General features: G+C 61.2%; 53 protein-coding genes (2 of these 53 running past the window's edge). 26 read left to right on the top strand and 27 right to left on the bottom strand.

The window, feature by feature from the left end; all coding sequences use genetic code 11:
* Positions 1-1717, bottom strand: partial view of an ATP-dependent helicase HrpB gene (gene hrpB / locus AC07VV_RS23665; protein ID WP_495037621.1) — the 5' portion only. The gene continues 803 nt to the left of window position 1, outside the view; only the first 1717 of its 2520 coding nucleotides appear in the window; the start codon lies at positions 1715-1717; the stop codon falls past the left edge of the window.
* 108 nt (positions 1718-1825) lie between these two features.
* Between hrpB and pmcY the strand changes: the two genes are divergently transcribed.
* Complete coding sequence (gene pmcY / locus AC07VV_RS23660; RefSeq protein WP_169432047.1) at positions 1826-2245, top strand: periplasmic Zn2+ metallochaperone PmcY; 420 nt, start codon at positions 1826-1828, stop codon at positions 2243-2245.
* 15 nt (positions 2246-2260) lie between these two features.
* Entirely contained in the window at positions 2261-3157 is an 897-nt protein-coding gene (locus AC07VV_RS23655) for a cation diffusion facilitator family transporter (protein ID WP_495037620.1), read from the top strand.
* On the opposite strand, the gene AC07VV_RS23650 is transcribed toward AC07VV_RS23655, so the two are convergent.
* The gene (locus AC07VV_RS23650) at positions 3151-4203 is read right to left on the bottom strand and encodes a DUF6515 family protein (protein WP_495037619.1); all 1053 of its coding nucleotides are present in this window, start codon (positions 4201-4203) and stop codon (positions 3151-3153) included. The genes AC07VV_RS23655 and AC07VV_RS23650 overlap by 7 nt on opposite strands.
* 455 nt (positions 4204-4658) lie before the next feature.
* Here AC07VV_RS23650 and AC07VV_RS23645 point away from each other — a divergent pair, with 455 nt between their 5' ends.
* On the top strand, positions 4659-5138 hold the full coding sequence (locus tag AC07VV_RS23645; RefSeq protein ID WP_007909658.1) for an Lrp/AsnC family transcriptional regulator: 480 nt from the start codon (positions 4659-4661) through the stop codon (positions 5136-5138).
* A gap of 106 nt (positions 5139-5244) precedes the next feature.
* Positions 5245-5454, top strand: a complete 210-nt coding sequence (locus AC07VV_RS23640; RefSeq protein ID WP_003228500.1) for a DUF2788 domain-containing protein — start codon at positions 5245-5247, stop codon at positions 5452-5454.
* Here the strand turns inward: AC07VV_RS23640 and AC07VV_RS23635 are convergent.
* The 4 genes from AC07VV_RS23635 to AC07VV_RS23620 all read right to left on the bottom strand — a co-directional run bounded on the left by AC07VV_RS23635 (position 5449) and on the right by AC07VV_RS23620 (position 11809).
* Positions 5449-6084, bottom strand: a complete 636-nt coding sequence (locus AC07VV_RS23635; protein ID WP_244142413.1) for a pseudouridine synthase — start codon at positions 6082-6084, stop codon at positions 5449-5451. The genes AC07VV_RS23640 and AC07VV_RS23635 overlap by 6 nt on opposite strands.
* A gap of 72 nt (positions 6085-6156) precedes the next feature.
* Entirely contained in the window at positions 6157-7656 is a 1500-nt protein-coding gene (gene amn / locus AC07VV_RS23630; RefSeq protein ID WP_495037618.1) for an AMP nucleosidase, read from the bottom strand.
* A gap of 59 nt (positions 7657-7715) precedes the next feature.
* A complete protein-coding gene (locus tag AC07VV_RS23625; RefSeq protein WP_495037617.1) occupies positions 7716-9365 on the bottom strand; it encodes an acyl-CoA dehydrogenase family protein in 1650 nt (549 codons plus the stop codon).
* Between the two features lie 95 nt (positions 9366-9460).
* Positions 9461-11809 (bottom strand): hybrid sensor histidine kinase/response regulator, encoded by a 2349-nt coding sequence (locus AC07VV_RS23620; RefSeq protein ID WP_495037616.1) that lies wholly within the window; start codon positions 11807-11809, stop codon positions 9461-9463.
* 304 nt (positions 11810-12113) lie between these two features.
* Here AC07VV_RS23620 and AC07VV_RS23615 point away from each other — a divergent pair, with 304 nt between their 5' ends.
* The 4 genes from AC07VV_RS23615 (at position 12114) to AC07VV_RS23600 (ending at position 15634) form a co-directional block, all read left to right on the top strand.
* Positions 12114-12911, top strand: a complete 798-nt coding sequence (locus AC07VV_RS23615; protein ID WP_007958699.1) for a hydroxymethylpyrimidine/phosphomethylpyrimidine kinase — start codon at positions 12114-12116, stop codon at positions 12909-12911.
* Positions 12912-12929: 18 nt separating this feature from the next.
* Positions 12930-13553: a thiamine phosphate synthase gene (thiE, locus tag AC07VV_RS23610; RefSeq protein WP_096820800.1), complete on the top strand. Its 624-nt coding sequence runs from the start codon at positions 12930-12932 to the stop codon at positions 13551-13553.
* A 17-nt stretch (positions 13554-13570) separates the two neighbouring features.
* The gene (hemL, locus tag AC07VV_RS23605; protein WP_064599654.1) at positions 13571-14854 is read left to right on the top strand and encodes a glutamate-1-semialdehyde 2,1-aminomutase; all 1284 of its coding nucleotides are present in this window, start codon (positions 13571-13573) and stop codon (positions 14852-14854) included.
* A 225-nt stretch (positions 14855-15079) separates the two neighbouring features.
* Positions 15080-15634 carry a tetratricopeptide repeat protein gene (locus tag AC07VV_RS23600; RefSeq protein ID WP_096820799.1) on the top strand — a complete coding sequence of 185 codons (555 nt, stop codon included), beginning with the start codon at positions 15080-15082 and terminating at the stop codon, positions 15632-15634.
* An 18-nt stretch (positions 15635-15652) separates the two neighbouring features.
* On the opposite strand, the gene AC07VV_RS23595 is transcribed toward AC07VV_RS23600, so the two are convergent.
* Positions 15653-15982: a DUF1820 family protein gene (locus AC07VV_RS23595; RefSeq protein WP_077045543.1), complete on the bottom strand. Its 330-nt coding sequence runs from the start codon at positions 15980-15982 to the stop codon at positions 15653-15655.
* A gap of 134 nt (positions 15983-16116) precedes the next feature.
* On the opposite strand from AC07VV_RS23595, the gene miaB reads away from it, so the two are divergent.
* From miaB to lnt, 5 genes are all read left to right on the top strand, one after another.
* A complete protein-coding gene (miaB, locus tag AC07VV_RS23590; protein WP_493066454.1) occupies positions 16117-17445 on the top strand; it encodes a tRNA (N6-isopentenyl adenosine(37)-C2)-methylthiotransferase MiaB in 1329 nt (442 codons plus the stop codon).
* Between the two features lie 123 nt (positions 17446-17568).
* Positions 17569-18573 carry a PhoH family protein gene (locus AC07VV_RS23585; RefSeq protein ID WP_192559071.1) on the top strand — a complete coding sequence of 335 codons (1005 nt, stop codon included), beginning with the start codon at positions 17569-17571 and terminating at the stop codon, positions 18571-18573.
* Complete coding sequence (gene ybeY / locus AC07VV_RS23580) at positions 18566-19060, top strand: rRNA maturation RNase YbeY (protein WP_495037615.1); 495 nt, start codon at positions 18566-18568, stop codon at positions 19058-19060. Before AC07VV_RS23585 ends, ybeY begins: the two co-directional genes overlap by 8 nt.
* Positions 19061-19065: 5 nt before the next feature.
* A complete protein-coding gene (locus AC07VV_RS23575; RefSeq protein ID WP_007909641.1) occupies positions 19066-19905 on the top strand; it encodes a CorC family transporter in 840 nt (279 codons plus the stop codon).
* 14 nt (positions 19906-19919) lie between these two features.
* Positions 19920-21443: an apolipoprotein N-acyltransferase gene (gene lnt, locus AC07VV_RS23570; protein WP_495037614.1), complete on the top strand. Its 1524-nt coding sequence runs from the start codon at positions 19920-19922 to the stop codon at positions 21441-21443.
* A 35-nt stretch (positions 21444-21478) separates the two neighbouring features.
* Here the strand turns inward: lnt and AC07VV_RS23565 are convergent, their stop codons facing one another.
* Positions 21479-22258: a YdcF family protein gene (locus AC07VV_RS23565; protein ID WP_493066452.1), complete on the bottom strand. Its 780-nt coding sequence runs from the start codon at positions 22256-22258 to the stop codon at positions 21479-21481.
* 105 nt (positions 22259-22363) lie between these two features.
* A complete protein-coding gene (locus tag AC07VV_RS23560) occupies positions 22364-22687 on the bottom strand; it encodes a hypothetical protein (protein WP_096820794.1) in 324 nt (107 codons plus the stop codon).
* Positions 22688-22941: 254 nt separating this feature from the next.
* On the opposite strand from AC07VV_RS23560, the gene leuS reads away from it, so the two are divergent.
* The 5 genes from leuS (at position 22942) to AC07VV_RS23535 (ending at position 29008) form a co-directional block, all read left to right on the top strand.
* The gene (gene leuS, locus AC07VV_RS23555) at positions 22942-25548 is read left to right on the top strand and encodes a leucine--tRNA ligase (RefSeq protein WP_495037613.1); all 2607 of its coding nucleotides are present in this window, start codon (positions 22942-22944) and stop codon (positions 25546-25548) included.
* 87 nt (positions 25549-25635) lie between these two features.
* The gene (locus tag AC07VV_RS23550; RefSeq protein WP_096820792.1) at positions 25636-26241 is read left to right on the top strand and encodes an LPS-assembly lipoprotein LptE; all 606 of its coding nucleotides are present in this window, start codon (positions 25636-25638) and stop codon (positions 26239-26241) included.
* A gap of 39 nt (positions 26242-26280) precedes the next feature.
* Complete coding sequence (gene holA, locus AC07VV_RS23545) at positions 26281-27318, top strand: DNA polymerase III subunit delta (RefSeq protein ID WP_096820791.1); 1038 nt, start codon at positions 26281-26283, stop codon at positions 27316-27318.
* 141 nt (positions 27319-27459) lie between these two features.
* Positions 27460-27624 carry an alternative ribosome rescue factor ArfA gene (gene arfA / locus AC07VV_RS23540; protein ID WP_007958672.1) on the top strand — a complete coding sequence of 55 codons (165 nt, stop codon included), beginning with the start codon at positions 27460-27462 and terminating at the stop codon, positions 27622-27624.
* 61 nt (positions 27625-27685) lie between these two features.
* Entirely contained in the window at positions 27686-29008 is a 1323-nt protein-coding gene (locus AC07VV_RS23535; RefSeq protein ID WP_096820790.1) for a lytic murein transglycosylase, read from the top strand.
* 46 nt (positions 29009-29054) lie between these two features.
* Here the strand turns inward: AC07VV_RS23535 and AC07VV_RS23530 are convergent, their stop codons facing one another.
* The 13 genes from AC07VV_RS23530 to AC07VV_RS23470 all read right to left on the bottom strand — a co-directional run bounded on the left by AC07VV_RS23530 (position 29055) and on the right by AC07VV_RS23470 (position 41781).
* On the bottom strand, positions 29055-30002 hold the full coding sequence (locus tag AC07VV_RS23530; protein WP_495037612.1) for a S66 peptidase family protein: 948 nt from the start codon (positions 30000-30002) through the stop codon (positions 29055-29057).
* A 175-nt stretch (positions 30003-30177) separates the two neighbouring features.
* The gene (gene lipA, locus AC07VV_RS23525; RefSeq protein ID WP_162130488.1) at positions 30178-31176 is read right to left on the bottom strand and encodes a lipoyl synthase; all 999 of its coding nucleotides are present in this window, start codon (positions 31174-31176) and stop codon (positions 30178-30180) included.
* 25 nt (positions 31177-31201) lie between these two features.
* Complete coding sequence (lipB, locus tag AC07VV_RS23520; protein WP_495037611.1) at positions 31202-31849, bottom strand: lipoyl(octanoyl) transferase LipB; 648 nt, start codon at positions 31847-31849, stop codon at positions 31202-31204.
* Positions 31849-32124: a DUF493 domain-containing protein gene (locus AC07VV_RS23515; RefSeq protein ID WP_007958664.1), complete on the bottom strand. Its 276-nt coding sequence runs from the start codon at positions 32122-32124 to the stop codon at positions 31849-31851. Before AC07VV_RS23515 ends, lipB begins: the two co-directional genes overlap by 1 nt.
* 84 nt (positions 32125-32208) lie before the next feature.
* On the bottom strand, positions 32209-33366 hold the full coding sequence (locus AC07VV_RS23510) for a D-alanyl-D-alanine carboxypeptidase family protein (protein WP_096820787.1): 1158 nt from the start codon (positions 33364-33366) through the stop codon (positions 32209-32211).
* Positions 33367-33696: 330 nt separating this feature from the next.
* The gene (locus AC07VV_RS23505) at positions 33697-34707 is read right to left on the bottom strand and encodes a septal ring lytic transglycosylase RlpA family protein (protein ID WP_495037610.1); all 1011 of its coding nucleotides are present in this window, start codon (positions 34705-34707) and stop codon (positions 33697-33699) included.
* Entirely contained in the window at positions 34707-35717 is a 1011-nt protein-coding gene (mltB, locus tag AC07VV_RS23500; protein WP_096820785.1) for a lytic murein transglycosylase B, read from the bottom strand. The genes AC07VV_RS23505 and mltB overlap by 1 nt, the downstream gene beginning before the upstream one ends.
* Before the next feature lie 17 nt (positions 35718-35734).
* Entirely contained in the window at positions 35735-36838 is a 1104-nt protein-coding gene (rodA, locus tag AC07VV_RS23495) for a rod shape-determining protein RodA (protein WP_085712360.1), read from the bottom strand.
* A gap of 31 nt (positions 36839-36869) precedes the next feature.
* Positions 36870-38765, bottom strand: a complete 1896-nt coding sequence (gene mrdA / locus AC07VV_RS23490; protein ID WP_495037609.1) for a penicillin-binding protein 2 — start codon at positions 38763-38765, stop codon at positions 36870-36872.
* A gap of 10 nt (positions 38766-38775) precedes the next feature.
* A complete protein-coding gene (gene rlmH, locus AC07VV_RS23485; RefSeq protein WP_009051038.1) occupies positions 38776-39243 on the bottom strand; it encodes a 23S rRNA (pseudouridine(1915)-N(3))-methyltransferase RlmH in 468 nt (155 codons plus the stop codon).
* A 10-nt stretch (positions 39244-39253) separates the two neighbouring features.
* Positions 39254-39748, bottom strand: a complete 495-nt coding sequence (gene rsfS, locus AC07VV_RS23480; protein WP_008087903.1) for a ribosome silencing factor — start codon at positions 39746-39748, stop codon at positions 39254-39256.
* 70 nt (positions 39749-39818) lie between these two features.
* Complete coding sequence (gene nadD / locus AC07VV_RS23475; RefSeq protein ID WP_244142414.1) at positions 39819-40541, bottom strand: nicotinate-nucleotide adenylyltransferase; 723 nt, start codon at positions 40539-40541, stop codon at positions 39819-39821.
* On the bottom strand, positions 40510-41781 hold the full coding sequence (locus tag AC07VV_RS23470; RefSeq protein ID WP_495037608.1) for a glutamate-5-semialdehyde dehydrogenase: 1272 nt from the start codon (positions 41779-41781) through the stop codon (positions 40510-40512). Before AC07VV_RS23470 ends, nadD begins: the two co-directional genes overlap by 32 nt.
* 177 nt (positions 41782-41958) lie before the next feature.
* Between AC07VV_RS23470 and AC07VV_RS23465 the strand changes: the two genes are divergently transcribed.
* Entirely contained in the window at positions 41959-42654 is a 696-nt protein-coding gene (locus AC07VV_RS23465) for a DNA-3-methyladenine glycosylase (RefSeq protein ID WP_495037607.1), read from the top strand.
* Positions 42655-42708: 54 nt separating this feature from the next.
* Positions 42709-44025: a bifunctional DedA family/phosphatase PAP2 family protein gene (locus AC07VV_RS23460; protein ID WP_495037606.1), complete on the top strand. Its 1317-nt coding sequence runs from the start codon at positions 42709-42711 to the stop codon at positions 44023-44025.
* Here AC07VV_RS23460 and AC07VV_RS23455 read toward each other — a convergent pair.
* A complete protein-coding gene (locus AC07VV_RS23455; protein WP_495037605.1) occupies positions 44022-44600 on the bottom strand; it encodes a hypothetical protein in 579 nt (192 codons plus the stop codon). The two genes, AC07VV_RS23460 and AC07VV_RS23455, sit on opposite strands and share 4 nt — an antisense overlap.
* Before the next feature lie 49 nt (positions 44601-44649).
* Positions 44650-44850 (bottom strand): hypothetical protein, encoded by a 201-nt coding sequence (locus tag AC07VV_RS23450; RefSeq protein ID WP_495037604.1) that lies wholly within the window; start codon positions 44848-44850, stop codon positions 44650-44652.
* Between the two features lie 209 nt (positions 44851-45059).
* On the opposite strand from AC07VV_RS23450, the gene AC07VV_RS23445 reads away from it, so the two are divergent.
* Both AC07VV_RS23445 and AC07VV_RS23440 read left to right on the top strand, forming a co-directional pair.
* Positions 45060-48527, top strand: a complete 3468-nt coding sequence (locus tag AC07VV_RS23445; RefSeq protein ID WP_495037603.1) for a calcium-binding protein — start codon at positions 45060-45062, stop codon at positions 48525-48527.
* Positions 48528-48800: 273 nt separating this feature from the next.
* Complete coding sequence (locus AC07VV_RS23440) at positions 48801-50261, top strand: hypothetical protein (protein WP_495037602.1); 1461 nt, start codon at positions 48801-48803, stop codon at positions 50259-50261.
* 12 nt (positions 50262-50273) lie between these two features.
* Here the strand turns inward: AC07VV_RS23440 and AC07VV_RS23435 are convergent, their stop codons facing one another.
* The 3 genes from AC07VV_RS23435 to AC07VV_RS23425 are packed head-to-tail and all read right to left on the bottom strand — an operon-like array spanning position 50274 to position 51953.
* Positions 50274-50864, bottom strand: a complete 591-nt coding sequence (locus AC07VV_RS23435) for an LON peptidase substrate-binding domain-containing protein (RefSeq protein ID WP_102620857.1) — start codon at positions 50862-50864, stop codon at positions 50274-50276.
* A gap of 10 nt (positions 50865-50874) precedes the next feature.
* Positions 50875-51591, bottom strand: a complete 717-nt coding sequence (locus AC07VV_RS23430; protein WP_096820777.1) for an LrgB family protein — start codon at positions 51589-51591, stop codon at positions 50875-50877.
* A complete protein-coding gene (locus AC07VV_RS23425; protein ID WP_007958636.1) occupies positions 51591-51953 on the bottom strand; it encodes a CidA/LrgA family protein in 363 nt (120 codons plus the stop codon). Before AC07VV_RS23425 ends, AC07VV_RS23430 begins: the two co-directional genes overlap by 1 nt.
* 193 nt (positions 51954-52146) lie before the next feature.
* On the opposite strand from AC07VV_RS23425, the gene AC07VV_RS23420 reads away from it, so the two are divergent.
* The 4 genes from AC07VV_RS23420 to AC07VV_RS23405 form a co-directional block, all read left to right on the top strand.
* Positions 52147-52602, top strand: a complete 456-nt coding sequence (locus AC07VV_RS23420; RefSeq protein ID WP_007909575.1) for a MaoC family dehydratase — start codon at positions 52147-52149, stop codon at positions 52600-52602.
* 110 nt (positions 52603-52712) lie between these two features.
* Positions 52713-54440: a C13 family peptidase gene (locus AC07VV_RS23415; RefSeq protein WP_495037601.1), complete on the top strand. Its 1728-nt coding sequence runs from the start codon at positions 52713-52715 to the stop codon at positions 54438-54440.
* 27 nt (positions 54441-54467) lie between these two features.
* On the top strand, positions 54468-55109 hold the full coding sequence (locus AC07VV_RS23410; RefSeq protein WP_096820775.1) for an oxidoreductase: 642 nt from the start codon (positions 54468-54470) through the stop codon (positions 55107-55109).
* Between the two features lie 243 nt (positions 55110-55352).
* Positions 55353-57671 carry the 5' portion of a hypothetical protein gene (locus tag AC07VV_RS23405; protein WP_495037600.1) on the top strand. It continues 276 nt past the right edge of the window, so only the first 2319 of its 2595 coding nucleotides appear in the window; the start codon lies at positions 55353-55355; its stop codon lies beyond the right edge, outside the window.

Below are 57671 nucleotides of genomic sequence, written 5' to 3'. Positions count from 1 at the left end.
GCTCCTCGCGCTGGCCCTGACGGCTGCCGAGGTCGGCGATGACGATCCATGGTTCTTTCATCAGGCTGTCGGCTTCGGCGAACAGCGCCGCACGGCCGTTGGCCAGTCGATATTCGGCGCCACCAGGACGCCGCTGCTGGGCGACGCGGTCCGGGTAGGCCAGCGCCAGCAAGGCGCCGAGCCAGCGCGGATGATCCGGGTCGGCGACCGGTTCACTCGCCTTACCGCGCAGATAACCACGATATTGCCGCGCCAGTTGCCGGGCGCGCTGCACGCCGCCCTGAGCACCGCGCGCCGCACGTTCTTCGCCGGACAGCAGCACCAGACGACTGTGCAGATCGGCCCCCGCACCACGCAAAATGTCCCGCTCACCAAGCAACGCGGCGACATCACAAGCCATGCTCGCCAGACCCAACGCCTGACCGCGCAACAGCAAATGAGCGATTCGCGGATGGGCCGGCAATTCAGCCATGGCCTGACCGTGATGGTTGAGAGCTTCGCCGTCCAGCGCACCGAGGCGCTGCAACAGATCCTGAGCCTGTGCATAAGCGGCGGCCGGCGGCACGTCCAGCCAGATCAGATCACTCGGCGCGACGCCCCAGCGTCCGAGTTGCAAGGCAAGACCGGCAAGATCCGCCGAAAGGATTTCCGCACTGCCATAGGCCGCCAGTTGCTCATGCTGATCCTGCGACCACAGGCGATAACACACGCCCGGTTCCAGACGCCCGGCCCGGCCCGCACGCTGGGTGGCGCTGGCCTTGGAGATGCGTTGAGTGTCGAGGCGAGTCATGCCGCTGCCCGGATCGAAACGCGGCACCCGCGCCAGCCCGGCGTCGATCACCACGCGCACGCCGTTGATGGTCAGGCTGGTCTCGGCGATGTTGGTGGCCAGCACCACTTTGCGCTGCCCCGCCGGGGCCGGGTCGATGGCGGCGCGCTGGGCATTCAGGTCGAGTTCACCGTGCAACGGGCAGAGCAAGACGTCGCTGCGATCACCGATGGCGTCCGCCAGTTGCTGATGAACACGCCGGATTTCCGCCTGCCCCGGCAGGAACACCAACAGGCTGCCGGTTTCATCGTGCAGGGCTTCGAGCACCGTTTGCGTGACGCGTTGATCAATGTATTCGCCGGGCTGGAACGGCCGGCCCCAACGCATCGTCACCGGGAACATCCGGCCCTCGCTGCGCAGGATCGGCGCGTCGTCGAGCAACCCGGCCAGACGTTCGCCTTCGAGGGTGGCGGACATCAGCAGAATCTTCAGCGGTTGTTCAGCTCGAAACAGTTCGCGACCGTTCAGACTGAGGGCCAGCGCCAGATCGGCGTCGAGGCTGCGTTCGTGAAATTCGTCGAAGATCAGCAGGCCCACGCCCTCCAGCGCCGGGTCGTCCTGCAAGCGCCGGGTGAGGATGCCTTCGGTGACGACTTCGATGCGCGTGTTGGGGCCGACCTTGCTGTCGAGGCGGATGCGATAACCGACGGTTTCACCGACCTTCTCGCCCAGCTCGCTGGCCAACCGTTCTGCGGCTGCACGCGCGGCCAGTCGGCGGGGTTCGAGCATGAGAATGGTCTGCCCGTTCAGCCACGCCTCATTGAGCAAGGCCAACGGCACGCGGGTGGTTTTACCGGCGCCGGGCGGTGCTTCGAGCACGGCTTCGTGGCGTGTCGCGAGGGCTTCACGCAGGGCGGGTAAAACTTCATCGATTGGCAAAGAAATCATGCTGGCTCCCAAACAGAGCGGCGAGTATAACGGCGAACTGCTGAGCGTTCGTCAGGGTCTTAACTTCACACGATGACGCTTCGTTAATAGATGACTCAGGAGATTCCCATGCGCTTACCTTTTCGCCTGATCGGCGGTGTACTCGTTGCCACCCTGCTCACTCAGATCACTGCGTGCGGTTCGATTTTCTATCCCGACCGGCGCGGCCAGATCGACGGCAAGATCGACCCGGCGATTGCCGTGCTCGATGCCGTGGGCCTGCTGTTCTACATCATTCCCGGCCTGATCGCGTTTGCCGTGGACTTCACCACCGGCGCGATCTATTTCGAACCGGGCCACACAGCGCAGGTCGATCCGGCCAAGCTCAAGCAAGCCATCGGCCCGGACGGCCAGGTCGATAACCTCAAGTTGCAGGCTATTCTCGAAACTGAACTGGGCCGCAACCTGCCTCTGGATGACCCACGGCTGATCCAGCACAAGGGCAGCACCCAGCAACTGGCGATGTTCGGCCTGCAACCTGCCGCATAAGGAATCAACGCACCCATGACCTCCAGCCCCGAACACGCCCGCCTGCTAAGGCTGGCGACCCGCGCCTCGGTGGCGGTGGCCTGTACGCTGATCATCGCCAAAGCCATCGCCTGGTGGCTGAGCGGTTCGGTGAGCATGCTCGCCGGCCTCACCGACTCGGCCCTCGATGGCGTCACCTCGCTGCTCAATCTGCTGGCGGTGCATTACGCACTGCGGCCGGCGGATGACGATCACCGCTATGGTCACGGCAAGGCCGAGTCGCTGGCGGGCATGGCGCAGGCGCTGTTCATCGGCGGCAGTGCGGTGTTGATCGCGTTTCAGGCTTATGAGCGCTTGAACAATCCCGAACCGCTCGGCGCGCCTTGGCTGAGCATCGGCGTGATCGTGTTTTCCCTGCTGCTGACGGCGGCATTGTTGATGCTGCAGCATCGGGTGATCAAGCAGACCGGTTCCAACGCGGTGCGGGCGGATTCGCTGCATTACCGTTCGGACCTGTTGCTCAACGGCAGCATTCTGATTGCGTTGGTGTTGGCCGGATTGGGTTTCGATCAGCTGGATGCATGGTTTGGTCTGGGAATTGCGGCGTACATTCTGTGGAGCGCGATCCAGATCGCCCGGGAAAGTTTTTCGGTGCTGATGGATGAAGAACTACCGGTGGATGTCAGTCAGCACATGCTCGAACTGGCGTGCGGTGTACCAGGTGTTTTGGGCGCGCATGATCTGCGCACACGAATTTCCGGCAATCACTGGTTCGTGCAGTTGCACCTGGAATTGCCGGGGGATCTGACGCTGTCAGTCGCCCATGGCATCAGCGACCAGGCGGCGGATGCGATTCACGCCGCTTACCCGCGAGCCGAAGTGCTGGTGCACGCCGACCCGCAGGAAGTGGTCAAGGCCGCCAGGGCTCAATAACTGACCTGATAACCGCGACTGCTCAGGCAATTGCCCTGGGCCTGGCGGTAGGCCTGCACCACTTCGGGCGCCGGCTGGTAGGTCGCGGTGCGCGGATCGAAACCGCTTTGCTGCACCGCGTATTGGTAGCACTGGTAACCGTCCTGCTGGACCTGCTCCGGCGACTGACCGTTGGCGGGATACGCTTCGACGTCATAGCCGTTGCTCGCCGGTTGCGGAGGTTGCTGCACCGGCGGCTCGACCACTACGTAATCCTGGGTCGCTTCCTGATAGGCGTAGTACGAGCCTGCCGCCAGGAACAACAGCGAACCGCCGATCCACACTTCACGGGCGTAATCCGGCAGGTACTGGATACGGATGCCGCGTGGTGGCTGAACCACGATGTAGCGCGGACCTTGCGGGCGATACCAATAGCCGCCGGAGTAGAAATAATCCTGGCCGCGATACGGCACGCGGTAGTCACGATCCGGGAAACGGTCGATCACATGGCCCGGCCGGTACTGCGGGCCGGGGCCCCAGCCATTGCCATGTCCGTCCGGACGACCCGGCCAGCGGTTGTCGTTGGGACGATTGCCGGTCTGCCAGTTCTGGTGGTAGCCATTCTGCGGGCGCTCATCGCGGTAATAGCCCTGACGGGGTTCCTGAGTCTGGCGCACGGTGTCGGGGCGTGGCTGGATCGGCAAGCTGTTGGCCGGCAGTTGTGGCGGCGGAGGCGGCTGGCGAACCGGATTGGGATTGTAGGCCGGACGGTTCTGGTCGTGGTTCTGCCACTGGCCGTTGTTGTGCTGCTGGCCGTTGTGCTCGAACTGGCGGCTGTTGTCGCCGCGGATGATTTCGTTGTTCTGCGGCCGCGGTTGATTCTGCTGCGGCTGATTTTGCGGGCGCGGCTGATTGTTGCCGCCGTGGCCCTGATTGTTTTCCTGATGTTCCCGCTCGCGTCCGCCGTTTTCAGGGCCGCGATTCTGCGGCTCATCAGCCAGCGCTTGCGCACAGACACTCACACACAGCACACCAACACTGGCCAGACGCCAGATACGCGACTTCATGAAATTCCTCACTGCGGGCTGAACCCTGTAATTAAGAAGGGCTTGTAGCTAAGACCGGGGATGGGCGCACCGGGTTCTGCTACAGGTTATCAGTCACGCCATTTATTTATTGAGCGAGCGAGGCCAAATCGCGGGCAAGAAAAAAGGGAGACCCGTCGGCCTCCCTTTTAGAGAACTTCGTCCTGGCTCGACGCTTTTGACGTCGGCTCACCTCACGCCGTCTTCTGGACAGTGTGCAGCTCGGGGGCCGGCACAACCCCGGTGGGGGTGGCGGCCGCGGCAGGCCGGATAGGGCGGGCCGCGTGGACTGTGTTACCGAGCAGTGATTCTGGTGATAAGAATAGGCCGGAGGCTGCGACAGATGATTGCGAAGATTGCTCAAATAAACATCACTTGCGCAATTTTTAACCCTGGATAGATAATCCGCCGCAATAGTTAGAACAAAGGACCGATTGATGAGCAAACTCGACCGTTACGACCTCAGCATTTTGGCGGAATTGCAGCGCGACGCCCGCATCTCCAACCAGGAACTGGCCGAGCGCATCGGTCTGTCACCCTCCCCGTGCTCGCGCCGGGTCAAGCAACTGGAGGACGACGGCTACATCTCCCGTCAGGTCGCATTGCTGGATCGCAAGATGCTCGGCCTCAGCCTGACCGCCTACGTGCTGATCGGCATGGACCGGCATACACCGGAGCGTTTCGAGAATTTCGAAGCCGCGATCCGCACCTTGCCGCAGGTGCTGGAGTGCAGTCTGGTGACCGGGGTGGACGCCGACTATCAGCTGAAAGTGGTGGTGCCGGACATGGACCATTATCAGAAGCTGCTGCTGGGACACCTGACCCGGATTGAAGGCGTGACCAGCGTGCGCTCGAGTTTTGTGCTGAATCAGGTGCTCAACAGCACCGAACTGCCGCTGACTCATTTGCGTAGCTGAAATCGACGAATGACTGCGGCACACCGACGCAGGTCAATGCTGCGTCGTTCGCCGCTGGCGTATACTCCCGGCCGCCCTTTCAGCCGCACAGCGCCGGAGATGCCCGATGGATCCAGCAGTATTTGAAGAGTGGATGATGACCGGTCTGGTCAGCATCCTGATCATTTTCATGGGTTTCATCGTCTGGGATCTGGCGAAGAAGTCCAAGGCCGGGCGCTTCGGCTCGTTCATTCTGTTCTTCGTGCTGGGCCTGGGCGTGGCCGCGTTCATCATCAAGAGCGTGGTGATCGGCCTGATCGAATCCGGCGCCTTATAAGCGCGCCGGCACTTCTTTCCACTGGCCCTGATCGAGCCCTTCGATCGTCCAGTCACCGATCCTGACACGCACCAGCCGCAATGTCGGCAGCCCGACCGCCGCTGTCATGCGCCGCACCTGGCGGTTGCGTCCCTCTCGAATCACCAGTTCCAGCCAGGTGGTCGGTACGGTCACGCGAAAGCGTACCGGCGGATTGCGCGGCCACAGTTCAGGCTCCTCCAGTTGCCGCGCTTCAGCGGGCAAGGTCATACCGTCATTCAGTTCGACGCCGTCACGCAGACGCTGCAACTGCTCGGCCGTCGGCACACCTTCGACCTGCACCCAATAGGTTTTCGCCAGCTTGTGCTTGGGGTCGGCGATCCGAGCCTGCAACTGACCGTCGTTGGTCAGCAGCAGCAAACCTTCGCTGTCGCGGTCCAGCCGCCCGGCCGGGTAGATGCCCGGAACGTCGATGTAATCCTTGAGCGTCGCCCGCCCTTCGCCGTCGCTGAATTGCGTCAGCACATCGAACGGTTTGTTGAACAGGATCAGCTTCGGCTCGGCCGGTGGTGCCTTGGCGACACGACGCGGGGCTGAAGAGGATGGCTTCGCGCCGGGGCGGCGGGAAGGTGGACGTGGGGGACGGGACATGGGCAAAACAACATCTGGCGATCTGGGCTGCTAATGCTAGTGCCCAGACCGCCAAATGACCACGACAAACCGTTAGCGGAACGGCGGCTCGTCGAAGCTGCGCAGTTTGCGCGAGTGCAGCGAGTTGAGTTCGGTGCGCAGCAGGTCCACCGCTTCGATACCGATCTTCAAGTGCTGGCTGACCGCACGCTCGTAGAACGCGTTGGCCGAACCCGGCAGCTTGATTTCGCTGTGCAGCGGCTTGTCCGACACACACAACAACGTGCCGTACGGCACCCGCAGGCGATAACCCTGGGCGGCGATGGTGCCGCTTTCCATGTCCACGGCCACGGCGCGGGACAGGTTGATCAGCGGTCGCTCCTGGGCCCAGCGCAATTCCCAGTTACGGTCGTCGTAGGTCAGCACGGTGCCGGTGCGCAGGCGTTTTTTCAGGTCGTCGCCCTTCTCGCCGGTGATATTGGCTGCCGCTTGCTGCAACGCCATCTGCACTTCGGCCAGGGCCGGAATCGGAATGTTCGGCGGCACCACCCGGTCGAGAATCCCGTCGCGACGCATGTAAGCGTGGGCCAATACGTAGTCGCCGATGGTCTGCGACTGACGCAGGCCGCCGCAGTGGCCGATCATCAGCCAGCAATGCGGACGCAGCACCGCCAGGTGGTCGGTGATGTTCTTGGCGTTGGACGGGCCGACGCCGATGTTCACCAGGGTCACGCCGTGGCCATCGCTGGCGATCAGGTGATAGGCCGGCATCTGGTAGCGGTGCCAGACCACGCCGGCCGCAATGGCCGAGGCTTCGCCGTGGTCCATGCCTTTTTCGATGATCACATTACCCGGCAACACCATGCGCACGAAACGCGGGTCGCGGCGCAGTTGTTCCAGGCCATGGAGGATGAACTGATCGACATAGCGGTGGTAGTTGGTCAGCAGGATCCAAGGCTGCACGTGGCGCCAGTCGCTGCCGGTGTAGTGCACCAGACGACGCAGCGAGAAGTCGACGCGAGCCGCATCGAACAGCGCCAGCGGCAGCGGATCAGTGTTTTCCCAGTCGTAGAGACCGTCGGCGATGCCATCGGTGGCGGCGGACAGGTCGGTACTCGGGAACACCCGCGCCAGCACCGCAGCGGTGACGCCGGAGCCGGCCAGTTCATCGCCCTGCTCGACCACGTACGGGTACGGAATGTTCTGTGCGCTGACCCCGACTTCCACGGTCACCGTGAAGTCGTGCATCAGCGGCACCAGCTGTTCCAGCAGGTATTTGCGAAACGCCGCCGGGTGGGTGACGGTCACGCTGTAGGTGCCCGGCAACTGCACCTTGGCGTAAGCGCGGGTGGTTTGCGGGACTTCGCCCTGGCAGTGGTAGGTCAGACGCAGTTCGGGATAACGGAACAGGGCACGTTGCTCGGCGTCGGGCTCGACGCGGTCCTTGAGATAACGCTTGAGCGCCGAGTTCAGCGCCGTGGTGGCCCGCTCATGCAGCTCGGCCAGGCGATCCACGGCTTGTTCGGCGGTTTGAACGACAATAAACGCTTCGGTCACGATCAGCTTCCTGTGTTCTGACTTGCAGAGCTTCATCTTGCCTGCATCGTGGCGTCACGGAAACAGTGGCGTAATGGCTTTGTCGCAATCGCCCTTCAGAAACCTTGCGGCGTCGAGCGGGCGACGATGGACTCGACATCCAGCCCACGGGGCAAGGCACCGTAGACCCGCCCGCCACCGCTCAGACGACTGGCGATAAACGCATCGCTGACCGCCGAATTCCCGGCCTCCAGCAACAGTTTCGCTTGCAGCCCCAAGGCAATGTCTTCGGTCAGTTGCCGCGCACGGTACTGAATGTCGCCGGTGTCCTTGAACGACGCCTGCAATTGCTGGATATGCGCGGCCAGCCGCTTGTCGCCATGACCGTCGCCCAGCTCGTTGAACAGCACATCCAACACGCCCGGCTCTTTCGACAGTGCACGCAACACATCGAGGCATTGCACGTTGCCGGAACCTTCCCATGTCGAGTTCACCGGCGCTTCGCGGTACAGGCGTGGCAGAATGCTGTCTTCGACATACCCGGCGCCGCCCATGCATTCGGCGGCTTCGTTGATCATCCCCGGCGCGCGTTTGCAGATCCAGTACTTGCCCACCGCCGTCACCAGTCGGGCGAACTGCGCTTCGTGGCGATCGTTCAGATGATCCAGCGCCTTGCCCATGCGCAGGCTCAGGGCCAGCGCGGCTTCGCTTTCCAGCGCCAGATCGGCCAGCACGTTCTGCATCAGCGGTTGTTCGCTGAGCAATTTGCCACCGACCTTGCGATGGGCGCAGTGATGACTGGCCTGGGTCAGCGCCTGACGCATCAGCGAACTGGAGCCGACCATGCAATCGAAACGGGTCATGGCCACCATCTCGATGATGGTCGGCACACCGCGCCCCTCCTCGCCAACCATCCACGCCAACGCGCCACGGAACTCCACTTCGCTGGAGGCGTTGGACTGGTTGCCGAGTTTGTTTTTCAGACGCTGGATGTAGAACTGATTGCGTGTGTCGTCCGGGCGATGGCGCGGCAGCAGGAAGCAGGTCAGGCCCTTGTCGGTTTGTGCCAGCGTGAGGAACGCATCGCACATCGGCGCCGAGCAGAACCACTTGTGTCCCACCAGTTCATAAGCCTGGCCCGGGCCGCTGGCGCCGACCGGATAAGCCTTGGTGGTATTGGCGCGCACGTCGGTGCCGCCCTGTTTCTCGGTCATCGCCATGCCGATGGTGACGCCAGCCTTATGGGCCATGCCGATATTGCGCGGGTCGTATTCGGTGGCGAGGATCTTCGGCAGCCATTGCTCGGCAAGATCCGGTTGCAAACGCAGCGCCGGGACACTGGCGAAGGTCATGGTCAACGGGCAACCGCTGCCGGCCTCGGCCTGGCTGTGCAGATAGCTCATGGAGGCGCGGGCAACATGGGCGCCGTCCTGTGGATGAGCCCAGGGCAACGAGGTCAGGCCATGTTCGATGGCGGTGCGCATCAGCTCGTGATACGCCGGATGAAATTCCACCAGATCGATGCGATGACCGTAGCGGTCATGGCTGGCGAACACCGGTTTGTTCTGGTTGGCGAGGAACCCGGCCTCCATCAGTGGCCCGCCGGCCAATGCGCCGTAGGCATCGATCCGCGACTCGGCCCAGCCGGCGCCGAACCGCCGCGACCACTCCTGCAACGGCAGGTCGATGCGGTACAGGTTGGTGCCGTCCAGCGACGGTGGCTGGTTGGTGACTTCGTGGGTTTCGGCGAACTGATGCAGGTTCATGACGGGGCTCCTTGATCGGCCAGAGCTTCAGTTAAGCACCGCCCCCGGACCGATCAAAGTGTCATACCGGCCTAAATACCGGCGCTTTCACCCTATCAACAACTCAACACCCGCCGCTGCATCGCGATCTGCAAGTCTTCGAATTTCACCGGTTTGCTCAGGTAATCAATCGAGCCGGCGGATGCGCAATGCTCTCGATCCGCCCCCAGTGCGATCACGAACACCGGCAGGTTGGCGCAGCCCGGCAAGTCGTGGATCTGGCAGCACAACGATGCGCCATCAAGCGGTGGCAGCTGGCAATCGATCAGCACCGCATCGAACGACTCTCGCTGCAAACAATCGAGCGCCGCCGCACCGTGGTCGGCAGTGCGCACGCGGAAACCGAGCTTGAGCAACATGCCGCGCATCACCAATTGATTGACGCTGTTGTCGTCCACCAGCAACACGGTGCAGTCCTGCGGTGCGCGCACGGCATCGCGAACGAGCGTCGGCGCCGCTTCAACCGCCGGCAACTCAAACTCGACATCCAGCTGAAAGCGACTGCCGCGCCCCGGCTCGGAACGGTGCGTGAGCTTGCCGCCGAGCAGTTCCACCAGTTGTCGGCAGATCGCCAGACCGACGCCCAGGCCGCCATACTCGCGGGTCATCGAACCGTCGAGCTGGAAGAATCGCTGATACATCGTCGCCTCGCCCAGATCGGTGAAGCCGATGCCGGTGTCGATCACCGCAAACGACAGCGCCAGACGATTGTCCGTCGACGGTTTACCGGTGACCCGCAAGGCGAGGCCGCCGACGCGGGTGAACTTGATCGCGTTGTCCAGCAGGCATTCCAGGCATTGCGCGAGTTTGGCGCTGTCGCCCTGCAGGCGATCCGGCAGAGTCGGCAGCACGTCGACCTTGAAGTCCAGCGACTTGCTCGAGGCGTTGCCATCGAACTGCACGCGCAGCGCCTCGACCACGGCCCGCAGACTGAAACTGCCCGGCGTCGCCTTGAGCTTGCCGGCCTGCAGTTCGGTCAGGGTCAGGATGCCGTTGACCATGCGCATCATGTCCCGCGCCGAACCGGCGGCGGTCTGCTGGTATTGCTCCAGTTCCGGGTCCAGTTCGACGGTCTGCATCAACTCGAGTGAACCGATCACACCGTTCATCGGCGTGCGCAGTTCGTGGGTCAGGGTCGCGAGGAATTCGTCTTTGAGCTTGTTGCTGTGGGCCAGTTGCTGGTTGAGCACTTCCAGCTTCTGGCCGGCGTCGAACAGGGTCTGCGCCTGTTGCTCACGCATTGCGTTGATGCGGTCGGCCAGCGCCAGCGACAGCAGCGCCACCTCGATGGCCGAGCCGATCTGGCTGGCGTACATGGTCAGGAACACGTTCGGCAGCAAACCCAGGACCATCATCGTGTTGACGATCCCGCCGAGCAGAAACGCCGACCAGGCGATGATGAAGTAGCGCGCCACTCGCAGGCCACGCCACCAGGCGAGGATCCCGGCGGCGAAGATCACCACGGTAAAGGTCAGCGCCAGCGTCGTCGCCAGACGCAAGGCCAAAGCGTAACTGGTCATCAGCGACAGACCGATCACCAGTGCGCCGAAAGCGATCAAGGCAATCAACAGACGGTCGAGCCAGCGGCTGTGATTCTTGGTCTGCAGGAAACTGCGGGCGAACTGGCTGCCGAACAGCCCCGCGCAACCGATGAAGAATGGCGTCGCAGCGTTGGCCCACCAGGGGTTGTCCGGCCAGAAATACTCGACCGCCGCGCCATTCACCGACAACTGGTACAGGCCGAACGAGCCGATATAGAAGATGTAGTAGAGGTAACTGGTGTCGCGCACGCTGAGGTAGATGAACAGGTTGTAGACCAGCATCCCCAGCAGCACGCCATAAATCAGCCCAAGCACGTACAGGCGCACCGGCTGGTCTTCGAGGTACGCGGTGCTCGACCACAACGTCACCGGCGCCTGGATCGAGCCTTCGCTGGACAGCCGCAAGTAGACGGTCTGTTGCTGGTCCGGCCGGAACGTGAGGTTGAACAGGTAGTTGTTCTGACGGATCTCGCGACTGGCGAACGGCAACGCGTCCCCGGTCTGGCGCACCAGACGATAGTCGCCGGCAGCATCAGGCAGATAAAGGTCGAGGTGATCGAGCGGCGGATAGGCCAGCTCCAGCAGCCAGGTGCGCTGCGCCGCCGGATTGCTCGGGCGGTAATGCAGGTCGATTTTCAGCCAGAACGCCGAACGCGAGTAACCGGCATTGAGCGTGGCTTTATCGTGGGCCTTGAATTGTCCGGCAGCGGCTTGCGCGCGGACGTCGGCAATGCTCGCCTGACCGCTCGGGTCTTCGAACACTTGCAGGGATCGACCCAGCGGGAGGCTCTGGGTGAACTCGTCGAATTCGACGGCGTTTGCCAGGAGGGGCAAACAGAACAGCAACATCAACAAATAGCGCATTGAAGCCCCAGCGTGGCTTGTCCGGTTGTGTCAGGAAGCCCCCCATTCCCTTTGAGATGACGTAAAACCGGTATTACCTGTTATTGGTTTGGATCCACTCTAGCATAGCCGTTGATGGCCATTGAGCACCATGGAAATTTTTCCGACAAAGGCTCTAGAACGGGCGTTTCAGAGCAAAACACCGAGCTAGAGCTGCTGGCTCGGTCAGATTGTGGAAACCCCGGTGGATCCAGTTGCCGAGGTTATCGGCCGAGCGCTGCGCCACAACACCCGAAAAACAGGTTTGGTGGTAAGCTCGCGCACCATGAATATCTACAGCTCACGCCCCGTTGTCCTCTGTCTCTCCGGCCACGACCCCAGTGGTGGCGCCGGCTTGCAGGCAGATATCGAAGCCCTGCTCGCTCAGGGTTGCCATGCGGCTCCGGCCGTCACCGCCCTGACCGTGCAAGACACCGTCAACGTCACTGACTTTCGCGTCCTCGACCGTGAGTGGGTACTGGCCCAGGCCAATGCCGTGCTCAACGATTCCGAAGTCGCGGCAGTGAAACTGGGCATGCTCGGTTCCCTGGAAATGGTCGACACCGTTGTCGAACTGCTTCAGGCGCACCCGCACTTGCCAGTGGTCTGCGACCCGGTGCTGCGCGCCGGCGGCGGCGGACGACTGGGCAAGGACGAAGTCGGCTACGCCATGCGCGAACGCCTGCTGCCGCTGTCGATCATCGCCACCCCCAACCTTCCCGAAGCCCGGATCCTCGCCGAACTGCCAGAAGGCACCGCGGACGAGTGTGCTGAAAAACTGTTGCCGTACATCAAGAACCTGCTGATCACTGGCGGTCACGGCGACGAAACCGAGATCCACAATCGCCTGTACAGCCGCGACGGCCTGCGCGAAACCTTCAAGTGCCAGCGTCTGCCCGGCAGCTACCATGGTTCCGGCTGCACGTTGGCCAGCACCCTCGCCGGCCGACTGGCACTGGGCGAAAACCTGGCCAGCGCCGTGCGCACTGCGCTGGATTACACCTGGCGCACCCTGCGCGATGCCGAACAACTGGGCAAAGGCCAGTTCGTACCGCGTCGTCTGCCGCTGGATTTCTGCTCGTAACGTCGTGAGGTCTGCCTGATGAAACTACGTGGCCTGTACGCCATTACCGACGGTCCATTGCTGGCCGGCAAGTTTCTGCCGTACGTGGAGGCGGCGCTGGAGGGCGGCGTCACCCTCCTGCAATACCGCGACAAGAGCAGCGACGAAGCCCGGCGCTTGCGTGAGGCCGAAGCCCTGCGCGATCTGTGCGAACGCTACAAGACCCAGTTGATCATCAACGATGACGCCGAACTGGCCGCACGCCTGAATGTCGGCGTGCACCTGGGCCAGACCGACGGCCCATTGTCGCCGACCCGCGCCCTGCTCGGCTCAAAGGCAATCATCGGTTCGACCTGCCACGCGCAGCTTGAACTGGCCGAACAAGCCGCCAAAGAAGGCGCGAGTTACGTCGCCTTCGGCCGCTTCTTCAACTCCAACACCAAACCCGGTGCGCCGACCTGCAGCCTCGATCTGCTCGATCAGGCCCGCCAGACGCTGCACCTGCCGATCTGCGCGATTGGCGGCATCACCCTCGACAACGCCGCGCCGCTGGTGGCCCACGGTGTCGATCTGCTGGCCGTGGTCCATGGCCTGTTCGGTGCTGACAGCACTGCCGAAGTGACCCGCCGCGCCCGCGCATTCAACGAATTGTTCAAATCCTGATTTTTGAGAGCCCGATCATGTCTCGTTCCGAAACCCTGTTTGCCAACGCCCAGAAACACATTCCCGGTGGCGTGAACTCGCCGGTTCGCGCGTTCAAGAGCGTCGGCGGCACGCCGCTGTTCTTCAAGCACGCCGAAGGCGCCTACGTCACCGACGAAGACGACAAGCGTTATGTGGATTACGTCGGTTCCTGGGGCCCGATGATCCTCGGCCACAGTCATCCGGACGTGCTGGACGCCGTGCGTAACCAGTTGCAACACGGTCTGTCCTACGGCGCGCCGACCGCGATGGAAACCGAGATGGCCGATCTGGTCTGCTCGCTGGTGCCGTCGATGGAGATGGTACGCATGGTCAGCTCCGGCACCGAAGCGACCATGAGTGCGATCCGTCTGGCCCGTGGCTTCACCGGCCGCGACAGCATCATCAAGTTCGAAGGCTGCTACCACGGTCACTCCGACAGCCTGCTGGTCAAGGCCGGCTCCGGCGCACTGACCCAGGGCGTGCCAAGCTCGGCCGGCGTACCGGCCGCGTTCGCCAAACACACCCTGACCCTGCCGTTCAACGACATCGACGCCGTTGAGAAAATGCTCGCCGAAGTCGGCCAGGACGTCGCCTGCATCATCGTCGAGCCGGTGGCCGGCAACATGAACTGCGTGCCGCCGGCACCGGGCTTCCTCGAAGGCCTGCGCAGCCTGTGCGACAAGCACGGCGTGGTGCTGATTTTCGACGAAGTGATGACCGGTTTCCGCGTGGCCCTCGGCGGTGCCCAGGCTTACTACGGCGTGACCCCGGACCTGACCACCTTCGGCAAGATCATCGGCGGTGGCATGCCGGTCGGCTGCTTCGGCGGCAAGCGTTCGATCATGGAACGCATCGCGCCACTGGGCCCGGTCTATCAGGCGGGCACTTTGTCGGGTAACCCGCTGGCGATGGCCGCCGGTCTGACCACCCTGCGCCTGATCAGCCGTCCGGGCTTCCACGCCGAGCTGACCGATTACACCACTCGCCTGCTCGACGGCCTGCAACAGCGCGCTGACGCGGCGGGCATTCCGTTCGTGACCACTCAGGCTGGCGGCATGTTCGGTCTGTACTTCAGCGGCGCTGACGACATTGTTACTTTCGAAGACGTGATGGCCAGCGATGCAGCGCTGTTCGGTCGATTCTTCCACCTGATGCTGGAAGGTGGCGTGTACCTGGCACCGAGCGCCTTCGAAGCCGGTTTCACCTCGATCGCCCACGGCGAAGCCGAGCTGAAACTGACCCTCGACGCTGCCGAGCGCGCGTTCGCCAAACTGAAGTAATGGCTTGATCGCTGACGTTGGCCATTGCCAGCGTCAGCTTTCACCTACATTCCAGCGCTTTCTCCGACGCTTCTGCCAAAAATATCCCGCAAACCGGGTGATATATTCCCCACACAGCAGAAAATCGAGTAAAGACTTTGTAAGGTTGGCCCTGCTTATTTCATAATGCGCGCTTATTGGATCCCTCGATGGGTCCGCGCGCCCTTCAGAGGTAAGTCGATTCTCATGAACCGCACCGGCCGCACCCTTGCCTTGGGCTGCCTGTTGCTCCTTCAGCCACTGCTCGCACATGCACAAGCAGGCGGCAACTCGTTGTTGATCCCGGCGATGGGTCGTTGCACCCTCAATACTCAGCCGCAAGATGTCACGCAGGCCCTCGCCGCCTGCCAAAAGGCATCGGATGAGGGGGATGCGCAAGCGCAATACGAGTTGGGTGAGTTCTACTACGACGGCAAGAATGCGCCGCGCGACCTCAATCAAGCCCTGAGCTATTTCGAAAAGGCCTCGCTGCAAGGCCACGCCCAGGCGCAATTCAAGCTCGGCACCATGTTCTTCCACGGTGAAGGCGTGCAGGCCAACAACATTCAGGCGTACATCGTGCTGAAGATGGCCGCGGTCAACGGCGCCGAAGATGCCCTGGACACCGCCGACGAAGTCGCCGAGAAAATGCCCCGCGAAGACCTGGAAACCGCCACCCAGGTGCTCGGGCAAATTTTCCGTAAATACCTGATGGAACTGCAGAGCGCCGACGGCCGTACGCCGTTCTCTCCGCTTCCGTAATCCCGTCTCCCGCCCCGCTTACTTCTCGGGCATCGGCACCGGAAACGGCATCACATTGCCGACCGCACCGCGAGCTTCGCTGATTTTCGGCGTACCGAGGCGTTCCACTTCGTCGATGCGCACGATCGAATGCATCGGTACAAAGCTGCGCACCACGCCTTCGAATTGCGCCTTGAGCTTCTCTTCGCTCGGATCGACGACCACCTGGGTGCGCTCGCCAAAGACGAACTCTTCCACTTCCAGGAAGCCCCACAGATCACTTTGATAGATCTGCTTGGCGTACATTTCGAACACCTGGCCCTGGTTGAGGAATATCACCTTGTAGATTGGAGCTTCGCGTTTGGTCATGGCGGGCGGACAACACATCGGGGTAAAAATGAGGGCGCGAACTATAGCATAGCCGCCGGACGCGCAACGGTAGGAACCTGGGGACATGTTCCCTATAATGCGCGGTTCTTTGAACCACGTGACGACCCTATTCCATGGCCAAGAAGCTTTACATCGAAACCCACGGTTGCCAGATGAACGAGTACGACAGCTCGCGCATGGTCGATCTGCTGGGCGAACACCAGGCCCTGGAAGTCACGGCGCGCGCCGAAGATGCCGACGTGATTCTGCTCAACACCTGCTCGATCCGCGAACGCGCCCAGGACCGGGTGTACTCCCAACTCGGTCGCTGGCGCGAACTGAAACTGGCGAACCCGGACATGGTGATCGCCGTCGGCGGTTGCGTGGCCAGCCAGGAAGGTGCGGCGATCCGGGATCGCGCCCCGTACGTCGACGTGGTCTTCGGCCCGCAGACCCTGCACCGTCTGCCGGAAATGATCGACGCCGCGCGCATCAGCAAGCTGCCGCAAGTGGACGTCTCGTTCCCGGAAATCGAAAAGTTCGACCACCTGCCCGAGCCGCGCATTGACGGCCCGAGCGCCTACGTGTCGGTGATGGAAGGCTGCAGCAAGTACTGCACGTTCTGCGTAGTGCCTTACACCCGCGGCGAAGAAGTCAGCCGGCCGTTCGACGACGTGATCGCCGAAATCATTCACTTGGCCGAAAACGGCGTGCGTGAAGTGACCCTGCTGGGGCAGAACGTCAACGGTTATCGCGGCGCGACCCATGACGGGCGCCTGGCGGATCTGGCGGAATTGATCCGTGTTGTCGCCGCTGTCGACGGCATCGACCGCATCCGCTACACCACTTCGCACCCGCTGGAATTCTCCGACAGCCTGATCCAGGCCCACGCCGACGTGCCGGAACTGGTCAAGCATCTGCACTTGCCGGTGCAGTCCGGTTCGGACCGGATCCTGGCGGCGATGAAGCGCAACCACACAGCGCTGGAGTACAAGTCCAAGCTGCGCAAACTGCGCGCCGCCGTACCGGGCATCTGCATCAGCTCGGACTTCATCGTCGGCTTCCCGGGGGAAACCGAGAAAGATTTCGAACAGACCATGAAGCTGATTGCCGACGTCGGTTTCGACTTTTCCTACTCGTTCGTCTATAGCCAGCGCCCGGGCACCCCGGCTGCCGACCTGGCCGACGACACCCCGGAAGAGCTGAAGAAAGAACGCCTGAACGCCTTGCAGCACCGTCTGAACCAGCAAGGTTTCGAGATCAGCCGACAAATGGTCGGTTCGATCCAGCGGATTCTGGTGACCGACTATTCGAAGAAAGACCCGGGCGAGCTGCAAGGGCGCACCGAGAATAATCGTATCGTCAACTTCCGCTGCGATAATCCGACCCTGATCGGTCAGTTCGCCGACGTGCACATCGATGCGGCACAACCGCACTCGCTGCGCGGCTCGCTGATCCAGTAACACCGCAAGGAGACCCCGCCAGACGGCTGAATCGGTGCCAGGCTTTTTAAGAGCTTTCGCACCCAGGCCACTGGCGTTATCCTTGATTTCATCCTAATTGCCCCAGGGCGGCTAAATACGACCTTGAACGCACCCATAGAACCTCATCGTTTTATCCTCGAGCCTTTTGAGGCTCGCCGCTTCGCCAATCTGTGCGGGCAGTTCGACGAGCACCTGCGCCTGATCGAACAGCGCCTGGCCATCGAGATCCGCAACCGCGGCAATCAGTTCGAACTGATCGGCGAACCCAAGCTCACCACTTCTGCGGAAAACCTGATTCGCCGCCTGTACCGGGAAACCAAGGGTTCAGAGCTGTCGCCGGATACGGTTCACCTGTTCCTCCAGGAATCTTCCGTCGTCGAGCTGGACAACCACGCCCCCGCCGAAGCCTCCGTCGCCCTGCGCACCAAGAAAGGCATGATTCGCCCTCGCGGCTTGAATCAGCTGCGCTATGTGAAGGAAATCCTCGGCAACGACATCAACTTCGGTATCGGCCCGGCTGGTACCGGCAAGACCTATCTGGCCGTGGCCTGCGCCGTGGATGCCCTGGAACGTGAGCAGATCCGTCGCATCCTGCTGGTGCGTCCGGCGGTCGAAGCGGGTGAAAAACTCGGTTTCCTGCCCGGCGACCTGTCGCAGAAGATCGACCCGTACCTGCGCCCACTCTACGACGCGCTCTACGAGATGCTCGGCTTTGAATACGTGGCCAAGCTGATCGAGCGTCAGGTGATCGAAGTCGCGCCACTGGCCTACATGCGCGGTCGCACGCTGAACAACAGCTTCATCATTCTCGATGAGAGCCAGAACACCACGGTCGAGCAGATGAAGATGTTCCTGACCCGTATCGGCTTCGGCTCCACGGCGGTGATCACCGGTGACATCACCCAGGTCGACCTGCCGCGCGGCACCAAATCCGGACTGCATCATGTCATCGAAGTCCTGAAAGACGTGCCGGGCATCAGCTTCACCCACTTCATGCCCAAAGACGTCGTGCGCCACCCGCTGGTGCAACGCATTGTCGAAGCCTACGAGCGCTTCGAAAATCGCGTGGCCGATGAAACACCGAAGGACAATCGCCACGATGCTTGAGCTTGACCTGCAAATCGCGACCGAAGCGTCCGCGCCGACCGAAGCCGAATTCCGCCAATGGTGCGAACTGGCCCTGCGCCAGTGCACCGCCGATTCGGAAATGACCATTCGTCTGGTCGACGAAGAAGAAGGCCGCGAACTGAATCACACCTGGCGCCACAAGGATTACGCGACCAACGTCCTGTCCTTTCCCGCCGAAGTGCCCGACGAGTTTCTCGACATTCCATTGCTGGGCGATCTGGTGATCTGCGTGGCCGTGGTTGAGCGTGAAGCCGCCGAACAGGGCAAGTCACTCAACGCCCACTGGGCACATCTGGTCATTCACGGCTGCTTGCATCTGCTTGGTTACGACCATATAGATGACGAGGAAGCCGAGGAAATGGAAGCACTGGAACGCGAGTTGCTTGCCGAATTGGGTTATCCCGATCCGTACGCGGACGACGAAACCGAAACATCCCCTATCGTTACAACAAAGGATTCAGAGTAATCGCTATGAGCGAAGATCGATCGAGCAACGGGCAGAAGTCCTGGCTGGGTAAACTGACCCAGGCTTTTGCCCACGAGCCGAAGAACCGCCAGGAGCTGCTGGAGCTGCTGCGCGATGCACATCAGAACAAACTGCTGGACAGCGAAGCGCTGGCCATCGTCGAAGGCGCCATTCAGGTGGCTGACCTGCAAGTACGCGACATCATGGTGCCGCGCTCGCAGATGATCAGCATCAAGGCGACCCAGACACCCCGCGAATTCCTCCCTGCCGTGGTCGACTCGGCCCACTCGCGCTACCCGGTCATCGGCGAAAGCCATGACGACGTGATGGGCGTGTTGCTGGCCAAGGATCTGCTGCCGCTGATCCTCAAGGAGAACGGCGACAGTTTCAACATCAAGGATCTGCTGCGCCCGGCCACGTTCGTGCCGGAGTCCAAGCGTCTGAACGTGTTGCTGCGTGAATTCCGCGCCAACCACAACCACATGGCCATCGTGATCGACGAATACGGCGGTGTGGCGGGTCTGGTGACCATCGAAGACGTGCTTGAGCAGATCGTCGGCGACATCGAAGACGAGCACGATGTCGAAGAAGACAGCTACATCAAGCCGCTGCCCAGCGGTGATTTCCTGATCAAGGCCCTGACGCCGATCGAGAACTTCAACGAGTTCTTCGACAGCGAATTCTCCGACGACGAGTTCGACACCGTCGGCGGGCTGGTGATGAGCGCGTTCGGGCACTTGCCAAAACGCAACGAAATCACTGAAATCGGCGCCTATCGTTTCCGCATCCTGAACGCCGACAGCCGTCGGATTCATTTGCTGCGACTCACGCCAATCGCCCGGTAAATTTAAGGACTGAAATGCGCTGGACAACCCGCCCCGGCTGGCCCGGTAACCTGCTGGCCGTGGCGGCCGGTGCAATCACCACCTTCGCTCTGGCACCGTTCGATCTCTGGCCGCTGGCCTTGCTGGCGGTCGGCCTGTTCTATGCCGGCCTGCGCGAGCTGAGCCCGCGCCAGGCGCTGGGTCGCGGCTGGTGCTTCGGCTTCGGCCTGTTCGGCGCTGGCACCAGCTGGATCTACTACAGCATCCATCACTTCGGCGGCGCTTCGGTGCTGCTGGCCGGGTTCCTGATGCTGATTTTCACGGCGGCCATTGCCTGGTTCTTCGCCCTGCCCGCCTGGCTCTGGGCGCGCTGGCTGCGTCGCAACGAGGCGCCGCTGGCCGATGCCCTGGCCTTCGCTGCGCTGTGGGTTGGCCAGGAAGCGTTCCGTGGCTGGTTCCTTACCGGTTTCCCGTGGTTGTACTCCGGTTACAGCCAGCTCGACGGCCCGCTGGCCGGGCTCGCGCCGGTAGGCGGGATGTGGCTGGTGTCGTTCGTCCTGGCGCTGACCGCCGCCCTGATCTACAACGCACCACGCCTGCTGCAGACCGGTCGCAAGGGCTTTATCGCTGCGGGCCTGGTATTGCTGGTCGGGCCGTGGGTGGCGGGTATCGCGCTGAAGGGCCATGCCTGGACCAGTCCGGCTGGCGCACCACTGAGTGTTGCTGCGATTCAGGGCAACGTCGCGCAAAGCATGAAATGGGACCCCGCCGAACTCAACGCGCAACTGGCGCTGTACCGCGACCTGAGCTTCCGTTCGAAACCGGTGGACCTGCTGATCTGGCCGGAAACCGCCGTACCGGTACTCAAGGAGTCCGCCGAGGGCTACCTGACCATGATGGGCAACTTCGCCGCCGAGCGTAAATCGGCGCTGATCACCGGTGTGCCGATCCGCCAGACAGTGCGTCACGAGAAGCGCTTCTTCAACGGCATCACCGTGGTCGGCGAAGGCGACGGCACTTACCTGAAGCAAAAATTGGTGCCGTTCGGCGAGTACGTACCGCTGCAGGACATCCTGCGCGGGCTGATCGCGTTCTTCGACCTGCCGATGTCCGATTTCGCCCGTGGCCCTGCCGATCAGGCTCTGTTGCAGGCCAAGGGTTATCAGATTGCACCGTTCATCTGCTACGAAGTGGTGTACCCGGAGTTCGCCGCCAGTCTGGCGGCACGCAGCGACCTGCTGCTGACCATCAGCAACGACACCTGGTTCGGCACCTCGATCGGCCCGCTGCAACACTTGCAGATGGCGCAGATGCGCGCCCTTGAAGCCGGGCGCTGGATGATTCGTGCGACCAACAACGGCGTGACCGGCCTGATCAACCCGTACGGGCAGATTACCGAGCGCATTCCGCAGTTCGAACAAGGCGTGCTCTACGGCGAAGTGGTGCCGATGCATAACCTGACGCCGTACCTGCAATGGCGCTCGTGGCCGCTGATCATCCTGTGTGTGGTGCTGTTTGGCTGGGCGCTGATGACCAACCGGATGTCCAAGACTCTGTAAAAACCCGATCACTCCCGCGTTCTGCGCGGGAGTGATCAATCGGCGCTGTCTTCCCCTCGGTAGAACAACGAGTAGCCGATCTGCCCCACCGCCTCGTTCAACAACTGCCCGCTTTGCCAGATCGACTTGAACTCCGGCATCCAGCCGCCAAACGGCCGGGCATTGTCAGTGCCGAGGAAACCGACCGGCGCCGGCACCACTTCGAATCCAGCCTGTTGATAACTCCACACCGCTCGCGGCATGTGCCAGGCCTGGGTCACCAGCACGACACGCTTGACGCCCTCCGGCAACAGCATCTTGGCGCTGAAGGCGGCGTTCTCCCACGTGGTGCGGCTCTCCCCCTCCTGCCAACGCACCGTCACACCGAAATCATCGCGTAGCGAATCGGCCATCAGCCTGGCTTCGCTCGGTGGCGTACCGTAATGCAGGCCACCGCTGGTCAGAATCGGCAACCCTGAGGCCTTGGCCAACCGCGCCGCATAACGCTGCCGTTCGAGCCCGATACCGGTCGGCTGATCCTCGCCCCAGGCCAGATCACCGCGCTCGCGACCGGAGCCCAGTACCACAATCGCATCGGCGCGTTGCGCAAGGCTTGTCCAGTCTTCCCGGGCCAGCGGCGGCTCGCGCTCCAGGGCCTTGGCGCCCCATTGCACGACCACCGGCAGACTCATCAGCAGGAAACCGCCAAAACCCAGGGCAAAGCACAGCGCGGCCAGTCGCGGGCGCGAACGTCGCAACCACCAGGCGACGAGCAACAGCAGCAAGAGAAGGCCGGGCGGCAATAGAAGTTGTTTAATGAAATAACGAAAAGGCATCGAGCATCTCCAGAGATGCCCGAAGCCTAAGTGGGTTAGTACAGCGCGACAACCAGTAGGGTCGGATCCCGTTGAAAAAGATCCGTTTTTTGACCTGCCATGCGTTTACTTGGCCTGCAGAGTCCGAACCTTGACGGTGTCTCTGCCGGGCGCCTTGTCCTTGAGCCAGATGACTTTGGCCGAACGGGGTGCATCGAGTTGCTTCACTGCCTGTGACAGATATCCGTGGGTTTCACGCTCACTGCGATCCAGATAGGCCTTGACCAGTTCGAACTCGGCGGGGCTCAAGCCACGCAATTCCAGCTCCAGGGGGCGCTCGTCGCGCAGCCGGACAGCGGTTTTTGCAGCGTCCAGGGCCGTCCCCAGGCGATCGATCAACCGCTCGTACAACTCGGGTTTGGTAACGTTTTTTTGCTGTGACTCCACCATCCCTCACCTCATTGAAGATAAGACTCACTCCCCAGTTAGAGCTTAGCTTCGCTGCACAAACCGGCTGCACGCCGCGACCAACGGCCCTCGCCGCGATTTTGCCCGGTCAAACGGCTGCAATCAGGGTTTCCCTAGGCCAAGCGCGGTCATGTATGCTACGGCGCTTCCTGTAACTCCACTTCCAGCCCGTCCGGCCCGCTCCGGATGTCGCATTGAAGAGGATTAGGCCACCCCTATCCAGTACAAAAGTAGCCATGCACGAACAATATCAGCCCCGTGAAATCGAAGCCGCCGCCCAGTCGTTCTGGGACGAGCAAAAGTCCTTTGAAGTCAGTGAACAGCCAGGCAAGGAGACTTACTACTGCCTGTCGATGTTCCCTTACCCCAGCGGCAAGCTACACATGGGGCACGTGCGCAACTACACCATCGGCGACGTGATCTCCCGCTACCAGCGCATGCTCGGCAAGAACGTTCTGCAACCGATGGGTTGGGACGCCTTCGGCATGCCGGCGGAAAACGCCGCGATGAAGAACAACGTGGCCCCGGCCAAGTGGACCTACGAAAACATCGCCTACATGAAATCCCAGCTGCGCAGCCTGGGTCTGGCGGTGGACTGGTCGCGCGAAGTCACCACCTGCAAGCCTGATTACTACCGTTGGGAACAGTGGCTGTTCACTCGCCTGTTCGAAAAAGGCGTGATCTACCGCAAGAACGGTACCGTGAACTGGGACCCGATCGACCAGACCGTTCTGGCCAACGAACAGGTGATCGACGGTCGCGGCTGGCGTTCCGGCGCGCTGATCGAAAAGCGCGAAATCCCGATGTACTACTTCAAGATCACCGCTTACGCGGATGAGCTGCTGGAGAGTCTCGACGAACTGACCGGCTGGCCGGAACAGGTCAAGACCATGCAGCGCAACTGGATCGGCAAGTCGCGCGGGATGGAAGTGCAGTTCCCGTACAACGTCGATTCGATCGGCGAAAGCGGCACCCTGAAAGTCTTCACCACCCGTCCGGACACCCTGATGGGCGCAACCTATGTTGCCGTGGCTGCCGAGCACCACCTGGCGGCCCTTGCCGCGAAGAATAACCCTGAGCTGCAAGCGTTCATCGCCGAATGCAAGGGCGGCAGCGTCGCCGAAGCCGACGTCGCCACTCAAGAGAAGAAAGGCCTGCCGACCGGCCTGTTCGTCGAGCACCCGCTGACCGGTGAAAAACTGCCGGTGTGGGTCGCCAACTACGTGCTGATGCACTACGGCGATGGCGCGGTCATGGCGGTGCCGGCTCACGACGAGCGCGATTTCGAGTTCGCCCACAAGTACAACCTGCCGGTCAAATCCGTGGTTCGCACCAGTTCCGGTGAAACCAACCCGGCTCCGTGGCAAGACGCCTATGGCGAGCACGGCACGCTGATCAACTCCGGCGAGTTCGACGGCCTGGACTTCGCTGGCGCGTTCGACGCCATGGAAGTCGCCCTGATCAAGAAAGAGCTGGGCGCCTCGCGCACCCAGTTCCGCCTGCGCGACTGGGGCATCAGCCGCCAGCGCTACTGGGGCTGCCCGATCCCGATCATCCACTGCGATGCCTGCGGTGACGTGCCGGTACCAGAAGATCAGTTGCCAGTCGTACTGCCGGAAGACGTGGTGCCGGACGGCGCCGGTTCGCCGCTGGCACGCATGCCCGAGTTCTACGAGTGCACCTGCCCGAAATGCGGCCAGCCTGCCAAGCGTGAAACCGACACCATGGACACTTTCGTCGAGTCGTCCTGGTACTACGCCCGTTACGCCTCGCCGCACTTTGAAGGCGGTCTGGTGGAAAAATCCGCAGCTGACCACTGGTTGCCGGTGGATCAGTACATCGGCGGTATTGAACACGCCATTCTTCACCTGCTCTACGCGCGCTTCTTCCACAAGCTGATGCGCGACGAAGGCCTGGTGAGCTCCAACGAGCCGTTCAAGAACCTGCTGACCCAGGGCATGGTGGTCGCCGAGACTTACTATCGTCGTGAAGCCAACGGTGCCTACACCTGGTTCAACCCGGCGGACGTGGAACTCGAGCGCGACAGCAAGGCCAAGGTCATCAGCGCCAAGCTGATCGCGGACGGCCTGCCGGTGGAAATCGGCGGCACCGAGAAGATGGCCAAGTCGAAGAACAACGGCGTCGACCCACAGTCGATGATCGATCAGTTCGGCGCCGACACCTGCCGTCTGTTCATGATGTTCGCTTCGCCACCTGACATGAGCGCTGAGTGGTCCGACTCCGGCGTGGAAGGCTCACACCGCTTCCTCAAGCGCGTCTGGCGTCTGGCTCAGGCCCACGTTACTCAGGGCCTGCCGGGCAAACTGGACGTGACCGGCCTGAATGACGAACAGAAAGTCATCCGCCGTTCGATCCACCAGGCGATCAAGCAGGCCAGCCACGACGTCGGCCAGAACCACAAATTCAACACCGCCATCGCTCAGGTGATGACGCTGATGAACGTGCTGGAAAAAGCTGCGCAGGAAACCGAACAGGATCGCGCACTGGTTCAGGAAGGTCTGGAAGCCGTGACGCTGCTGCTGGCGCCAATCACGCCGCACATCAGCCATGAGCTGTGGAATCGACTGGGCCACGCCGAACCGGTGATCGACGCCGGCTGGCCGGTGCTGGACGAAAGCGCGCTGGTGCAGGACAGCCTGACGCTGGTCATCCAGGTCAACGGCAAGCTGCGCGGCCAGATCGAAATGCCGGCCGCCGCAACCCGTGAAGAAGTCGAAGCCGCGGCCCGTGCCAACGAAAACGTGCTGCGCTTCGTCGACGGCCTGACTATTCGCAAAGTGATCGTAGTGCCCGGGAAACTGGTCAATATCGTCGCCAGCTAATTGGATCGGGCGCCGGGCTTGCCTGGCGCCCTGTAAAACCTTTCGGGCCGCAAGGTCGGCCCACATGGTTTCAAGGGGAGCAACACAATGATCAAACGCAATCTGCTGGTGATGGGCCTCGCGGTCCTGTTGAGCGCCTGCGGTTTCCAGCTGCGCGGCACCGGCACCACCGAACTGGCGATCAAGGAACTCGACCTGAGCGCCCGCAACGCCTACGGCGAAACCGTGACGCAACTGCGTCAGCTGCTGGAGGCCAGCGGCGTCAAGATCGTCTCCGGTGCGCCGTACAAGCTGTACCTGGCCGACGAGCAGGAAAACCAGCGTATCCTCAGCTACGCTGGCGCCGGCCGTACTGGCGAGTATCAGGTAAATACTGTGCTCAGCTACGACATCCGTGGCGACAAGAACCTGCTGCTCAAAAGCGACAAGCTTGAAGTGCAGAAAGTGTTCATCCACGACGGCAACAACCTGGTGGGTTCCGACCAGGAAGCCAACGATGCCCGCAACGAGACACGCCGCGAGCTGGTACAGCGCATGATGCTGCGCCTGCAGCAGCTGACTCCGGCTCAGCTGGAAGCTCTGCAACAAGCCGCCAACGACCGGGCCAAGGCAGAAGCCGACGCCCTGGAAGCGGCGCAGAAGGCTGAAGCGGAAACCCCGCGTCAGTCGCCGCTCGAACTGCCGCAGCAGTAAGACGTTCGGGGCGCTCAGGCGCCCCGTTCGCCGTTTCTTATGAAGCTCGCTCCCGCCCAACTCGGCAAACACCTGCAAGGTGCCCTCGCGCCGGTCTACATCATCAGCGGCGATGACCCGCTGCTGTGTCAGGAAGCCGCCGACGCCATTCGCTCCGCTGCCCGTCAGCAGGGGTTCGACGAACGCCAGGTCTTCGCCGCCGACGCCAATTTCGATTGGGGCACGTTGCTGCAGGCCGGCGCCAGCATGTCGCTGTTCGCCGAAAAGCGCCTGCTGGAACTGCGCCTGCCCTCCGGCAAGCCCGGTGACAAGGGCGCTGCCGCACTGATCGAATACTGCTCGCGCCCCGCTGAAGACACGGTGCTGCTGATCAGCTTGCCCAAGCTGGACGGCAGCGCGCAGAAGACCAAGTGGGGCAAGGCGCTGGTCGAAGGTCAGCAGACCCAGTTCATCCAGATCTGGCCGGTGGATGCCAACCAGTTGCCGAGCTGGATTCGCCAACGCCTGTCCCAGGCCGGATTGTCGGCCAGTCAGGACGCAGTCGAACTGATTGCCGCGCGGGTCGAAGGCAACCTGCTAGCTGCTGCGCAGGAGATCGAGAAGCTCAAACTGATGGCCGAGGGCGGGCAGATCAGCGTCGAAACCGTGCAGGCGGCCGTGGCCGACAGTGCGCGCTTCGATGTGTTCGGCCTGACCGATGCGGTGCTCAACGGCGAACCGGCTCACGCCTTGCGCATGCTCGAAGGGCTGCGCGGCGAAGGTGTCGAGCCGCCGGTGATTCTCTGGGCCCTGGCGCGGGAGTTGCGCCTGCTGGCCAATATCTCGTTGCAGTACAGCCAGGGCACGCCGCTGGACAAGTGCTTCAGCCAGGCGAAACCGCCGGTCTGGGACAAGCGCAAACCGCTGATGAGCAAAGCCCTGCAACGCTACTCGGCGCAACGCTGGGCGCAATTGTTGCTCGAGGCCCAGCGCATCGACGCGCAAATCAAGGGTCAGGCGGCCGGCTCGCCGTGGATGAGCCTCAGTCGGCTGGCGCTGTTGATGGCCGGTCAGCGTCTGACGTTACCTGCCGAATGAAACCCGGGATCGCACACTGCGATCCCGTTTTCTTTGTACAGACCATTTCCTACAGAACATCCCGCCTTCAGTCCTATAGACAGATGCTCCACATCGGCAGATCATTTGCCGCGCAAAACCCACTCACTCGCGAGAACCCTCATGAGCAAAAAGCCATCGAAACATGGCCATAACAAGGCCAAATCCATCGTCGCCCAACCCCTGTTCCGCAGCCGCCAGGAACGACCAACAAAGGGTAAAGGCAGCTACCGCCGCGAAGCCTTCCAGTCTGACAGCTGGGAGGCTTCTTACTTTCTGGCCGCTTGAAGCGCAGCACCCCTTCCTCATGTTAAGGTCTGCACCTGATTCGTATCCTCTGGACCTGTGCATGCCCCTTAGTCTTTCCCGTCGTTGGCCCTTTCGCCAACTGATCGCTGCCACAAGTTTCGTACTGCTTGTCGCCTGCGCGGAAAAACCCACCGCCGCCGACGCTCAACCGCTTCAGACCGCTCCTGTTGCCACGGCCCCCGCGATCATCCCGCCGGTAGTGCCGTCCGGTGACGACCTCGACCTGCAACCGACCCAGACCTTCGCCGAGTGGCAGGCCGGCTTCCGCAAGGACGCCTTGGCTGCCGGGATTCGCGCCGACGTCTTCGATCGCGCCTTTGCCAACGTCAGTTTCGACGCCAGCGTGATCCGCGCCGACCGCAGCCAGCCGGAGTTCGCCCGTCCGGTATGGGAATACCTGGATGGCGCCCTGTCGCCACTGCGCGTGCGCAAAGGCCAGGCGCTGATCAACCAGTACGCCGACATCCTGCAACGCATCGAGCAACGCTATGGTGTCGATCGCCAGGCGCTCGTGTCGGTGTGGGGGATGGAAAGCAATTTCGGCCAGTTCCAGGGCACCAAGTCGGTGATCAACTCCCTGGCGACCCTGGCCTATGAAGGCCGCCGCCCGGGCTTTGCCCACGCGCAACTGATTGCGGCGCTGCAAATCCTGCAACAGGGTGACATCACGCCAGAGAAGATGCTCGGCTCCTGGGCCGGCGCCATGGGCCAGACCCAGTTCATCCCGACCACCTACAACACCCACGCCGTGGATTTCGACGGTGACGGTCGCCGCGACATCTGGGGCAGCCCGGCTGACGCATTGGCCTCGACCGCGCACTACCTGCAAAGCTCCGGCTGGCAGCGTGGCCAGCCGTGGGGCTTCGAGGTGCAGCTGCCGAGCGGTTTCAACTACACCCTGGCAGACGGTGCGATTCGCAAAAGTGTCGCCGAATGGCGGCAACTGGGCGTGATTCTGCCCAACGGCGGCCAGGCACCGGCCGGCTCCGAACAACTGTCGGCCGCCCTGCTGCTGCCGGCCGGTTATCGTGGCCCAGCGTTCCTGATCCTCGATAACTTCCGGGCGATCCTCAAGTACAACAACTCGTCGTCCTATGCCCTGGCCGTCAGCCTGTTGTCCGAACGCTTCAACGGCGCAGGCCTGATCAACGGCACCTGGCCAAAAGATGATCTGCCGCTGAGCCGCACCGAACGCATCGAACTGCAGAACCTGCTGACCGCGCGCAACTACGACGCGGGCACCGCCGACGGCATCATCGGTGCCAATACGCGCAAGGCGATCCGCAGTGCGCAGCAGTCATTTGGCTGGCCCGCGGACGGTTACCCGACGCACAAGCTGCTGGAAAGCTTGCGTAGCCAGTAAAAAAAACCGCCGCCTCTTCAGGCGGCGGTTTTGTTTCAGGGGGCGGTTAGCGAATCACCACATCCTGCTCCAGCATCAACTCCTTCTTCCCCGCATCCAGCCGAACCAGCGCCCCCATCGGCAACGTCAGGTTCGGATCACAATGCCCGCTGCGCCAGCCTGACAGCACCGGAATCCGCAGTGGCTCAAAGGTCTGTTTGAGCAAACGGTTCAAGGCCTCAACATCCACGCCCGCCACATCCCCGACCAACACGCCGCGCAACCTGGCCAATTTTCCCGCCAGACGCATCTGGGTCAGCAAGCGGTCGATCCTATACAGCGGCTCGTTGACGTCCTCGATGAGCAGAATCACTCCTTCGACGTCGATTTCATAAGGCGTACCCAAGGTCGCAGCGATCATCGCCAGATTGCCGCCCAGCAAACGCCCGTGGGCAATGCCGGGTTCTACCGTGGTCAACGGATAAGCCACCGGATGACTCAGCACACTGCCGGTCTTCAACTGACCGCGCAGCATGGCGAAGAACGACGTCACCGTCGGCGGCTCCTTGTCCCCCAGCAAGTCGGCATTCAACAGTGGCCCGTGAAAGGTCACGAACCCGGCGTAGCGACTGATGGCCAGATGCAGCGCGGTGATGTCGCTGTAACCGACGAAGGGCTTGGCATGGCGGCTCAGCAAGTCGTAGTCGATCCGGTCCAGTAACCTTGGCGTGCCGTAACCACCGCGCAGGCAAATGATCGCATCGACCTCTTCGTCAGCGAACGCGGCGTGCAGATCGTTGAGCCGCACCTCGTCGCTGCCGGCCAGATAGCCATCCTTCTCGTAGACGCCAGGGAACACCCGAAGACCGTAACCCCGGGCGCGCATCCACTGAACAGCCTTTTCGGTATCCAGCGTGCCGGGGCCGGCTGGCGCAATAACGCCTATCAACCCTTCCGACGGCAGCGCCGGCACAGGCTTGTGCGGAAAAAGGGTGTGGGTGGGTCGAACAGTCATCCATGGATCTCCCTGTGTGAAGTCATGCTCACACAGTAGTCAGGAACGGCGACAAACAGAAGAGGCTCAGCCGCGCCGCAGATTGCAGGAAAAGTCAGTAACGAGTGTAGGCCGGGCAAAAAAATGCCCGCCGGGCACTGAAGCCTCGGCGGGCATTTTTTCATTCAGCGCTGAATCAGGAACCGAGCAGCTCGGCCTTGACCAGTTTCGCCTGCTCGTCGGCGTGGTACGAAGAACGCACCAACGGGCCGGACGCGACGTTCTTGAAGCCCATCTTGTAACCTTCCTCGGCGAACCAGGCGAAGGTGTCCGGGTGCACGAAACGCTGCACCGGCAAGTGGCTGCGGGACGGTTGCAGGTACTGGCCCAGGGTCAGCATGTCGATGTCGTGTTCGCGCATGCGCTTCATGACTTCGATGACTTCGTCGTCGGTCTCGCCCAGACCCAGCATCAGGCCGGACTTGGTCGGAATGTGCGGCATCATCTGCTTGAAGCGTTGCAGCAGGGTCAGCGACCACTGGTAGTCCGAACCCGGACGCGCGGCCTTGTACAGACGCGGCACGGTTTCCAGGTTGTGGTTGAACACATCCGGCGGCTCGGCCGCGGTGATTTCCAGGGCGATGTCCATGCGGCCACGGTAGTCCGGGACCAGGGTCTCGAGCTGCACGTTCGGCGACAGTTTGCGGATTTCGCGGATGCAGTCGGCAAAGTGCTGGGCACCGCCGTCACGCAGGTCGTCGCGGTCAACCGAGGTGATCACCACGTACTTGAGTTTCAGGTCGGCGATGGCGATGGCCAGGCTTTCCGGCTCGTTGACGTCCAGTGGCTTCGGACGGCCATGACCCACGTCGCAGAACGGGCAGCGACGGGTGCAGATGTCACCCATGATCATGAAGGTCGCGGTGCCGCCGGAGAAGCACTCGCCCAGGTTCGGGCAGGACGCTTCTTCGCAGACGCTGTGCAGCTTGTGCTTGCGCAGCAGGCTCTTGATGCGGTCGACTTCCGGCGAAACCGGGATGCGCACGCGGATCCAGTCGGGTTTCTTCGGCAGTTCGGTGGTCGGAATGATCTTCACCGGGATGCGTGCAACCTTCTCGGCGCCGCGCAGCTTGACGCCGGCTTCAACCTTGGGACGCGGGGCCGGGCGCTCGGTCACGTCGAGCGTCGGGATCATGGTTTGCACTGCATCAGTAGTCATATCAGTCGATTCCGCCCGTCAGGGTCGTCTGCTCAGCATAGTCGAGGTGTTTGACGAGCTGCGCGCGCAGCCGGGCACTTACCTCGGCAAATTCAATCGATCCTGCATGGTCGCTCAGCTGGGTCATCGCCAGCCCGGCGTAGCCGCAGGGATTAATCCGTCGAAACGGTTCCAGGTCCATGTCCACGTTCAGGGCCAGGCCATGAAAGGAACAACCGTGGCGAATCCGCAAACCCAGAGAAGCAATTTTCGCTCCGTCGACGTAGACGCCGGGAGCGTCTGGCTTGGCGGCTGCGGTCACACCGTAGCTGGCCAGCAGTTCGATCAGGCACCGCTCCATGCGCGTGACCAGGTCTCGTACACCAAACCCCAGTTTGCGCACATCCAGCAGCAGGTACGCCACCAATTGGCCGGGGCCATGGTAGGTCACCTGCCCGCCGCGGTCGACCTGCACCACCGGGATATCCCCCGGCAGCAACAGGTGTTCGGCCTTGCCAGCCTGGCCCTGGGTGAACACCGGCGGGTGTTCGACGAGCCAGATTTCGTCGGCGGCATCACTGCCGCGTTCGTTGGTAAAGCGTTGCATGGCATGCCAGACCGGCTCGTAAGCCATCTGGCCAAGCTCGCGAAAGCCCAGCGTGCCGGACATCACAACACCATGTGCACGAAACCGGTTGCCCGCAGTTCGCTGTTGATGTTGTACAGCTGATCCTGGTCGGTCGCGACGATGTGTAACTGGATGGTGGTGTACTTGCCGTTGCTGCTTTGACGCTCGTCGACACGCTCATCGTTGATCTTGGCGTGTTTCTTGACGATGTCGATGATCTTGTCTTTGTTGCCGACGCCCGTATCGCTGATCACCTTAACCGGATAATCAACCTGCGGAAATTCGATCTTTGGCGCCTTTACTTCGGTATCGGTCATGGCGTAACGGCCTCGTAAGCGTAAGCCCGGTAACGAACAAGGCCCCGCTCCGGATCGGAACGGGGCCATGCAGGTCAACTCGAATCAGTTGAACAAGCCGTAGAAGAATAGACGGATGCTATCCCACATGCGGCGGAAGATACCACCCTCCTCGACAGCGTCCAGAGCGATCAGGTCGGCGCTGTGCACTACCTTGTCGTCCAGTTTCACTTCGACTTTACCGATCACGTCGCCCTTGGCGATTGGCGCGGTCAGTTGCGGGTTCATGGTCATGCTGGCAGCGAGCTTCTTCAGCTGGCCTTTCGGCAGGGTCATGGTCAGGTCTTCAGCCAGGCCGGCCTTGACTTGATTGGTGGTGCCTTTCCACACCGGGGCCTGAGCCAGTTCGGTGCCCTTCTGGTAGAAGGTCTGGGTTTCGAAGAAGCGGAAACCGTAGGTCAGCAGCTTTTGGGTCTCGGCGGCGCGAGCCACTTCGCTGTTGGTGCCGAACACTACGGCGATCAGGCGCATGCCGTCACGTACGGCCGAGGACACCATGCAGTAGCCGGCTTCGTCGGTGTGACCGGTTTTCAGACCGTCAACGGTCTTGTCGCGCCACAGCAGCAGGTTGCGGTTAGGTTGCTTGATGCCGTTCCAGAAGAACTCTTTCTGCGAGTAGATCGCGTAGTGAGCCGGGTCTTCGTGGATGATCGCGCGAGCCAGGATCGCCATGTCGTGAGCCGACGAGTAGTGCTCAGGGTTCGGCAGACCAGTCGGGTTCATGAAGTGGGTATTGGTCATGCCCAGATCGGCGACGGTCTTGTTCATCAGGTCGGCGAAGGCGTCTTCGCTGCCGGCGATGTGCTCGGAAACCGCGACGCTGGCGTCGTTGCCGGACTGGATGATGATGCCGTGCAGCAGGTCGCTGACGGTCACTTGCGAGCCGACTTTGATGAACATCCGCGAGCCGCCGGTGCGCCAGGCGTTTTCGCTGATGGTCACTGGATCGTTTTCACCGATCTGGCCGCGACGGATTTCCAGCGTAGCGATGTACGCGGTCATCAGTTTGGTCAGGCTGGCCGGTGGCAGACGCTGGTCACCGTTGTTCTCCACCAGCACGTTGCCGCTGCTGGCGTCCATGAGCACGTAGGCTTTTGCGGCCAGTTGAGGTGGCGACGGCATCATCTCGGCCGCGAAGGCGGCTGGCGAGAGGAGCAGCGGGACTAGCAGACACAGGCGTTTGGCAAAGGTGGTGATGTTCATCCGTCTCTCGAAATCGCTAATGGAAACTTGCCCAAAGGCAAAAACTAATCAAATAACCTTCAGGCTTTGTCCGATAACTGCCTGCGCGACGATCAAGCTGCGTTAAAAACAGACTCGGAATGCTCATGTAGGTCCCCTACACTCCGCTTCCTCACCTGTTTTTGCCTTGCTTGATCGCCGCTCGGCGAGTTCTCGAACAAACCCTACGAGTCATCGCGTGTTCAGTTGCTCACTCCAGTCACCCTTGCCGGGCTTTTGTTCTTCGACGAGCCAACAACCTGGTTCACCCCCCAATCGCTGGTGAACCGTCAATCAAGTGCTACGTATTACTTACTCGGTGACCACGCTTGGCGAACCAAGATTGGCCGAGCGCACGCTGTTCTGTACCTGGGCAATTTCACCCGGCGAACCGATCGGTCCCAGGCGTACCCGGTGCAGGGTCTGCTGATTGCGCACGATCGAGCTGATGAACACCGGAGCGCTCACCATCCCGCTGAGCTTCGACCTCAGGAGCTCTGCAGCGTCCGGGTTGGCGAACGCGCCCACCTGCAGATACTGGCCAGACGCTGGTGCAGAAGCGTTTTTTTTTGCGCTGATCTGTACAGGTACAGTGTCAGAGGCATGTTGCTGCGGCGGTGGAGTCCACTGCTCGATGGTACCGGCCGAAGCCGTGATCACCGGCGCAGCATTCTGCGCGACTTGCGGCTCGTTGAGCATCAAAGGCGCCGGACGGCCCTTGGCGGCCCACCATTGTTGCGGGTCGATGCCCTCGACCTTGACCCGCGCGGTGCCGATTTCGGCATAACCGAGTTTTTTCGCGGCGGCGTAAGACAGGTCGATGATCCGGTCCGAATAGAACGGCCCGCGGTCGTTGACCCGCAGGATCACGCTCCGGTTGTTGTCCAGGTTGGTCACCCGAACGTAACTTGGCAGCGGTAATGTCTTGTGGGCGGCGCTCATGCCGTACAGGTCATAGACTTCGCCGTTGGCGGTGTTCTGACCGTGGAACTTGGTGCCGTACCAGGATGCAGTGCCCGAAGCCACGTAGGTCTTGGATTCCTGCAACGGGAAGTAGGTCTTGCCCAGCACGGTGTACGGGTTGGCCTTGTACGGACCGGTGTGCAGGGTCGGCGTGGCGTCCGGGATGCGCGACACATCGACGTCCCACCACGGCGCGCCATCCTTGTGGGCCCGGTTGATATCCAGGCCCGGCTGCGCGCGAACAGCAGTGGACGAAGTCTTCTGGCTCGGCGCACGGCTGGTCGAGCAACTGGCGACCAGCACTGCCAACGCAGCGAATGCCACCAGCTTCAGGGGTTTGTTGATAGGCAATGCCTGCATTACTTGACGCCCCGTGCTTTTACCAGCTCTTCAGACAGTTGATGTACAGCCATGGCGTACATCACGCTGCGGTTATAACGCGTGATCGCGTAGAAATTCTTCAGGCCCATCCAGTATTCCGGGCCGTTGTCGCCTTCCAGGCGAAATGCAGTAACCGGCATATCATCGCGCAGCGCATCATGACTTGACCAGCCCAGCGCTCGCAACTCCCCGACGGTTTTCGTCGGTTCGATCCCGGTGGTCAAACCCTCATCCACCTGCTCGCCGCGCACATCGGCCCGACTGACCACCGGCTCGCCGGCCACCCAGCCGTGACGCTTGAAGTAGCTGGCGACGCTGCCGATCGCATCATCCGGGTTGTTCCAGATATTGATGTGGCCGTCGCCGTCGAAATCCACCGCGTAGGCGCGAAAGCTGCTCGGCATGAACTGCGGCAAGCCCATCGCCCCGGCGTAGGAACCCTTGAGGGTCAGCGGGTCGACCTGCTCTTCACGCGCCAGCAGCAGGAACTCACGCAGTTCCTTGCGGAAAAATTCGGCACGGGGAGGATAGTCGAATCCCAGCGTGGACAAGGCATCGATCACCCGGTAATTACCGGTATTACGTCCGAAAAAGGTCTCAACGCCGATGATCGACACGATCACCTGGGCCGGAACGCCGTATTCCTGCTCGGCGCGGGCCAATACCGCTTCGTGCTGACGCCAGAAGTCCACACCCCGGGCGATGCGCGCGTCGGTGAGGAACATCGGCCGGTATTCTTTCCACTGTTTGACCCGTTCGGCGGGTTTGGAAATCGCGTCGAGAATCGCCTGCTTGCGCTGCGCCTCGCGGAACACCGCCATCAGTTGTTCGCCTGCGAAACCGTAGTCGCGGGTCATTTCACCGACGAATTCGGCCACCTGCGGCGAGCCTTCGTAATCGCCGGCCAGCGCTTCCTGCGCGCTGCCAAGGATGCCTACCAGGCCGAGCCACGGTGCGTATCGTGTCGCCCAGTCACGCATTACTTGCATTGAACTCTTCACCTTATTCAAACCTGTGCGATCCACTTGCGATGCGTATGGATCGACATCAAAACCCCAAACGCTGACAGCAGTGTCACCAGCGAAGTTCCGCCGTAGCTAATGAACGGCAACGGCACCCCCACCACCGGCAACAGGCCACTGACCATACCGATGTTGACGAAAACATAAACAAAAAACGTCATGGTCAAGGCGCCGGCGAGCAGTTTGCCGAACAGCGTCTGGGCCTGAGCGGTAATCACCAGGCCGCGACCGATCAGCAAGAGATAGATCAGCAGCAACGCGCAGATGCCCACCAGGCCAAACTCTTCGCCCAGCACCGCGATGATGAAGTCGGTGTGGCTTTCCGGCAGGAAGTCCAGGTGCGACTGGGTGCCCAGCAGCCAGCCCTTGCCGAACACGCCGCCGGAACCGATGGCGGCTTTCGACTGAATGATGTTCCAGCCGGTGCCCAACGGATCGCTTTCCGGGTCGAGAAAGGTCAGGATCCGTTGCTTCTGGTAGTCGTGCATGATGAAGAACCACATGGCGATCGCCACGGGTACGGCGGCGGCCAGCACGCTGAGGATCCAGCGCCAGCGCAACCCGCCCATGAACAGCACGAACGCGCCGCCGGCCAGAATCAGCAGCGAAGTGCCCAGATCCGGCTGACGCACGATCAGGATGAACGGCACGCCGATCAGCATCAGGCTGATCCCGACGTGCTTGAGCTGCGGCGGCAGCGTGCGTTTGGACAGGTACCAGGCGATGGTCGCCGGCATCAGGATCTTCATGAATTCCGACGGCTGGAAACGGATCACCCCGGGAATGTTGATCCAGCGGGTCGCACCCATGGCGTTGTGGCCCATGATGTCCACCACCATCAGCAGCACCACCCCGACCACATAGCCGAGTGGCACCCAGCGCGCCATGAACCGCGGTTCGAACTGGGCGATGACGATCATCGACACCAGGCCAATGCCGAACGACGTGGCCTGTTTGGCCAGCAGGTCCCAGCTCTTGCCGCTGGCCGAATACAGCACGAACAGGCTGCCGGCCGCGAGGATCAACAGCAGAACCAACAAAGGACCGTCGATATGCAGGCGTTGCAACAGCGTCGCCCGGCGACGCATCACATCCTCGCTGGAGAGCATGCGATCGAAATTATTCTTCACGGGCCGTAGCCTCCGCACTGATAGGGCTGGCGTATTCGGCCTTCAAGCGTCCGTCCTGATCCAGCAGCCAGGCGTCCATCACCTGACGCACCACCGGCGCGGCGACGCCGGAACCGGACTCACCGTTCTCGACCATCACCGACACCACGATTTTCGGGTTGTCGGCCGGTGCAAAACCAACGAACAAGGCGTGGTCGCGGTGGCGTTCCTGCACTTTGGAGCGGTCGTATTTCTCGCCTTGCTTGATCGCGACCACCTGGGCCGTACCCGACTTGCCGGCGATCCGGTATTGCGCGCCGATAGCCGCTTTGCGCGCGGTGCCCCGGGCGCCGTGCATCACCTGTTGCATGCCGTGATTGACCTTGTTCCAGTCCGACGGATCGCGCAGGACGATGTCCGGCATCGGGTTTTCATCCTTGGGCCTCTCGCCTTCGACGGTCTTGGCCAGGTGTGGACGGTTCCACACACCCTTGTTGGCCACCAGCGCAGTGGCCTGGGCCAGTTGCAACGGGGTCGATTGCATATAGCCCTGGCCGATCCCGAGAATCAGGGTCTCGCCCGGGAACCAAGCCTGACGACGGGTCGCACGCTTCCACTCACGAGAAGGCATCAGGCCGGGAGACTCTTCGAACATGTCCAGCGAGACCTTCTGGCCGATGCCGAACTTGTTCATGTACGCCGACAACCGATCGATGCCGAGCTTGTGCGCCAGGTCATAAAAGTAGGTGTCGTTGGACCGCATGATCGCCGTATCGAGGTCGACGAAGCCGTCCCCGGTGCGGTTCCAGTTGCGGTATTTGTGATCGTAGTTGGGCAGCATGTAGTAACCCGGGTCGAACACGCGGCTCGACGCCGTCACCACGCCCGCGTCCAGACCGGCAATCGCTACCGCCGGCTTGATCGTCGAGCCCGGCGGGTACAGACCGCGCAGTACGCGGTTGAACAGCGGCCGGTCGATGGAATCGCGCAGCTCGGCGTAAGCCTTGAAGCTGATGCCGGTGACGAACAGGTTCGGGTCGAAGCTCGGCTGACTGACCATCGCCAGTACTTCGCCAGTGCTCGGGTCCAGCGCCACCACTGCACCGCGTCGCCCGCCCAGCGCGGCTTCGGCGGCTTCCTGCAATTTGATGTCGAGGCTCAGGACGATGTCCTTGCCCGGCACCGGATCGGTACGCTTGAGCACCCGCAACACACGGCCCCGAGCGTTGGTCTCGACCTCTTCGTAACCCACCTGGCCATGCAGTTCGGCTTCATAGAAGCGTTCAATGCCGGTTTTACCGATGTGGTGGGTGCCGCTGTAATTGACCGGATCGAGGGTCTTCAGCTCTTTCTCGTTGATCCGCCCCATGTAACCCACCGAGTGCGCAAAATGCGCACCCTGCGGGTAGTGACGCACCAGTTGCGCGACCACTTCCACGCCCGGCAGGCGGAACTGGTTCACCGCGACCCGGGCGATCTGCTCTTCGGTCAGCTCGAACAGGATCGGCACCGGCTCGAACGGCCGGCGCCCCTGACGCATGCGCTTCTCGAAGATCACCCGGTCTTCCGGCGTCAGCTCCAGCACCTCGACGATCACGTCGAGCACTTGCTGCCAGTCGCCGGAGCGCTCGCGGGTCATGCTCAGGCTGAAGCTCGGGCGGTTGTCCGCCACCACCACGCCGTTACGGTCGAAGATCAGCCCACGGGTCGGCGGAATCGGCTGGACATGCACCCGATTGTTTTCCGACAGGGTCGAGTGATACTCGTACTGGATGACCTGCAGGAAATACAGCCGGGCAATCAGCACACAGATCAGCAACACCACCGCAATGGCCCCGAACACGACGCGGCTACGCACCAGACGGGCGTCTTTTTCGTGGTCCTTGATGCGGATCGGCTGGGACATGAGGGCAGGATTACTTGTGGTAAGGGTGGCCGGACAACACGGTCCAGGCACGATACAACTGCTCGCCGATGAGGATCCGCACCAACGGGTGTGGCAGCGTCAACGGCGACAACGACCAGCGCTGATCCGCGCGGGCACAGACTTCTGGCGCCAGCCCTTCCGGGCCGCCGACCATGAAGTTGACCGTGCGCGAATCCAGCCGCCAGCGGTCGAGTTCGACCGCCAGTTGCTCGGTGCTCCAGGGCTTGCCGTGCACTTCGAGGGTGACGATCCGCTCGTTCTGCCCGACCTTGGCCAGCATGGCTTCGCCTTCCTGACGGATGAAGCGGGCCACGTCGGCATTCTTGCCACGGGTATTGAGCGGTATTTCCACCAGTTCCAGCGCCAGCTCGGACGGAAGACGCTTGGCATACTCATGCCAGCCTTCTTCCACCCACTTGGGCATGCGTGAACCGACGGCGATCAGTCGCAGTCGCACAGCGCGTCCCTTACAGCTGGTCTTTGTTGAGCTTGGTGAAGTGCTCGTGGGTGTTTTCCGGGCTGTGGTGCTTGGCGTCCGCCGCACGGCTTTGCTCGGCACCGGCCCACAGGCGCTCCAGGTCGTAGAACTGACGAGCCGAGGCGGTCATCATGTGCACGATTACCAGGTCCAGGTCCAGCAGCACCCAGTCGCTGTCGCCCTTGCCTTCTTCGCCCAGCGGCTTGGCGCCCTGTTTTTTCACTTCTTCGCGAACCTTGTCCAGCATCGCGTTGATCTGGCGGTTGGAAGTACCGGTAGCAATGATCATGTAGTCAGTGATGCTTTGCTTGTCGCGCACATCGATGATCTGGATGTCCTGGGCCTTGACGTCTTCCAGGGCTGCCACGGCAATCTTGACCAGTTCGTCGCCTTTCAGCGGCTCGTTGGTGTTGACCGGCTCTGGCAGCGGAGCGCTCTTGAACGTGCCTTTGCGCTTTACTTTGGTTTGGTCTTTGTCAGTCATATAAAACTCGTTTTGCTCATGTATTCGGCGTCTCGTCCCACGATGATCGTGTTACTTGAGCACGCCTTGTTCAGTTCGACGCACGATACAGACCGTGCGCATCGATGTAGGCCAGGACCGCGTCGGGCACCAGGAAACGTACCGACTTACCGCTGGCCAGCAGTTGACGGATCTGGGTGGCGGAGACCGCGAGCGGTGTCTGCCAGACGAATGCAATCTGTCCGCTCGGCCCTTTCAGGGCCAGCGGGTCGCTCACCGAACGCGCTGCCAGCAGGTTGCGCAAGGCATCCGGCGGTTCGCTGTCGGCGTCCGGGCGCTGTAGCACCAGGATGTGGCAATGCTGGAGCAACTCTTCCCAGCGGTGCCAAGTGGGCAGGCCGCAAAATGCGTCCCAGCCCAAAAGCAGAAAAACCTGGGTCTCGGCGGCCATTTCGGCACGCAGCGACTCCAGGGTATCGATGGTCCAGGACGGTTTGTCCCGCTGCAATTCGCGGGCGTCCACCACCAGCGGCGGCACACCGGCCACCGCACATTCAACCATTGCCAGCCGATCCTGCGCCGACACCTGCGGGGTATCGCGATGCGGCGGCCGGGCGCTGGGCATCATGCGCAGCTCATCGAGGGCCAGCGCTTCGGCGACTTCCAGCGCGCCACGCAAATGGCCGACATGCACCGGATCGAAGGTTCCGCCCAGAACGCCAATGCGCTGGGGGCGAGACTTTCTGCCGGATTTCGGCGCTTTCAGGTCGAGGTCGGACAAGTCAGACCGTCGCCTGGCCGCGCAACTGGCCATCACCGACCACGATGTACTTCTCGCAGGTCAGTCCTTCGAGGCCCACCGGGCCACGGGCGTGCAGCTTATCAGTAGAAATGCCGATCTCGGCACCCAATCCGTATTCGAATCCATCGGCGAAGCAGGTCGGGGTGTTGATCATCACCGACGCCGAGTCGACCTGAGCCACGAACTGGCGAGTGTCGGCGAGGTTTTCGCTGACGATCGAATCGGTGTGATGGGAGCCGTAATGGTTGATATGTTCGATGGCCTGGTCCAGACCATCGACCACACGGATCGACAGGATCGGCGCCAGATACTCGGTGCCCCAGTCTTCTTCGCTGGCCGGCACGGCCTCGATGATCGCCCGGGTGCGCTCGCAACCACGCAACTCGACGCCTTTTTCGCGGAACTGCTTGGCCATCGACGGCAGGAAATCCTTCGCAACACTTTGATCGACCAGCAGGGTCTCCATCGCGCCGCAGATACCATAACGATAGGTCTTGGCATTGAAGGCGATGCGCTGGGCTTTCGGCAGGTCGGCGTGTTCGCTGACATAGACGTGGCAGATGCCGTCCAGGTGCTTGATCACCGGCACCCGCGCGTCGCGGCTGATGCGCTCGATCAGGCCACGGCCACCGCGCGGCACGATCACATCGACGTACTCGGGCATGGTGATCAGGGCGCCAACGGCGGCGCGGTCGGTGGTTTCCACCACTTGCACCACGGCGGCCGGCAGTTCGGCTTCGGCCAGGCCGCGCTGGATGCAGGCGGCAATCGCACGGTTGGAATGAATCGCCTCGGAACCGCCACGCAGGATGGTCGCGTTGCCGGACTTCAGGCACAGGCTCGCGGCATCGATGGTCACGTTCGGACGGGACTCGTAGATGATCCCGATCACGCCCAGCGGCACGCGCATCTTGCCGACCTGAATGCCCGACGGACGGAAACTCATGTCGCGGATCGCACCGACCGGGTCCGGCAGGGCCGCCACTTGACGCAGACCGACGATCATCCCGTCGATACGCGCCGGGGTCAGTTCCAGGCGCTCCAGCAGTGCAGGCTCCAGACCGTTGGCACGACCGGCGGCCAGATCCTGTTCATTGGCTGCCGCAAGCTCGGCGCGGGCGGCGTCCAGAGCATTGGCGGCAGCCAGCAGGGCGCGGTTTTTCTGCGCGGTGCTGGCACGGCCGATGACCCGGGAAGCTTCGCGGGCGGCGCGACCCAATCGGGTCATGTAGTCAAGAACGGACTCAGTCATGGTCTGCTGGGGTCTTGGCAAAGAGGAAAGCGGCAGATTATAGCTGTCGCGTCCCGGGACTAACAGCGGTGACGGGCGGATGGTCGAAATGGACGGCGATTTGCCGATGTTCAGCCGTAATTAAGGCTCGGATTGTTATCATCACGACCTCTTTCGCCTGGATAAACACCGTTTGCCATGTCCAATCTGACCGTTCGTGCCCACGCCGAGCGCCTGCCGATGGGCCTTCCGGACGCTTTTTTCGACCGTGACGCCCAGACGCTTGCCCGGGATCTGCTCGGCAAAGTCATCCGCCACCGGGTCGGCGACCTGTGGCTCAGCGCCCGGATCATCGAAACCGAAGCGTATTACCGCGAAGAAAAAGGCAGCCATGCCTCCCTCGGCTACACGGAAAAGCGTAAGGCTTTGTTTCTGGATGGCGGCCACATCTATATGTACTACGCCCGTGGCGGCGATTCACTGAACTTCAGTGCACAGGGTCCTGGCAATGCGGTGCTGATCAAATCGGCCTATCCATGGGTCGATGAAATCAGCGGCCCGGCCAGTCTGGCGCAGATGCTGCTGAACAACCCCGATGCACAGGGCCGCCCGCGACCGTCGCAAAAGCTCTGCGCCGGGCAGACTCTGCTGTGCAAGGCCCTGGGGCTGAAAGTGCCGGTGTGGGATGCCAAGCGTTTCGACCACGAGATACTGCTGGTGGAAGACACCGGCCCCGCGCCAGGCCACATCATCCAGACCACCCGCCTGGGCATCCCCCATGGGCGTGACGAGCATTTGATGTATCGCTTCGTCGATGCAGCCTACGCCCAGTGGTGCACCCGGAACCCGATGCGCCGGGGTCAGGTCGAAGGCCGCGATTACTTTCTGCTGTGAATTTCCCCTCTGCGGTACGCCGGTCAGGGACATCAATGAAATGGAGTGTGTTGTATGGGCCCATGGCTCGATAGCGTGACCGGGTGGCTGGCGGCCAATCCGCAGTGGCTGGCCGCCGCAGTGTTCGTCGTAGCCTGCGTTGAATGCCTGGCGATTGCCGGGCTGATTGTTCCCGGCACCGTGTTGCTGTTTGCCGTGGCGGTGCTGGCCGGCAGCGGTGCGCTGTCGTTGAGCGAAACCCTGTTGCTGGGTTTTCTCGGCGGGATTCTCGGCGATGTGATTTCGTACTTCCTGGGCCGCCACTTCCACCAGAACATCCGGCGCCTGCCGGGCCTGCGCCATCACCCGGAATGGATGGCCGGCGCAGAAACCTATTTCCAGCGCTACGGTATCGCCAGCCTGCTGGTCGGACGCTTCATCGGCCCACTGCGACCGATGCTGCCGATGGTGGCCGGGATGTGCGACATGCCCTTCCCGCGCTTCGCGGCCGTGAGTCTGCTGGCGGCGGCGGGCTGGAGCATCGCGTACCTGTTGCCGGGCTGGGCCACCGGGGCGGCGATTCGTCTGCCATTGCCGGAAGGCTTCTGGCTGCAGGCCGGGATCGTCGCCGCCAGCATTGCGGTGATGGTCGGCCTGAGCGCCAACAGCAGCCTGCGCCGTCATCGCCGGGCGACGGTCTGGATCAGCAGCATGAGCCTGCTGATCCTGATCGGTCTGTTCATCGGTTACCCGTACCTGACTGCGCTCGACCAGGGCGTCATGACCCTCGTACAGGAACACCGCAACGCGGTGCTCGACGAGGTCGCGGTGGTCTTTACCCTGATCGGCGAGTTCCGCAACATGCTGGTGTTCAGCATTCTACTGACCGGCCTGTTGCTGCTGTGCCGCCAGTGGCGTCAGGCAATCTTCGCCGGCAGTACCCTGCTCGTCACCGCGCTGGCCAACACCGGGACCAAACTGTTTTTCGCCCGGGTACGCCCCGAAGTGCTGACCGACCCGCTCACCAGCTACAGCATGCCCAGCGGCCATGCGTCCGGATCGTTCGCGCTGTTCCTGACCCTGGCCGTGCTGGCCGGACGCGGGCAACCGCCAAGAATGCGCCTGACCTGGCTGTTGGTCGGCTGCATTCCGGCACTGGCGATTGCCTTGTCACGGGTGTACCTGGGGGCGCACTGGCCGACCGATGTGCTGGCCGGTGCAATGCTTGCCGCCTGTGTCTGCGCGGCGAGCCTGTGGCTGATTCAGCGCCGCACACCCCTTGAAGCGATGCCGCAGAAAGTCTGGTGGCTGGTATTGCCGGCACTGGTCGCCTTGTTCGGTTTCTTTGTATTGCGGCATTTGCCGCATACATTGCTGCGATATTCGTACTAGGCGACGGCTGACAGCGCCGAAGGCTGGGTCCTCAAGACGAACGACGCTGACACGGGATTGTATGCATTGTGCTCGGTGTCGTTCGGATTCCTGTCGAGGAAGTACTTGAGACCTCCCTTTGTTTCATGCTGAAACAGCCCCAGCTTCTTCTCGACACTGAACAACGCCACAGAGGCCGGATTGGAAGGCAGGTCGCCAAAGAACTTCAGCTTTCCCTCGTAAGTTTCCAGTTCGAAGTAGCTACCGATATTCTTGTCCACCAGAAGATGCCGGGAGCTCTGATCCATCCGCAGTCGCCAATTGAAGTAACGCCCGACAGTCTTGACGCCAAGGGTGTAACGTCCCTGATTATCCGGAACAAACTCAAACAGCAGCGGCTCCGCATCGTCATGATCCGCCAGGGTAATAATGCGCGATGCAACTTCGTCATTAAGCGAAATTTCCGCACTCAATCGTTGACCCGTCGTAATTCGCGGATGTTTTAAACGCTGCTCCATCACCTGATAGTTAATGACAAGCGGAAGACCACCCGCAAAAAGATGCCCCGTAAATGTAATATTTTTTGCATTGGACATAAAGCAACTCTCTTGTTGTTTAAAACCGGATCAAAACTCATCCGATACTTCACTTGCCAGCCGTCGGTACCGCAGTTTCCTGCTCGCTCTTCACTCTTTTGCGCTTACGCCGCTCGAGGACCATCGAGTCAGCGTAATAACCTGCACCCTTGATGATAATGTCGGCATTCAGATCGACACCTGCATGTTTGAAAATATACTTCCCGGCGATGTCATCCCAGAAAGCCCACTCATCTTCGTAAATCGTCATATCGTCCTCCTTGATGATGAAGCCCGTTTCATTCGGGTCGACTTCAAACTAGATGAACAACAACGGACAATCAACCCGCAGAGCACTTCAAACACAATACAAAAAACAACAATACAAAAAACAACAATACAATCAGACAAACAATAACTACTGAAACTCTCACCCCTTCATGCCAGATTCAATCGACACATCCCTGCAGAGTATTGATTTTGGCCAAGGCATTTACAGCAAACACTGAAACTATTCTTACAGCGCCAATTACAATTTCCGACATTAACGTTCCAACCACTTCGTCAACAATCGAAACGGAAGGCTTTTCCGGAAAAACCCCTGATCTGCGAGACCTGGACAAGTTGTTCGGTCCCCTTCGATTTGGCGAGCTGACCGTGAGCCGCCAGGAGCTTCAAGCACTTGGAGCCCGGATCAACGGCGAGCCCGTTACAGCGTCCAACACGTACTTTCCCGAGCCCGATCAGGCCTTCACCGACGGGCTGGAACTCGACCCTGTTCAGGTTGAGCAACGGATCAAGTCAGTCGATGGACAAGAGCGCCAACGGGTACCGGAGTTACTCTACGAAATTGTCACCCTGCGCTCTCCCGACGCAGAGCCACTGCTGCGTGAAATGCCTGCGGGCGATTCTGCGGTCGCGATGAACCAGATCAATCGCTTGCTGGCCTCCACCCAGCGCCTGGATATCCACAGGAGCCCGTTGCCCGAGCATTTGCCGAACTGGGTCGATAAGACCAAGAGTCGCGGGATGACCAGCATGGGAGCCGGGCTGCAGGCATACGGTTTGTACAGCGCCTACATGGGCGCAATCGATGCCCTCAGGAAAGGCCAGATGGGTGAAGCGCTGATCAATATCGGCGGCGGCCTCACGGAGATCACCTCGCTGGGGCTTGAGTACGCACTGAGCAAGACCGGTGAACGGATGCTCCGCCAAGGCTCCATGGCCTTCGAACAATTCGGCAAGACGTCCATGGGCAAATGGCTCTGTCGAAGTGCCGGGTTGATCGCCAGCGTGCTGACGCTGCCCTTCGATATCTACACCGCCATCAAGTCCTTCAAGGATGCGGCCAAGGCTCAGGGCAAGGAAGCTCAGGATCTGTATGTCACTGGCGGCCTGAGTGTGTTCAGCGGTGCGCTGTCCATCGCTCTTGGCTGCGCGGCACTGATGGGTTTTCAGGCTGCAGGCCCGGTGGGGATTGCAGCAGCGGCGATCATGATTGTCGGTGCCAGAATCTATGGCGCTGCACGCATGGTCGATGACATCGACGATTACATCGAACTGACCGTGAACGAGCGATGGCGTGCCGGCTGGTTTGCGTTCACCGGGCAGGATCAGGACAAGGCGTTGATGGATCGCTACCTGATTGCCAAAACCACGAGCGACTACGTCAAAGCCCTGAAGACCCGCAGCCTCGGCTGGCTCGACAATGAATTCAAGGACAGTGTCGACGCGATCGTCAACGGCCGGTTCGAGGTCACGTTGCAGCCAACCCGCCTCTATCGCTTCCAATGGGATGAAGCCAAGGGGGAAACGCCTTACACCCTCGAAAACCTCCCCGTCATCAGTGATACAGACGACACGCACGATGCGAGGGAAGGTTTACCCGCCGCAAACGATTTGATCATCAAGGCCAAGAGTGATCCCGTCAAAGGGGTTTTCTGGAGTCTTGGTGGCGGTAATGACCGCGTGCAAGGCGTGCGGGAAAAGCCGAATTTCTTCAGTTATACCGCCGGCAGTAAAAGCCTGAGCGGTGGCAACAAGGACGACTCCTTTCTGTTTCAGTCGGCATCCGAAGCGCTCTCCTCCGATCCGCTCAAAGTGAGTGATCTGTCGGGAGGTGACGGCACCGACCTGCTGTGGCTGCAAGGCAATCACCGACACGAAGACCATGGCCCCAATCCTCCGCGTCATATCGGTTTTGACATCGACCTGAAAAACGGCAGGCTGGCATTGCGCCCTGCGGATCCAGCGCTGGAACCTGTGCTGCATTCGACGTTCAAGTCCATCGAGAAGGTCGAGACCCTCGCCGGCGCGATCAATCGCGTGACCGGTACCGACGAGGCGGACATCATTGCCGCCAATGGGGATGACAATGTTGATGCCGGGGGTGGGGATGACCTGATTTCCGTTCGAGGTTTCCATAGCACCGTCAAGGGCGGCAGAGGCAGTGACACCTATGTCCTCGACCCGGGCTGCCGCAAGGTTTTCATCCACGAAGATGGCCAGGAGCCCAGCAAGGTCTATCTGGGTGTAACGCTTGAAGCCATCCAGCGCTGGTACATCCATGATGACGCGCTGGTGATCGAATCACTGCGCGACGATGACGTCCGGTCGCCGAGACGGGAACTGGCGCTCGAGGCGGTATACCGGACTGTCGAGGGCAAACGCTTTCTGCGCAACGATAAATGGCAGTTCATTACCCGGGACGGCTATCACTTGCAGCCCGCATGGCCGGCTGAAACCGAGGACCTGACCGACCTGACCGTGAGTGTCAGCATCCTGACCGTCGGCATACCCGCTCCCGCCCCGGTACCGGTCAATGATCGCCCTTGCACCCTCGCGAAGAGTCCGCACTCGCACTACTTCATTTCCCGTCAGATCTATCACACGATCCTGGTGGCCGCGCAGAGTGACAAACCCACTCGCAGCACTCTGTATGTCGACCACGACAGCACGGAAATCGACGAAGTCCGCGCCCTCTACACCGTTGAAAAAACAACGCCAAACGCCTTCACATTTCTGAGCTACACGAATGTCCACTTCACCCTCACTTTCGGTCATGGCGGCCTGCTTTCATTGCACGGTGCCGTGAGAGAACACCCAGGCAGGAAAAGTGACATGGGGGCCGGGATCATGGCCTCCGGCTGGCAAATGAATCATGCCTTGACGCTGGTCATGCGAGACGGTGTTTCCTATCACCTCGGTTTTCCCGACAACGCCTATCTCGATGATGAAAGGAACACCGGCTACCGTCTGATTCAAAGCCGCGCCTCACTGCGCAAGCGCGCAGGCCAGTATATTTTTGTCCGGCCTTCTGTCGAAAAACGCACCTTGAAGGCAACCCCTCAGCGGATCGATTTCAGCGCAGCACCGCACAGCGCCATTTACGCACTGGAGGGCCGATCGGCGCACTACGAAATCCATCCCGCCAGCCACATGTCCATCCGGCTCTCGACCGCCCCGGCCGACGCAAGCGTCAGCGGCTCTTCGAGCTGGGCTATCTACACCGCGCAGTTGGAAGAAACCATCACCCGGCGCGAGCTCGCCATCAGCAACGACCTGCTGAAGATCGGCAGCCTTCACATTCATCTGCCGGACAGCAGCGACCCTTCGCTGCCACTGGAAAGTGTCGATGTGATTGTTTCGTCAGGGCACCGTTACCGGGTCAATGCCCTGTTCGAGGTGATCAGTCTTTACGCCCTCGACGCGCGGAGCTGCGCCTCGACCCAAGCCATCGTCACGCTGATCGAGGAACACCGGCAGCGCGATGAGCTGGAGAGTAACCGGATCCATGTTCAACACATTCGATTGCCGCAGTCCCCGTCAGGAAAGATTTTCTACCTAGCGGATTCCGGTCGCTGGCAGGTCGACAGCGACCCGACGCGCCAGATCGAGGCCGGGCAACTGGTCATCGAACAACCTGCGGCCGTACAGCCGACAGTCTGAGTATTTTTTCAACCTCCAGTCGTCAAGGAATGACACATGCGCCCCAAACCACCTGCAGCCTCCAACACCCCGAAAATCAATACGCCCGGCCAGTCTGTCCCGGGATCGAGTCGAGTGCGACCCGACGCAGACCTACCGTTGCTGCATCAATTGCCGCTGCCCGGGACACATCGGCCTGGGGCTACCGCCGATCAAGTTCACGGCAACCGTCCTCAGGGCAACGCTGGGCCGACGAATCTCGAAATCTCCGACCTGCTCACCCTCGCACCCCAAATGATTAGCGGACTGAACAGTTATCTATTGAACCCGGCCTTTCTGCGCAACATGCAACCTGCGGACAACGACGGTTTTCGCTTTGTCGTCGGTCGGCGGTTCGTCGACATCAAAGACATCGGCACCGTGCATGTCGAGTTCGACGCGGGCCTTGGCACTTATCGGGCGACGGATCTTTACAGAAAACTGCCACCGGGACCCGCGCTCTACAGAAATACCGACAATACGACCTGGAGCCCGGCCCGGCAGATGGAGTTGCCAAACCCATTGAAACGCCCATTGCCCGACCCCGATCACGGCAGTGTACAAGTGCCAGTCAAACAGCTTCTGGTCTCGCCACTGTCGGCACGTGAAGCGACCACTCAACTGCTTGGCGACTCACTGCTCAAAATGTATCCGCTGCTGACTCATGGCCAACGTGTCGAGCTGCTGCGAGCCTACAACCTTTCGCCAGGGCAGCACATTCGGTTGCACAACGACCTGATCGCCAATCCCCGACGGATGCCGGAGTGGGCCGGGCAGCACCAATTACTCACCCTGGATGTGAACGATCCGACTCGCTTTGACACGCTGCGCCAGGAAATCGAACCCCTGCTGCTGCCCGTGAGAAACGGCACGTTGCGCAGCGACCTGGTGGACTTCGACAAAAGTGTCAGCCGCGATTTTCTCGACGCCTTCCTGACCACTCTCGGCTACCAGCGCAACAGCAGCGACTGCCTGTACCGCACCGATATTCCCGGCCTGTTCCGGGCGGACGAGCGCACGCCTTTCGAGTTCTACAACGACGGACGCATGCTGCCTCGCCTGAAGCACCCGCGCGGTGCCACGACCGAGAAACCGATCAGCGCCACGGTCAGCCACAAGCTGGTAAAGATGTATGGCGGCAAAGGCACTGACGCTCCCGATCCGGAATACCTGCGCTACAACAGCCAGAGAAACAAATACCCCGGCATAAAGCCGGGCGAGTCCGACAACGATTCCGGGAATTCCGATAACGACTGGTCCGATGTTTCAGACATCGAGCTGGACGCCGAACGCAATTACGAGACGATCCGCCACGATCAGCAGTTCATTTTCGCCTACGTCATCGATACACGAAGGATGGAAGTGGTCCTCAACGAAGAGAACCACTTGCTCAATCTGGCAGCGCTGGAAAAGAGTGCCTGGTTTCCCGAAGACGAACTTGAGGCGTTGATTTCTGCGTCGAAGCGGGGAATTGAATCAGAGCGTCTCTGGTTGCTGGACTCGACCTTCACCCGTGCTGCGAAGGTCGATGACGTGGCCGCTGAAGCCCAAAGCAGCTACATCGGCAATGACATCGAGGCGCGAACCCACAGCGGCGAGGCCAATCAACGTGAATACGATGGCTTGATCGATGCAGTGGCCAAGGCCGGCAAACCGATCCTTTCACTGCCGAGCGGCAAGGACTGGTTCGCCAACGACATCGTCTGGCCGGAGTAACCGGGCCGAGTCTTAAGCGAACAACTCGCCCTGCAACTCGTCGAGCAGCGCCTGGATCGCATCCAGTCGCTGCTGTGGATCGTCGAGTTGCAGCAGGTCGATCTTGTCTTCCTCGGCGAACGGCAAGAGGTAGGCCAACTGATTGGCCAATGACTGCTGCCCCGCTGCTTCGATGCCCATGTTCAGCGCCTCGACCATCGGGTGCTCGGCGAGGGCCTTGAGCAGCGCCACCAGATCAGCGTCTTCATCCTGCAAGGGTTGCTCGGGTTCGTCGTCCAGCCACTCGACCTCGGCGACGATCAGTTGATCGCGCTGCACTTCGGTGCGCTGCACGATGAACCGGCGCCCGCCCTGCACCCGGATGCCCAGCAGTCCGTTGTCCTGCTGCTGGAAATCGGTGATCCGCGCTTCGCAACCGACCATGGCGAAACCTTCCGGCGCGACGCCGACTTCGCTGCCTTCAAGGATGCACACCACGCCGAAACCACCGCCCTGTTTCATGCAGCGGCCAATCATGTCCAGGTAGCGCGCCTCGAAGATCTGCAAATCCAGATTGCAGCCGGGAAACAGCACCGTGTTCAGCGGAAAAAGCGGCAGACTCATAGACATTTCCTTACACCACCATCGACACCGCCAACGGCAGGAACACCGCCGTGGCCACGCCCATCAGACTCATCGCCAGCGCCGCGAAGGCACCGCACTCATCGCTTTCCTGCAACGCCACCGACGTACCGACCGCATGCGCGGTCATGCCCAGCGCCATGCCGCGCGCCTCGGGGCTGTGCACACCGAGGCGGGTCAGCAGCGCCGGGCCGAAAATCGCGCCGATCACCCCGGTGATCAACACGAACACCGCCGCCAGTGCCGCGACACCGCCGATCTGCTCGGCCACCAGCATGGCGATCGGCGAGGTCACTGACTTCGGTGCCATGGTCATCAGGATCATGTGATCGGCACCGAACCACCAGCCCAGCGCCACGCCCATGCCCGTGGCGACTACCCCGCCTATCACCAGCGTAGTAAAAATCGGCCAGAACAATTGGCGGATGCGCCGCAGATTCAGATACAGCGGCACCGCCAGTGCCACGGTCGCCGGGCCCAGCAGAATGCTGAGGATCTCGGTGCTCTTGCGGTACTCGACGTAAGTCAGGCCGCAACCCACCAGTACGCCGATCACCAACAGCATGGAGACCAGCACCGGTTGCAGGAAAATCCAGCGGGTTTTCTCGAACGCCGCCAGCACCAGTTGATAAGCCCCCAGGGTGATACCGATGCCGAACAGTGGATGGTGAATCACCGAAGCCCAGGCCCCTTGCCAGTCGAACAGCATCAGGATTCCTCCGAATGCGGCGCGTGACGCTTGACCAGCCGTTGCATCAGCACGCCGGCGAAGGCCATGGACAGAATCAGCGAGACCACCAGCGCACCGACGATGGCCCAGAAATCGGCGGCAATGGCCGTGGCATACACCATCACGCCCACTGCCGGTGGTACCAGCAGCAAAGGCAGATAGCGCAACAGACTGCCGGCGGCGAGGTTCAACGGCTCGCCGACTTCACCGCGCACGATCAGGAATACCAGCAACAGCAAAAGACCGATGATCGGCCCCGGCAGCACCGGCAACAGCAAATGATTGAGGGCCGTGCCGAGCAATTGAAACAGCACCAGCATGGTCAGGCCGCGTAGCAACATCCGTCATCTCCGTCCGACTTCCCGCCAAGCACGGGCCGGGCATTATAAGCACGCCTGCGCTATGGATCGGCATTCGCCAAAAGCATGGTCGATTGACCTGAGCAAATCGCCATGATGATCTACAGTGGTTCGCAGGGCGGTCAAATCCCCCACCTGAAAAACTATAAAACCGATGAACCCAAGGAGAGTCTCAATGCCCTATGTTCCAGTTGCAGAGCTCAAAGATTATGTCGGCAAGGAACTCGGACGTTCCGAATGGCTCACTATCGATCAGGAGCGCATCAACCTGTTCGCCGAAGCCACCGGGGATTATCAGTTCATCCATGTCGACCCGGTCAAAGCCGCGCAAACGCCATTTGGCAGCACCATTGCACACGGTTTCCTGTCGTTGTCGCTGATCCCCAAACTGATGGAAGACATCCTGATCCTGCCGCAAGGCGTGAAGATGGTGGTCAACTATGGCCTGGACAGCGTGCGTTTCATCCAGCCGGTCAAGGTCAATTCCAAGGTCCGGCTCAAGGTCGATCTCGGTGAAGTGACCGAGAAGAAACCGGGCCAGTGGCTGCTCAAGGCCACCGCCACCCTGGAGATCGAAGGCTCGGACAAACCGGCCTACATCGCCGAACCGCTGTCGCTCTGCTTCGTCTGAGTGCCGGGATGCGAAGCGGCTCACGCTGTTTCGCATCCACTCCCCTCTGCCGGCTGTATAAGGTCACATAGCTGCGGCATACTCGGTCGCCTAATTGCCCGGATCCCGCTATGCGCTCACTTGCTGCTCTTGCACCGCTTGCCTTGACCCTGATGCTCACCGCTTGCGGCGACGGCGAATCGCTGTTGCCCCCGGATGCGCGCCTGCCCGATGGCGGACGCTATCGCGGCGAGCTGGTCAACGGTCTGCTGCAAGGCCAGGGCCGGGTCGATTACCCGAACGGCAGCTGGTACGCGGGCGAGTTCGACAAGGGCCAGTGGCACGGCCAGGGCGAATGGCACGGCAGCAACGGCGAGGTCTATCGCGGGAATTTCCAGCAAGGCCTGTTCGACGGCCAGGGCTCATTGACCACCCACGGCGGCAGCTACACCGGCGGTTTCAAGCTCGGCCGACGTGAAGGCGAAGGCACCCTCAAAGAAAACGCGATGACCTATCGCGGCGAATTCAAGGCCGACCAGTATTCCGGGCTCGGCCGCCTGGAGCTGGACGACGGCAGCTCCTATCAGGGCCAGTTCGCCCACGGCAAACCCAACGGTGAAGGCCAGCGTGGCGATGCCAGCGGCAATCAGTTCACCGGGCATTTCGTGAACGGCCAGCTCGAAGGCAACGGCACCTTCAACAGCGCCGACGGCGACATCTATGTCGGCGGCTTCAAGAACAATCAGCTACACGGCAAGGGCCGCTACGAAAACACGGACGGCGACGTCTGGCTCGGCCAGTTCAAGGAGGGCGCGCTGACCGGCAAGGGCGAACTGATCGGCGCCGACGGCAGCCATTACACCGGCTACTTCAATGACTGGCGCTTCAGCGGTCAGGGTCGCTTGAACCTGTCCGACGGCAGTTTCTACATCGGCGGGTTCGACAGCGACAGCTACGCGGGCCGAGGCACGCTGGTGCTGACTGACGGCAGCGTGCTCAGCGGCACCTGGATCAACGGCCAGCGCGTGCGCGATGCCGACGGCAAATTGCTGCCCGACACCCTCGAACTCGGCCTGCTGGCCCAGGGCCGTCTGCTCGAAGAGGCGTTGGCCAATGTGCCAGCCTCGACCCCGGCGGTGGAGTTGTACTCCCTGACCCTCGGCGGCGACGGCAAACAAAGCGTGTTCCTGCGCGAATCCGATTACGTGGCCAACATGCTCGCCAGCCGCTTCGGCGCCTTTGGCCAGATCCGCCTGGTCAACCATCGCGACCACCTCGGCGACCGGCCGATGGCCACGCGCGAAAACCTGCGCCGCGCAGCGTTGACCCTGGCCGAACGCAGCGGCCCGGAAGATCTGGTGTTCATCTACCTGACCAGCCACGGCACCGCCGAACACGAACTGGTGCTCGATCAACCGCGCATGGAACTGGCCGACCTGCCCGCCGACGAACTCGCCGCCGTGCTCGCACCGCTGAAGAACCGCGACAAGATCATTGTCATCTCCTCGTGCTATTCCGGTGGTTTCATTCCGGCGCTGAAGGACGAACGTACGCTGATCATGACCGCGTCACGGGCCGACCGCGTTTCGTTCGGCTGCTCCGAAGAAGCCAACTTCACCTACTTCGGCGATGCCCTGTTTGCCCAGGCGCTGAACCAGACCGATGATCTGGAGCAAGCCTTCAAACTGGCCAAGGCCACCGTCGCCGAGCGCGAACTGGCGGACAACTTCGAAGCCTCCGAGCCGCAGATCTGGGCGCCGAAAACCGTGCTCGCCCACTGGCAACTGCTGCGTAAACAGCAAGCAAGAAAAGCATTGCAAAGTGCTGCGTTGAACGACGGAGCGACAAAGAGCAACTAAGCTGAACAGTATCAAGGGAGAGACACTATGTACTTGACGCCTCAGCATGTCTTGCTTGCCGGAGCCACCGGGCTGACCGGTGAACATCTGCTCGACCGTTTGCTCAACGAACCGACGATCACCCGCGTCCTGGCCCCTTCACGCCGGCCGCTGGCCGAACATCCCCACCTGGAAAACCCGGTCGGCGACCCACAGACCTTCCTGCCGCAACTGGCCGGTCGCGTCGACATCGCCTATTGCTGCCTCGGCACCACGATCAAACAGGCCGGCTCCGAGGAGGCGTTCCGCGCCGTGGATCTGGACATGGTCGTGGCGTTCGCCAAACGCGCCCGGGAAATGGGCGCACGGCACCTGATTGTGATCAGTGCCCTGGGGGCTGATCGCCGATCCTCGATTTTCTACAACAAGGTCAAAGGCGAGATGGAACACGCATTGCGCGCGCAGGACTGGCCGCAACTGACCATCTGCCGGCCGTCGTTGCTGCTGGGGGATCGCAGCGAGCCACGGCTGGGCGAACAGCTTGCCGCGCCGTTTTCAAAATTGATTCCCGGCAAATACCGCGGCATCGAAGCCTGCCAACTGGCCCGAGCGATGTGGCGGCTGGCGCTTGAGGAACAGGACGGGGTGCGGATCGTCGAGTCGGATGAGCTGAGAAAACTCGGCAAGTAAGCTCACTCGTCACAGCGGTTCAACGCGGATCCGGGCAGCCATTGCCAATGACGTTGAAGATCTTGCGTTGAACTGCCTGATATCTGAAATGAACGGCATCGAATCCACCATCGCGTGGTAACTATCTACCACGTGCCCCTTTCCTTTCATCGATAACGTGCCCTCCGGCACGCCTGCGTCTGCGGCCATTGCGTTACGAAATGGCTCAGCCCCACGTCAGGCAATCAATGAAAGGAATCCTTGATGGCACCGCAAACAAAAACGTCCAAAGGCACCAGTAAACCCCATCCCACTCTCGAAAGGTCGACACCAGAAACTCCATTGGTGCCACATCAGGGCATCTCGGGAGCTAATCGATCCGTAGAAACAGGCACCACAGTCCGCCCTTCAGAGACGCCAGAGGCGCACTCTTCAAGTGACACCTTGTCTGCGATACAGATTCAAGACTTGATCAATCCGGTCGGAAACAGTCAGGAAGGTTTGGCCAGCAACTCTCGCTCGACCGAATCGATCCGCCACTATGAGCTGCCGACACAGGTGCGAAATCTACTGCCTGCCGTCAATACAGAAGGATTGCGCGTCCACAGGGGGCGCATCTATGCCGAGGTTCAGTACACCACGACCTCGACTGTCATGGTGGCCTGGGACGAAGGTCTCGGGACCTACCGAGCCATGCGCCCACAGGAACTGCAGCCTTCGGGCCCCATCCTGCACTTCGACGCAGAGAGAAACACCTGGCGGATCAGCGAGCCACAGAATGCCGGTCATACCATCGACTCGACGGTACACAGACAGGCAGACAACCCCAACGATAACCCGGCACAGACACCCCAGCCCCAGTTACAGGGGCCGGCCCAGACGCAACCGGACAATGCAGTGATATACGTCGACACCCAACACTACGTCTGGAACAAAGACGCCATCAACCACCATGGCTATGTGGTTCTGCACCGAAAAATGCGCCGGGACGACTCGGTCGGCCCCCTGCTGCATCAAGCATTCCTGGACGATAGCGGATCGTTTGTCAGTGTTGAGCCTTCCGCCTCGCGAATCGATCAGCCAGCCGAACTATTGCCTGCCTGGACAGACCGCGACATCTGGGATCTCTACGGCATACAGGGCACAGAAATCACCCGATTCCGCACCGAAGCGCACAGTACCGGCAAGAAACCTCTGTGGGCGACCGTTCGGGCGCAACGGATGGAGAACGCCTACCTGTTTGACGAGCTGTACCGCTGGTCTGGCCTGGTGATGGAGCGCGACCTCTTCAACAGCCTCCTGAACCATCAGAACCGCACGCCCGCCCAATGGGCAGAGCACCTCCAATCCGTCAACTTGCACCGCAGCACATCTGGCCCGCAAACGCCGTTGCCAAGCCCGCCGACACTCGACTCGCCATCTCCACGTCCTTCAACACCCGAGATGTCCAGGACCGCGGACGCCACGCTTGCGTACGGTGATCAGCGTTACTACACCTGGGATCTCGACAAGTCGAATTACCATGGTTATGTCGAGATGCAGCGCAAGCCAGGCCTGGATGACAATCATGGACCGCTCACCCAACTGGCATTTCGTGAAGGTGCCAGCCTGACTGTCGTCAAACCCACCGGTTATCCGATCTATAAAGAGACCCTTCTGCGACCCTTCTGGCGGGACATCGATATCTGGAACCTTTACAGAATCGAAGGACCAGACATCGTGCGCTTTCGTCAGGACGTTGCGCTTCATCAGAAACCGCCTGCCTGGGTCAAACAACGGGAATATCCTTCCCAGCGCGAGCAACTAATCGATTTCATGAGGCTGTGGACCAATCCTGATTCTCCCCTCAAATCACGAGAGCAAATCCTCGCCCGATTCCAACCCTACAATCTTTCCGTTCAGCAACTGGAGCGATTGTGCAAAGAGCTGTCGCCAACAGGTCAGTTCAAGAGTCTGATCAATGATGAGGTGCCCGTGTGGGTCAGGACCCATCAACATCGCACCCGGCTGGTAACCAACGAAAAACTCTTCGATCCGTTTCTGCCGGAAATCGATGCTGAAATCATCCAGCTGAGAAATCAGGGAGAAGGTACCAGCCTGCTGAAGGCCAGTCTGACCGAACCCTTCTTTCAAGAATTGCTGCGCCTCAGCGGCTTCAAACGCAACAAGCACAATTATCTGTACAGAACCGACATTCCCGCCGTGTTCAAAGTGGATGACCGGACACCTTTCGAAATAGCCCGGCCCGCTGCCATGGTCCCACGCGTGGTATCGGCCGTGGGCGCCACGAGCGAGATACCCGTCAGTGCAATGTTCAGCCTCAAGACCGCCATGGATTTTGCAAATGAAACCAGGGGAGTGACAGGCAAGGAACCGTCACAGACAACCAGCGGCACTTCGACGCCCCACGCTCAGCGCATCCGGTTTTGCTACTTGCTCGACACCCGCAATGTGGAGGTCGTTGCGGGGCAGGATAATCGCGTCTACAACCCGACGCGTCTCGACCGAAGCCCCGCGGAAGGCAAAACATGGTTCCCGAGCATGAGGATGGAGGGACATGTTTCGATGTCGTCGATCGGCTTC

The organism is Pseudomonas sp. GW821-FHT02C04 (assembly GCF_059421845.1).
This window is presented reverse-complemented; position numbering and strand designations above follow the sequence as displayed.

Excerpts from the sequence above, each read along its gene's own strand:
- leuS (WP_495037613.1), top strand. The coding sequence starts at position 22,942 with ATGCACGAACAATATCAGCCCCGTGAAATCGAAGCCGCCGCCCAGTCG.
- amn (WP_495037618.1), bottom strand. The coding sequence starts at position 7,656 with ATGAAGCTCTGCAAGTCAGAACACAGGAAGCTGATCGTGACCGAAGCG.
- AC07VV_RS23440 (WP_495037602.1), top strand. The coding sequence starts at position 48,801 with ATGATTAGCGGACTGAACAGTTATCTATTGAACCCGGCCTTTCTGCGC.
- lnt (WP_495037614.1), top strand. The coding sequence starts at position 19,920 with ATGCGCTGGACAACCCGCCCCGGCTGGCCCGGTAACCTGCTGGCCGTG.
- AC07VV_RS23465 (WP_495037607.1), top strand. The coding sequence starts at position 41,959 with ATGTCCAATCTGACCGTTCGTGCCCACGCCGAGCGCCTGCCGATGGGC.
- arfA (WP_007958672.1), top strand. The coding sequence starts at position 27,460 with ATGAGCAAAAAGCCATCGAAACATGGCCATAACAAGGCCAAATCCATC.
- AC07VV_RS23420 (WP_007909575.1), top strand. The coding sequence starts at position 52,147 with ATGCCCTATGTTCCAGTTGCAGAGCTCAAAGATTATGTCGGCAAGGAA.
- nadD (WP_244142414.1), bottom strand. The coding sequence starts at position 40,541 with ATGGCCAGTTGCGCGGCCAGGCGACGGTCTGACTTGTCCGACCTCGAC.
- rsfS (WP_008087903.1), bottom strand. The coding sequence starts at position 39,748 with ATGACTGACAAAGACCAAACCAAAGTAAAGCGCAAAGGCACGTTCAAG.
- AC07VV_RS23645 (WP_007909658.1), top strand. The coding sequence starts at position 4,659 with ATGAGCAAACTCGACCGTTACGACCTCAGCATTTTGGCGGAATTGCAG.
- lipA (WP_162130488.1), bottom strand. The coding sequence starts at position 31,176 with ATGATCCCGACGCTCGACGTGACCGAGCGCCCGGCCCCGCGTCCCAAG.
- ybeY (WP_495037615.1), top strand. The coding sequence starts at position 18,566 with ATGCTTGAGCTTGACCTGCAAATCGCGACCGAAGCGTCCGCGCCGACC.
- AC07VV_RS23435 (WP_102620857.1), bottom strand. The coding sequence starts at position 50,864 with ATGAGTCTGCCGCTTTTTCCGCTGAACACGGTGCTGTTTCCCGGCTGC.
- AC07VV_RS23635 (WP_244142413.1), bottom strand. The coding sequence starts at position 6,084 with ATGTCCCGTCCCCCACGTCCACCTTCCCGCCGCCCCGGCGCGAAGCCA.
- AC07VV_RS23640 (WP_003228500.1), top strand. The coding sequence starts at position 5,245 with ATGGATCCAGCAGTATTTGAAGAGTGGATGATGACCGGTCTGGTCAGC.
- AC07VV_RS23410 (WP_096820775.1), top strand. The coding sequence starts at position 54,468 with ATGTACTTGACGCCTCAGCATGTCTTGCTTGCCGGAGCCACCGGGCTG.
- thiE (WP_096820800.1), top strand. The coding sequence starts at position 12,930 with ATGAAACTACGTGGCCTGTACGCCATTACCGACGGTCCATTGCTGGCC.
- hemL (WP_064599654.1), top strand. The coding sequence starts at position 13,571 with ATGTCTCGTTCCGAAACCCTGTTTGCCAACGCCCAGAAACACATTCCC.
- AC07VV_RS23505 (WP_495037610.1), bottom strand. The coding sequence starts at position 34,707 with ATGCAGGCATTGCCTATCAACAAACCCCTGAAGCTGGTGGCATTCGCT.
- AC07VV_RS23600 (WP_096820799.1), top strand. The coding sequence starts at position 15,080 with ATGAACCGCACCGGCCGCACCCTTGCCTTGGGCTGCCTGTTGCTCCTT.
- AC07VV_RS23560 (WP_096820794.1), bottom strand. The coding sequence starts at position 22,687 with ATGGTGGAGTCACAGCAAAAAAACGTTACCAAACCCGAGTTGTACGAG.
- AC07VV_RS23425 (WP_007958636.1), bottom strand. The coding sequence starts at position 51,953 with ATGTTGCTACGCGGCCTGACCATGCTGGTGCTGTTTCAATTGCTCGGC.
- rodA (WP_085712360.1), bottom strand. The coding sequence starts at position 36,838 with ATGCGTCGCCGGGCGACGCTGTTGCAACGCCTGCATATCGACGGTCCT.
- pmcY (WP_169432047.1), top strand. The coding sequence starts at position 1,826 with ATGCGCTTACCTTTTCGCCTGATCGGCGGTGTACTCGTTGCCACCCTG.
- AC07VV_RS23450 (WP_495037604.1), bottom strand. The coding sequence starts at position 44,850 with ATGACGATTTACGAAGATGAGTGGGCTTTCTGGGATGACATCGCCGGG.
- AC07VV_RS23655 (WP_495037620.1), top strand. The coding sequence starts at position 2,261 with ATGACCTCCAGCCCCGAACACGCCCGCCTGCTAAGGCTGGCGACCCGC.
- AC07VV_RS23550 (WP_096820792.1), top strand. The coding sequence starts at position 25,636 with ATGATCAAACGCAATCTGCTGGTGATGGGCCTCGCGGTCCTGTTGAGC.
- AC07VV_RS23430 (WP_096820777.1), bottom strand. The coding sequence starts at position 51,591 with ATGCTGTTCGACTGGCAAGGGGCCTGGGCTTCGGTGATTCACCATCCA.
- AC07VV_RS23530 (WP_495037612.1), bottom strand. The coding sequence starts at position 30,002 with ATGACTGTTCGACCCACCCACACCCTTTTTCCGCACAAGCCTGTGCCG.
- AC07VV_RS23415 (WP_495037601.1), top strand. The coding sequence starts at position 52,713 with ATGCGCTCACTTGCTGCTCTTGCACCGCTTGCCTTGACCCTGATGCTC.
- AC07VV_RS23650 (WP_495037619.1), bottom strand. The coding sequence starts at position 4,203 with ATGAAGTCGCGTATCTGGCGTCTGGCCAGTGTTGGTGTGCTGTGTGTG.
- AC07VV_RS23515 (WP_007958664.1), bottom strand. The coding sequence starts at position 32,124 with ATGACCGATACCGAAGTAAAGGCGCCAAAGATCGAATTTCCGCAGGTT.
- mrdA (WP_495037609.1), bottom strand. The coding sequence starts at position 38,765 with ATGTCCCAGCCGATCCGCATCAAGGACCACGAAAAAGACGCCCGTCTG.
- AC07VV_RS23575 (WP_007909641.1), top strand. The coding sequence starts at position 19,066 with ATGAGCGAAGATCGATCGAGCAACGGGCAGAAGTCCTGGCTGGGTAAA.
- AC07VV_RS23595 (WP_077045543.1), bottom strand. The coding sequence starts at position 15,982 with ATGACCAAACGCGAAGCTCCAATCTACAAGGTGATATTCCTCAACCAG.
- AC07VV_RS23565 (WP_493066452.1), bottom strand. The coding sequence starts at position 22,258 with ATGCCTTTTCGTTATTTCATTAAACAACTTCTATTGCCGCCCGGCCTT.
- mltB (WP_096820785.1), bottom strand. The coding sequence starts at position 35,717 with ATGCAAGTAATGCGTGACTGGGCGACACGATACGCACCGTGGCTCGGC.
- miaB (WP_493066454.1), top strand. The coding sequence starts at position 16,117 with ATGGCCAAGAAGCTTTACATCGAAACCCACGGTTGCCAGATGAACGAG.
- AC07VV_RS23470 (WP_495037608.1), bottom strand. The coding sequence starts at position 41,781 with ATGACTGAGTCCGTTCTTGACTACATGACCCGATTGGGTCGCGCCGCC.
- AC07VV_RS23460 (WP_495037606.1), top strand. The coding sequence starts at position 42,709 with ATGGGCCCATGGCTCGATAGCGTGACCGGGTGGCTGGCGGCCAATCCG.
- AC07VV_RS23620 (WP_495037616.1), bottom strand. The coding sequence starts at position 11,809 with ATGCGCTATTTGTTGATGTTGCTGTTCTGTTTGCCCCTCCTGGCAAAC.
- AC07VV_RS23535 (WP_096820790.1), top strand. The coding sequence starts at position 27,686 with ATGCCCCTTAGTCTTTCCCGTCGTTGGCCCTTTCGCCAACTGATCGCT.
- AC07VV_RS23455 (WP_495037605.1), bottom strand. The coding sequence starts at position 44,600 with ATGTCCAATGCAAAAAATATTACATTTACGGGGCATCTTTTTGCGGGT.
- AC07VV_RS23510 (WP_096820787.1), bottom strand. The coding sequence starts at position 33,366 with ATGAACATCACCACCTTTGCCAAACGCCTGTGTCTGCTAGTCCCGCTG.
- holA (WP_096820791.1), top strand. The coding sequence starts at position 26,281 with ATGAAGCTCGCTCCCGCCCAACTCGGCAAACACCTGCAAGGTGCCCTC.
- lipB (WP_495037611.1), bottom strand. The coding sequence starts at position 31,849 with ATGTCCGGCACGCTGGGCTTTCGCGAGCTTGGCCAGATGGCTTACGAG.
- AC07VV_RS23615 (WP_007958699.1), top strand. The coding sequence starts at position 12,114 with ATGAATATCTACAGCTCACGCCCCGTTGTCCTCTGTCTCTCCGGCCAC.
- AC07VV_RS23625 (WP_495037617.1), bottom strand. The coding sequence starts at position 9,365 with ATGAACCTGCATCAGTTCGCCGAAACCCACGAAGTCACCAACCAGCCA.